Raw genomic sequence first — 57217 nt, forward strand, 5'->3', positions numbered from 1 at the left:
AGAACAGCACGGCGCCGCGGTCGGCCGACTCCAGCCCGGCGATGATGCGCAGCAGCGTGGTCTTGCCGCAGCCGGATGGTCCCAGCAGGGCAATCAGCTCGCCGGATTCGACATGCAGGCTGACGTCCTTGAGGGCGTGGAAATCACCAAAGGTTTTGCTGACGTTCTTGATTTCGATACTCATGGTGCGGACTCCGGTTCACTGGTTGCGCGCGGGCACGATCAGCGTGGGCTGCTGGGCCCAGGTGTTGGTGGCGGTGATGGGGCTGGCCCGGCCGACGGCCTGCTCGATCTGGGTGGCACTGGCGTACGGGTTCTCGGGCGCCGCTTCGGCAGCCTTCTTCAACTGCGCTTCGTGGCGCCATTCGGCCCAGGTCTTGAGCGCCAGCGTCACCAGCGCCAGCAACGCCAGCAGCGTGGCCACCGAGAAGGCAGCGACCGACTGGTAATCGGTATAGAGAATCTCCACATGCAGCGGAATGGTGTTGGTCTGGCCACGGATGTGGCCCGAGACCACCGAGACGGCGCCAAACTCACCCATGGCCCGCGCATTGCAGAGAATCACGCCATAGATCAGGCCCCACTTGACGTTGGGCAGCGTGACGCTCAGGAAGGTGCGAAAACCCGAAGCCCCCAGCACGATGGCGGCCTGCTCCTCTTCGTTGCCCTGTGCCTCCATCAGCGGAATCAGCTCGCGCGCAATGAATGGAAAGGTCACGAAAACCGTCACCAGCACGATGCCGGGTACCGCGAAGATGATCTTCAGGTCGTGCGCCTGCAAAAAGGGCCCGAGCCAGCCATGGATGCCATAGAGCAGCACATAGACCAGTCCCGCCACCACCGGCGAGATGGAGAACGGCAGGTCGATGAGCGTGATCAGGAAGGCCTTGCCCTTGAACTCGTACTTGGCGATGGCCCAGGCCGCCATCACGCCGAAGACGATGTTGAGCGGCACGACGATGGCCGCCGTCAGCAGCGTCAGGCGCACCGCCGCCCAGGTGTCGGACGATTCGAAGGCCCGCAGAAAAGCTCCCGTGCCCTGCCGGAAGGCTTCGGCGAACACCGCGATCAGCGGCAGCAGCAGAAACAGCAGCAGAAAACCCAGTGCGATGGTGATCAGTACGCCGCGCACCAGCGGCGATTCAGTGGTGGTGACCGCATTGCGCGGCACACCAGTGGATGGGGTCTGGCTTGACTGGCTCATTTGTTGGCACTCCCGGTGGTGCGGCGCTGCCAAGCCTGCAGGCCATTGATGACGAACAACATCAGGAACGAGAACAGCAGCATCACCAGCGCAACAGCCGTGGCGCCCGCGTAGTCGTACTGCTCGAGCTTGCCGATGATGATCAGCGGCGTGATCTCCGAGACCATCGGCATGTTGCCGGCGATGAAGATGACCGAGCCATACTCGCCGAGCGCGCGGGCGAAGGCCAGCGCAAAGCCGGTCAGCAGCGCCGGCACGATGGCGGGCAGAATCACCTTGTAGAAGGTTTGCCAGCGCGTCGCGCCCAGGCTGCCGGCGGCCTCTTCCAGTTCCTTCTCGAAGTCCTCGAGCACCGGCTGCACGGTCCGCACCACGAAGGGCAGGCCGATGAAGATCAGCGCCACCACCACCCCCTTGGGCGTGAAGGCCACCTTGACGCCTTCGATGCCGCTCACCGAGGCAAACCAGCCATAGGCCAGCAGCAGCAATCCGATTACCAGCGCAGCACCGGCCACCACGGCCAGCACCAGCGCCAGCGAGCGCAACGCGCCCGCCAGATGCACGGCCGCGCCCCTGCCGCTACCCAGACGCCCGAGCGCGAAGGCCAGCGCGCTCGCCAATGCACTCAGCAGCAGCAATCTGGGGCCGAACTGCTGCAGCAGCGGCAGCGTGTTCTGGAAGGCCTGCGCCGGCTGCTCCAGCCATTGACCCACCCAGCCGTTGGGCGCCAACAAAGCCGTCAGCGAAATGCCGGCAACCGCCGTCGGCAGTGCAAACGGCAGGTCCACCAGCGCATCGATCAGCTTCTTGAAGGGGAACTTGTAGCGCACCAGCACCCAGGCAATCAGCAAGCCGAACACCAGGTTGACCAGCGCCGCCAGCAGCGAGGCGCCAAACGTCAGCTTGTAGGATGCCACCACGCGCGGCGAGGAAACGGCGCTCCAGAACTGCTCCCAGGTCAACGTGAAGGTGTTGACGAACAGCGTGACCAGCGGAATGAGCACGATCAGGCTGAGGTAGAACAGGGTGTAGCCCATGGTGAGGCCAAACCCGGGAATCACCCGCTTGGGCTTGCCGCTGCGCCGGAACGGCTCACCCGTATTCAGCGGGGAAGAAGGGGATGCGTATGCCGATGTCGTCATGAGAAGGAACTTTCATCGCGGAAAGGCGCCTGCCCGCAGCACACACTGCCTGGATGCAGGCGCCCGGACGGGTCAGGGGCCGTCGTCGAAACCAGACGTCAGCGAGCCGGCTCGTAGATCTTGTCGAACTCGCCGCCGTCGTTGAAGTGCACCTTCTGCGCCTCGCCTAGCGAACCGAAATACTTGTTGACACGGAACAGGTTGACCGGCTTGAACACGTCGGCATGCTTGGCCAGCACAGCTTCCGAGCGCGGTCGCAGGCCATGGCTGGCAGCGATCTCCTGCCCCTCATCGGTGTAGAGGAAGTCCAGGTAGGCCTTGGCGGCCTCGGCCGTGCCCTTCTTGGCCACCACCGGCTCGACGACGGCGACCGGGTTCTCCGCCAGCACGCTGCTCGACGGGTAGACCGCATCGACCTTGCCCTTGCCGAACTCGCGCTCAACCGACAGCACCTCCGACTCGAAGGTGATCAGCACATCACCGATGCCGCGCTGCAGGAAGATGGCCGTGGCATCACGCCCGCCCTTGCCCAGCACCGGCACGTTCTTGTAGAGCTGGCTGACGAAGGCGCGCGCATCATCCTCGCTGCCGCCCTTCTCCAGCACCGAACCCCAGGCCGCCAGATAGGCGTAGCGGCCATTGCCGCCGGTCTTGGGGTTGACCACGATGACCTGCACGCCGGGCTTGACCAGATCGCTCCAGTCCTGGATGTTCTTCGGGTTGCCGTTGCGCACCAGGAACAGCATGGTGGAAGTCGTCGGCGACGCATCATGGGGGAACTTCGTCGCCCAGTCCTTGGCCACCAGACCATTGTCGGCCAGGAACTCGATGTCGGTGGTGGTGTTCATGGTCACCACATCGGCCTCCAGGCCTTCGCGCACCGCGCGCGCCTGCGCGCTGGAGCCGCCATGGGCCTGGTCGACCTTGATGTCCTTGCCGGTCGCCTGCTTGTAGTGTTCGATGAACGCCGGGTTGATCTCGCGATAGAACTCGCGCGCCACATCGTAGGAGGCGTTGAGCAAGGTTTGCTGCGCCTGCGCCACGCCTCCCGCCACCGACATGGCCAGCCCGAGCAGAGCCAGCTTCAGCACATTGCGCTTGCCTGTTGTCATTGGTTACTTCCCTTTTTACTGAATGAAATAAGACGCGCCAATTCTCTTCATTTTTAATATAAAAAAGAACGATAATTTTGTTTTTTTCATATGCTCGTATGGTTATATGAATTCAGCGAAATCGGCAAATGATCCATTCCCTGCTGCGCACTTTTTGACTAGAATCCAGAACTTGTCAGGAGAGCGCTGCGCCCCATCACACAGGTGCGCAGCCGCCGAAGGCGCAGGTAGGCCAGAGAGGCTGCCACAAAACGCTCAGGCAAAAGGACTGGCAAACAGCGGCCATCGCGCCGCTGCCACCCACTGGAGAGAGATGCGGCTCCGCCATCCGGACGCCCATCCACCGAAGGAGCAAGACGCCGGCAGCCCTGGCCGTTGAATCTCTCAGGTAAAGCGGACAGCAGGGTCTCCCCCATGGTCGATGGCCATGGCCCATGGCCTTTTGGAGACCGCCGCGATGAACGCAGCAGCCCCGCTTCTCAAAACCCCCTTGCACGCGCTGCACCTCGAACTGGGTGCCCGCATGGTGCCCTTCGCCGGCTACGACATGCCGGTGCAATACCCGCACGGCCTGATGGCCGAGCATCTGCACACGCGCGCCGCTGCCGGCCTCTTCGACGTCTCCCACATGGGGCAGTTGCGCCTCGAAGGGCCGGATGCCGCCGCCGCGCTCGAAAGCCTGCTGCCGCAGGACGTGATCGGTTTGGGCCTGCACCGGCAGCGCTATGGACTGTTGCTCGATGAGGCTGGCGGCATCCTCGATGACCTGATGTTCGTCAACCGCGGCGAGGACCTGTTCCTGATCGTCAACGGCGCCTGCAAGGCCGCCGACATCGCCTGGATCGTCCAGCACATCGGCACGCGCTGCCGCATCACCCCCATGCCCGAGCAGGCGTTGCTGGCGCTGCAAGGCCCGAAAGCCGCCGAAGCGCTGGCCCGCCTCTTGCCCGGCGTCGGGCAACTGGTGTTCATGACCGGCAGCCCTTTCACATGGCAGGGTCACGCGCTCTACATCACGCGCAGCGGCTACACCGGTGAGGATGGCTTTGAGATCTCGCTGCCGGGCGAGGCTGCCGAGGCCTTCGCACGCGCCCTGCTGGCGCAGCCGGAAGTGGGTCCCATCGGCCTGGGTGCGCGCAACTCGTTGCGGCTCGAAGCGGGCTTGTGCCTGTACGGCAACGATATCGACACTACCACCACCCCGGCACAGGCGGCGCTGAACTGGGCCATCCAGAAGGTGCGGCGCCACGGTGGCGCCCGCGCCGGCGGGTTCCCCGGTGCCGCCCGCGTGCTTGACGAACTCGACGACCCGGCCAGCCTGCCGCGCAAGCGCGTGGCGCTCGTCGGCCTTGAACGCGTGCCGGTGCGCGAGCACACCGAGCTGCAGGACACGGCCGGCCAGCATATCGGCACCGTCACCAGCGGCCTGCTCTCGCCCTGCCTGAACCAGCCCATCGCGCTGGCTTATGTCGACTTGGCGCACGCCGAGGCCGGCACCACGGTGCAGGCGATCGTGCGCGGCAAGAAGGTGCCCATGCAGGTCGCCGCCGCCCCGTTCGTGCCTCATCGCTACCACCGCGGCTGAGCCGCGCCGGGCGGCGATGGCCGGCCGATGTGCAGCCGCATCCGGCGCCCGGCGCACCGCCCGGCCCCGGACAGCCGCTACAGTGTCTGTGCGCCGATGTCCGGTCACGGCCGGCAGGCACACAAGCCCTTGCAAGTTTTCATTTTCACCTGGAGCACACCATGAGCCTGAAATTCTCCCGCGACCACGAATGGATCGACGCATCCAACCCCGCAGCCGCCATCGTCGGCATCACCGTTCATGCGCAGGATGCGCTGGGCGACGTGGTGTTCGTTGACCTGCCCGAGGTGGGCGCCAGCTTCAAGCAGGGCGACGTCGCCGGCGTGGTCGAATCCGTCAAGGCCGCCGCCGATGTGTACATGCCCGTCGACGGCGAAATCGTCGAGGTCAACGAAGCACTGCGCGACGACCCGAGCCTGGCCAATTCAGACCCGCTCCAGGCTGGCTGGTTCTTCAGGATCACGCTGGCCAAGCCCGAGCAGCTCGACGAACTGCTCGATGCCACCGCCTACGAGGCTTTCACCAAGGAGGCCTGAGCTTGCACCCGGCGCAGCGCGTGCCCTGCCGCGCTGCGCCGGTAAAGCCGGCTGGCACGCCTTCCCCTTGTCCGATCTCCCCGCAACACCACCATGCTCATGCAAGCCCCCCTTCCCTTCAGCGCGCTGGACAACCCGGCGGACTTTCTTCCGCGCCATATCGGTCCGTCCCCGGAGGACCAGCAGCACATGCTGGGCATCGTCGGCGCGGCCTCGCTGCAGGCGCTGATGGCCGAGATCGTGCCGGCGAGCATTGCCAGCCCCCAGGCCATGCCACTGCCCGCGCCGGTTTCCGAAGTGGCGGCGCTGCAGGAGCTGCGTGCCATCGCCGGCAAGAACCGGATCCTCAAAAGCTTCATCGGCCAGGGCTACTACGGCACGCACCTGCCGGCGGTGATCCTGCGCAACGTGCTGGAGAATCCCGCCTGGTACACCGCCTACACCCCTTACCAGGCCGAGATCAGCCAGGGCCGCATGGAAGCGCTGGTGAACTTCCAGACCATGGTCTGCGACCTCACCGGCATGGCCATCGCCAATGCCTCGATGCTTGATGAGGCTACCGCCGCCGCCGAAGCCATGACGCTGGCGCGCCGCTCGGTCAAATCCAAAAGCGCGGTGTTCGTGGTATCGAGCCAATGCCACCCGCAGACGATCGCGGTGCTGCGCACGCGTGCCGAACCGCTGGACATCACGCTGCGCATCACCCACAGCGCCGGGGAATGGCAGGCCGCGCTGGCCGAGCCACACTTTGCCGCACTGGCGCAGTACCCCGCCAGCACCGGCGGACTGACAGACCACAGCGCCGCCGCCGCGCTCAGCCATGCCCAGCAGGGCGCCTTCATCCTGGCCGCCGACCTGCTGGCGCTGACGCTGCTCAGGAGCCCGGGCGAGATGGGCGCCGACATCGTCGTCGGCACCACCCAGCGCTTTGGCATGCCGATGGGCGCCGGTGGCCCGCACGCGGGCTATCTGGCCTGCCGCGATGAATTCAAGCGCGCCATGCCCGGCCGCCTGGTGGGCATCAGCGTCGATGCACAGGGCAAGCCCGCCTACCGCCTGGCGCTGCAGACGCGCGAGCAGCACATCCGCCGCGAAAAAGCCACCTCCAACGTCTGCACCGCCCAGGTGCTGCCGGCCGTGATCGCCAGCATGTACGCCGTCTACCACGGCCCGCAGGGCCTGGCGCGCATCGCATCGCGCGTGGCGCAGCTCACCGCCGTGCTGGCACAGGGCCTGCAGCAACTGGGCCAGCGTCTGCACCACGAGACCGCCTTCGACACGCTCACCGTGCTGACGGGCGATGCCACCGAGGCAGTGCTCGCCAAGGCCGTGCAGGCCGGTGCCAACCTGCGCCGCGTCTGCGCCGAAAGCGTGGGCATTGCGCTGGACGAGACCAGCAGCCCCGAGGACCTGGCACTGCTGTGGGGCCTGTTCGCCAAGCCCGGCCAGGCGCTGCCGGAGGCCGCGGCACTGGCGGCCGAACTGGGCAACGAGGCCACGCCGCTGATTCCGGCCGCGCTGCGCCGCACCAGCGGCTACCTGACGCACCCGATCTTCAACACCCACCACTCCGAGACTGCCATGCTGCGCTACCTGCGCGGCCTCTCGGACAAGGACTTGGCGCTGGACCGCAGCATGATCCCGCTGGGCAGCTGCACCATGAAGCTCAATGCCACCAGCGAGATGATCCCCATCACCTGGCCGGAATTCGCCAACCTGCACCCCTTCGCCCCGACCGAGCAGTTGCAGGGCTATGCCGAGCTGGATGCGCAACTGCGCCGGTGGCTCTCGGCCATCACCGGCTACGCCGGTGTGAGCCTGCAGCCCAATGCCGGCTCACAGGGCGAATATGCCGGGCTGCTGGCCATCCGCGCCTGGCACCGCTCGCGTGGCCACGCCGATCGCACCATCTGCCTGATCCCTTCCAGCGCCCACGGCACCAACCCGGCCAGCGCTCAAATGGCAGGCCTCAAGGTGGTGGTGGTGGCCTGCGACAAGCAGGGCAACATCGACCTGGATGATCTGCGCGCCAAATGCGAGCAGTACAGCCAGCAGCTCGCCTGCATCATGATCACCTACCCCAGTACGCATGGGGTCTTCGAGGGTGGCGTGCGCGGCATCTGTGAGCTGGTGCACCAGCACGGCGGCCGCGTCTATGTCGATGGCGCGAACATGAACGCCATGGTCGGCCTGGCCGAGCCGGGCGCGTTCGGCGGCGACGTCAGCCACCTCAACCTGCACAAGACCTTCTGCATCCCGCACGGCGGCGGCGGCCCGGGCGTCGGCCCGGTGTGTGTGGCCGCCGATCTGGTGCCGTTCCTGCCGGGCCAGGGCGAGGATGTCGGCCCGGTCTCGGCCGCGCCGCTGGGCAACGCGGCGGTGCTGCCGATCAGCTGGATGTACATCCGCATGATGGGTGATGCCGGCCTGCGCCAGGCCACCAGCGTGGCGATCCTGAGCGCCAACTACATCAGCACCCGCCTCAAGGACCACTACCCGACGCTGTATGCCGGCAGCCACGGCCGCGTCGCGCACGAGTGCATTCTGGACCTGCGTCCGCTCAAGGAGAGCAGCGGCATCAGCGCCGAGGACGTCGCCAAGCGCCTGATCGACTATGGCTTCCATGCCCCCACGCTGTCTTTCCCGGTGCCGGGCACGCTGATGGTCGAGCCCACCGAGAGCGAGCCGCTGGACGAGCTTGACCGCTTCATCGATGCGATGATCCGCATCCGCGCCGAGATCCACCAGGTCGAGGAAGGCCTCTGGCCCCAGGACAACAACCCGCTGGTCCACGCGCCGCACACCGCCGAGGCGTTGCTGCGGGCCGATTGGGACGCGCCCTACTCCCGCGAAACCGCCGCCTACCCGATCGAGTCGCTGCGCCGCAGCAAGTACTGGAGCCCGGTGGGCCGGGTCGACAACGTCTATGGCGACCGCAACCTGTTCTGTACCTGCCTGCCGCCCGAGGCCTATGCCGACGAGGCGGAGCCTGCTGCCGCAGACCCACACTGAGCGAGCAAAACCGCTGCGCCGGCAGTCAAGGGGCATCCTCTTTCGGGATGCCCCTTTTTCATTGCCATTGCCATTGGCAATGGTGCGCACAGCAGATACACCGCCAGTGGCGTCGTGCCAACAGCTCTATGCCGCGCCTTCGAGTGTCACGACCACCGGCGCGTGATCGCTGGGCTTGGGCAGCTTGCGCGGCGCGCGGTCGATGTGGCAGGCCCTCAGCATGGGCCGCAGCGCATCGCTGAGCAGCACATAGTCGATGCGCAGGCCACGGTTCTTCTGGAAACCCAGCATGCGGTAATCCCACCAGGAGAAGGTCTTCTCCGGCTGCTCGAACTGGCGGAAGCTGTCGAAGAGCCCCAGCGCAAGCAGGCTGCGCAGGGCTTCGCGCTCCTCGTCGGTGTGGTGGATGGTGCCCTTGAGGCCGACCGGATCCCAGGAATCGCGGTCATCGGCGGTGATGTTGAAGTCGCCGAGCAGCACCAGTCGGGGATGCTGGCGCAGCTCCCCGGCCACGAAGCCGTGCAGGTGGCGCAGCCAGTCGAGTTTGTAGCGGAACTTGTCGCTGCCAGGCTCCTGACCATTGACGAAGTAGGCGTTGATGATTCGCAGGTCTCCGAATTCCGAAGACACCGTGAGCGTCAGCACGCGCGACTGCGCATCGTCGAAGCCGGGAATGTTGCGAACCACATCGCGGCCGGCAGCGCGGCTGATGGTGGCCACGCCGTTGTAGGTGGGCTGGCCGAAGCTGTCCACCCCCTGGTAGCCCAGATCCTCGAAGTCCTGCCGTGGGAAACGTTCGTCCACCAGCTTGAGCTCCTGCATGCACAGCACGTCGACCGGATTCTGCTCGAGCCAACCTTTGACCTGCGGCAGGCGGACATTGAGTGAGTTGACGTTCCAGGTGGCAATCTTCATCGCAAAAACAATCCCTTTGAATTCGAATCGCCATCGTACCAGCGCCCAGACGCGCCGCCCGCATCACACACGCCGCCGGAGCGCTGGCGGTGCGTCGATTGCACATGCATGGATCGAGCAGCAAAAAAAGGCTGCCGGCCCATGCGGGGCCGGCAGCCTTCGCGTCTCGGCGAGACCCGTCACAGCAGCGGGCGGGGTGCCCGCGCCTCATTCCTTTTCATAGGCAAGGTAGTTGCGATGCACGGCAATGTGGTCCGCAATGTACTTGGCATCGTGCCAGCCGCCCCAGATGAAGGAAGAGGAACGGTTCGTCAGATCCGGCAGGCCCAGGAAGTAAATGCCCGTCTCGGACGAAATGCCGCGCTTGTGCAGCGGCGCGCCATTGGCATCGAAGGCATTGACGTCCAGCCAGCTGAAGTCGAACCGGAAACCGGTCGCCCAGATGATGGTTTTGATGCCGGCCTTGGCCAGATCCAGGCTGAGAATCGGATTCGTCAGGCATTCGGGGTCTTCCGGGATCTTCCAGGCCTCGGGCTCGGCGGGCAGGTCAACCCCATTGCGCTCGATGTAGGCATCCGCCTCGCGCAGGACTTCGAAGTAGTCCTCGTCGCCTTGCGCGATGTTGCGCTGCAGATCGTTCTCGAACTCGATCACGCCATTGTCATAGGCCTTGGTCACGCCCAGCAGGGTGATGCCGGTATGGGCGAGCCGGCGGAAATCCATGGTCTTGCCGCCGTCGAAACCGCTCACGGCAAAGGCGACATGCTTCTTCTTGGGCTTGGTGTTCACCTCGTCCCACATGCCCAGCACGCCCAGCCACCACACATAGTCGCGCTGGCGGTAGGAACGCGGCGGGCGATAGTGCTCGCCGACCGACAGGTAGACCGTCCGGCCCGCCTTGCGCAACTCCTCGGCGATCTGCGATCCGGACGAGCCGCCGCCAACCACCAGCACCGCACCATCGGGCAGTTGCGCCGGATTCTTGTAGGCCGACGAGTGGATCTGCTCGATGCCGCTGTCCTCGGGAACGATCTTCGGGAAGCTCGGCACCTGGAACGGCCCGGTCGCAGCCACCACGTGCATGGCCTCGATCACGCCCTCCGAGGTGGTCACCGTGAAGCCGGAGCGGTTGTCGTTGTGCCGGACATGCCTGACCTCGACGCCGGTGCGAACCGGTGCGGCGATCATCTTCGCATAGTCCTCGAAATACTGGGCCATGCGCTCCTTGGGCGGAAAGGCTTCGGGGCTGACATCATCGAACTTCAGGTTCGGAAAGCGGTCGTGCCAGGCCGGTCCGTTGGCAACCAGTGAATCCCAGCGCTCGGAGCGCCAGCGCTCGGCGATGCGCTTGCGTTCCAGCACGATGTGCGGGATGCCCATTTTTCCGAGGTGCTCGCTCATCGCGACACCGGCTTGACCAGCACCGACGACCAACGTATCGATTTTTTCAACTGACATCTTTATTTCCTACATAGAGAGAATCCAAACCGGCTCTTTTCCAACCCCGGCACGCCCAGGTGCCGGCAACGAGCTTCCCAAGCGCATGCACCCCGTGAACGGGTTCTTAGAACCTGTTCATAGAAAACATCGTGCATGCATGGGATGCCAGTGTGCGCAAACTCGCTGCGCTTGAGAACTTCGATTTTTGGACGCTGGGCTTAGGAAAAAGCAAACGGCTGCCGTTGCGCCGCATGGCCTCGCCGCAAGCCGCATTGCATACGGCGCACACCTCCGAGAACCTGTTCACCATCGTCTCGCGGACCACGTTGCCTCGTCGAGCGATGCGATACAAGGATTCCGTTTTTCCGATGAGTGGCATCAATATCCACAAAGCCTTGCCAGCCGGCTTTTGCCGTATTCTTTGACGCAGTCGCACGCCGCATGGACCGAGCCATGCATGCCCGGGGCGCGAGGCGTCCGCAAGCCGATGTCTGCCCATATGTGCCCTGCCATGTCTCCGAGGCGAGGCCGTTCGCAACAGTGAAACCATGAATCCAGTTGAACCATCAGCCCCTCTGCGGGGCAGCCCCTTGTCCCAGGAATCCCCCATCGCCGTCAGTCTCGAGGGCGTGGTCAAGAAGTACCGCGACCAGACGGTGCTGCAGGACATCTCCCTGAAGATCCAGCGCGGCGAGTTCCTCACACTGCTCGGGCCTTCGGGCTGCGGCAAGACCACCCTGCTCAACCTCATTGCGGGCTTTGCGCAGGCCGACACCGGCGAGATCTTCATCGACGGCCAACTGGTCACCGACCTGCCGCCCCACGAACGCCACATCGGCATCGTGTTCCAGAACTACGCGCTGTTTCCGCACATGAACGTCGAGCGCAACATCGGCTACGGACTGCGCATGCGCGGTGTGCCGGCCAGCCAGATCGCACAGCGCGTCAAGGACGCCATGGCGCTGGTCAAGCTCGACGGCCTGGGTCAGCGCAAGCCGCGCGAGCTCTCGGGTGGCCAGCAACAGCGCGTGGCCCTGGCACGCGCCCTGGTCATCGAGCCCAAGGTCCTGCTGCTCGACGAGCCCTTCTCCGCACTGGACAAGAGCCTGCGCGGCTCCATGCAGGTCGAGATCCGCGAGATCCAGCGCAAGCTGGGCGTGACCACGGTCTTCGTGACCCACGACCAGGGCGAGGCACTGAGCATGTCGGACCGGATCGCGGTCATGTCGCGCGGGCGCATCTGCCAGATCTCGACGCCCGATGCCATCTACCGCCACCCGGAAGATCCCTTCGTGGCATCGTTCCTCGGCGATGTGAACATCCTGCCGGCGCACTTTCACGGCGAGGATGCAGGCCGCATCTACCTGCGCCTGGGCGCGGGCCTGGTCAGCATCGAGCGCGAGCGGCTGATCGGCGGCGGGCACGACGGCGGACGGCTGGACATCTATGTGCGTCCGGAGCACCTGCGGCTCGAGCCCCTGCATGCGGACTCGGTGCTGACCGGCACGGTGGTGCACCATGTCTTCCAGGGCGACCATGTCGATACCTACGTAGATGTGGACATTGCCGTGCAGGGTCACCAGCGCGTGATGGTGCGCTCACCCGGCCTGGGTGTGATGGAGCAATGGCCCGTGGGCACGGTGACAGCGCTGGGCATGCCGCCGAGCGGCATGAGCGTCTTTCCCCCGAAGCCCGCATAACCCGCCCCGCCTGCGACGGCGCGACGGCGCCTTTGCCCCTCTGAAAGCTGCGCCAGCTTCATTGGCCACGGAAACCGATTCCCATGACAACGCCCTCCTCCATGCAAGCGATCATCGCCAGCCAGCCCGGCGGCCCTGAAGTCCTCTCCCTGGCCGAGCGCCCCATCCCGGAGCCCGGGCCCGGCGAAGTGTTGCTGCGAGTGCGTGCCGCAGGCGTCAACCGTCCGGACATCATGCAGCGCCAGGGCCTGGCCAAGCCCGCAGCGGGCGTGACCGACGTGCTCGGCCTCGAAGTCTGCGGCGAGGTCGCCGCCTGCGGGCCCGGCTTGCCGCCACAGGCTCCGGGCCTGGAGCCTGGCGCACGCGTGATGGCCCTGCTGCCCGGCGGCGGCTACGCCCCGTGGTGCATCGCGCGCGTCGAGCACTGCCTGCCGGTGCCTCCGCAGTTGGGTGACGCCGAGGCGGCAGCGCTGCCGGAAGGGCTTTTCACCGTCTGGCACAACCTCTTCGAACTCGGTGCGCTGAAGATGGGCGAGGCGGTGCTCATCCACGGCGCGGCGGGCGGCATTGGCACCCTCGCCATCCGCATGGCCTGCGCCGCCGGCGCGCGCGTCATCGCCACCGCCGGCCGCAAGGAACGGCTCGTGGCGCTGCGCGAGATGGGCGCGCTGGAGGCGATCTGCTACCGCGACACCGATTTCGTGGCTGCCTGCCGCTCCCTCACGGAGGGCCGGGGTGTGGATGTGGTGCTGGACGTGGTCGGCGGCGACTACGTGCGGCGCAATCTCGATGCGCTGGCCTTCGGCGGGCGGCACCTGAGCCTGTCCTTCCTGCAGGGCTCCCAGGTGTCCATCGAGCTGCTGACACTGATGCAGAAACAGCTGAGCCTGCACGCCTCGACCATGCGGCCCCAGCCGGACAGCGAGAAGGCGCGCATGGCCCGGGCGATCGCGTGCCATGTGCTGCCCCTGGTGGCCGACGGCAAGGTGCGCCCGCGCCTGCATGCGGCCCTGCCACTGGCCCAGGCAGCCGAGGCCCATCGCCTGCTCGAAAGTGGCGAAGTCTTCGGCAAACTCGTGCTGCTGCCCGAACAAGCCGGACGCCCGACCTAGCTCCATACTCGCTTTTATCATCCACACCGCTGTGACCATGCTGCAACTGCTCTACGCCCCCACCTCCCCCTACGTGCGCAAGGTCATGGCCAGCGCCCACTTGCTGGGCCTGACCGGGCGCATCCGGCTGCTCGATAGCGCCGCCAATCCGATCCACCGCGACGCGCGCATCGCGGCGCACAACCCCATGGCCAAGGTGCCGACCATGGTTCTGGCCGATGGCCAGGCGCTGTACGACAGCCGAGTGATCTGCGAGTACCTCGACAGCCTGGTGCCCGAGGCCGGCCTGTTCCCCAAGGATGGGGCGCAGCGCTGGCAGGCGCTGACACGCCAGGCACTGGGCGACGGCCTGCTCGATGCCGCGCTGCTGGCCCGCTATGAGTTCACGGCACGCCCAGAGGCACAGCAATCGGCCGCCTGGCGCGACGCCCAACTGGGCAAGGTCCAAGCCTGCCTCGACGCCATCGAACACCAGGCCGCCGAGCTGTCGGTGCAAGCCCCCACCATTGGCGAGATCACGCTCGGCTGCGCCCTCGGCTACCTGGATTTCCGCTTTTCCTCGCTCGACTGGCGCACCACGCACCCCAAAGCCGTGCATTGGCACGCCCAGTTGCAGGCCCTGCCCGCCATGCAGGCCACCATTCCTCACGAAGCCTGATCCATCTCTTACCATGACCGGTACCACATCCTCCTCCGCCGCGCGGACCATCTGGTTCCTCAACGGCCCCAATGCAAATCTCTACGGGCTCGATGCCAACCAGGTCTACGGGCAGGAGAGTTTCCCCACCTTGCAGGCACGCTGCGAAGCCAAGGCCGCAGCCCTTGGGCTGGAACTGCGCTTCGAGCAGTCGAACTGGGAAGGCCAGCTCGTGGACTGGATCCAGCAGGCACGCGGCACGGTCAGCGGCATCATCATCAATGCGGCCGGACTGACCTACAGCTCGGTGCCCATCCTCGATGCGTTGCAGTCCTTCCCCGGCAAGATCATCGAGGTGCACATGAGCAATATCTGGCGCCGCGAGAGCTTTCGCCATCACTCGTACATTTCCAAGGCGGCGGATGGTGTCATCGCCGGCCTCGGCGGCGACGGCTACGAGCTGGCCATCGAGGCCATCGCTCGGCTGATCCGCAACTGATGCGCGGCTGGTAACCTATTGCGGTGCGCACCGCACAACCGCCATGGCCGCCAGCCCGCGCTGCCTGCCATACCGACCGTCTCCCCTCCCTCCCCGCTTGCCGATGACCACTTCCGCCACCGCCACGCCCACGGGCGCGCTCGTCTTCTACAGCGAGTTCGACGACTTCGATACCTGGAAGCGCGCCTTGCAGGCCCAGCTGCCCGAATTGCAGGTGCTGCACTGGCGCGAGGTGACCGACCCGGAGGCCATCCACCATGCCCTGGTGTGGAAGCCGCCCGAAGGCTTCTTCAAGACCATGACGCAACTGCGGCTGATCATCAACCTCGGCGCCGGCGTGGACTCGCTGGTGGCGCGCAACGACCTGCCGCTCGGCGTGCCGATCACCCGCATCACCGATCCGCAGATGGCGCGCATGATGGCCGGCTACGTGCTCTTTGCCACGCTGCGACATGCTCGTGACATCCCGTTCTTCGAGCAGGCGCAGCGGCGCGGCGAATGGGCATACCGCCACCCGCGCAACCCCGAGGACATCCGCGTGGCCGTGCTCGGCCTGGGCGAGTTGGGCGCGCGGGCGGCCAGCGAACTGCAGCGCCAGGGCCTGACGGTGCTGGGCTGGTCGCGCAGTCCCCGGCACATCGAGGGCGTGCAATGCCATGCGGGGCTGGACACGCTCGATGGAGTGCTCTCGCAGGCCGACATCGTGGTGATCATGCTGCCGCTGACGGCGCAGACCCGCGGCCTGCTCGGCCGCGAGCGGCTCGCGCGCCTGCCCCATGGCGCCGCGCTCATCAACGTGGCCCGCGGCGCGCTGGTCGACCAAGCCGCGATGACGGAACTGCTGCAAAGCGGCCACATTGGCGCGGCCACGCTCGACGTGTTCGAGCATGAGCCGCTGCCGGCCGATGATCCACTCTGGCACATGGAGAACGTGCTCATCACCCCGCACCTGGCCTCGGTGGCCATTCCCGCATCGGCCGCCCGGCAGATCGCAGACAACATCCTGCGCATCGTTCGCGGCGAGACGCCGGCCAACCGGATCGACCCTTCGCTAGGCTATTGATCGTCTTGTTGAGAACCTGTCTGTGCGCCTTTCCCGGGAATCCCGGAAGGCTGCAAATCTCCAATACAGCGCAATGCAACGGGCGGCGCTGCCCATTGCATTTCTGACCTCCTGCGCGCGCCCCACGAAAGATGGTGGTCTGCCGCTCCTGCCCCGTCAGCGGCTCTCTTCGATATTGAGCACCTTGCCCAGCCCCAGGAAGTAGTTGGCAAAGGCCAGCAGGCTGGCCGTGACGGCGATGTAGACGACCGAGAGGGCTGCCAGCGTCGGATCGGCGAACTCGCGCACATAGTTGTACATCGACACCGGCAGCGTCTGCGTGCGCTGCGTGGTGATGAAGAGCGAGGCCGTGAACTCGTTGAACGACATGATGGCAGCGAACAGCCAGCCGCCGAAGAGGCCCGGCGCGAGCAAGGGCACCGTGACGGTGAACAGCACCTTCAGCGGCGACGCCCCCAGGCTGGCGGCGGCCTGCTCCAGCCGTTCATCGAGGTTTTCCATCGAGACGTAGACGCTGCGCATCACGAATGGCAGCACCAGCATCACATGGCACAGGATCACGATGGCATAGCCACGCTGCACCTTGAACTGCGCCGCCAGGATCAAGAGTCCCAGGCCTAGCGTGAAGTGAGGAATCACCAGCGGCGAGAGCAGAATGGCCTGCAGGGTGGCCTTGCCGTGGAACTCCAGCCGCTTGACGGCGATGGCCAGGCAGGTGCCGATCACCAGTGCCAGCAAAGAAGCCCAGGCGGTGACGATCATGCTCGCGCGGAACCCATGCTGGAAATCGGGGTACGTGAAGACCCGGCCGAACCACCGCCAGGACCAGGTTTCGGGCGGGAAGGCCAGCAGCGCCTTGTCATTGAAGGCCGCAACGGTGACCACGAACACCGGCAGCAGCACGAAGCCGAGGATGAGGCAGACCAGCACCGGGCCGGCCACGCGCAGTGGCAGCGGCAGGGAATGTCGAATGTTCATGTCAATGGCCTCCGGCCTTCTTGAGCTTGCGCGTCAACCCGCTGAGCACCATCAGCGCCACCACCGTCAGCGCCAGTCCCACGATGCTCAGGCTGGCCGCCAGGGGGAAATTCATCGAAGAGAAACCGAGCTGGTAGACCAGCGTGGAGACGGTGGGCACGCGCCCGCCACCGATCATCTGCGGCGTGGCAAAGGCGCTGAAAGTCCATGCGAAGGCGGTGGTCGCGCTCGCCAGAATGCCGGGCATGGACAGCGGCAGCGTGACCGTCAGGAACGTGCGGATCGGCCCGGCCCCCAGGCTCTGGGCGGCCTTCTCATAATCTCGGTTGATGTGGGATATGGCCGTGGCCAGCATGAGCACGACCACCGGGATCGTCACATGCACCAACGCCACCAGCACCCCCAGGTGCGTGAACATCAGCTCCAGCGGCCACTCGATGATGCCCAGCTTGCGCAGCACGGTATTGAGGAAACCGTTGCTGCCCAGCACGATGATCCACGAATACGTGCGCACGATCTCGCCCAGGAAAAGCGGCGTGATCGAGGCGATCAGGATGAAGGACTTGAGAACGCGGTTGCGCACGCGCACCAGCGCATAGGCCAGCGGGTAGGCCACCAGCAGGGAGAAGACCATGGTCTCCACACTCAACCGCAGCGTGTTCCAGAACGCCTGCAGATAGATGGGCTTGTCCAGGCCGGTGAAATTGGCCAGCGTCAGTCCGCCCACGTCCAGCGAGCCCGGGACATAGGCCCGCAGGCTGAACTGGAACACGGCGACCAGCGCCACGCAGATGCACAGCGCGACCATGGCTGCCGGCGAAACCAGCCATGCCTTCAACCGGGAATGGGTGCTCATGGTTCGATCGATCTTCCGTTTGCTTCGTTCTTCTTCGCGAATTCCCGCGCTCCTGCCGCAGCAGCTATGGCAGCTGCGGCAGGAGCGCGGTAGCGGCAAGGTGCGCCGGGCGCCGTCAGCCCAGTCAGTTCATGATGTTCTCGGTGAACCACTTGCGCCATTCGGCGGTCTTCTCGGCGCGCAGCTTGTCGTCGATGACGATCGCCTGGGTATCCCACTGCTCCTTGGTGGTGAACACGCCAGGCAGGGCGGCGTCCTCGGCGGAGACCGTCGCATTGTTCACCACGGGGCTGGCTTTCTTGTAGGCCACGATCTTGGACTGCACCTCCGGCGAGAGCGCAATGTCCATGAACTTGTAGGCCAGCTCCGCTTTGCTGGTGCCCTTCATGATGCCCATGGTGTCCACGCCCAGCACGGCGCCTTCCTTGGGCATGACCACCTTGATGGGCACGCCCTGCCCGATCATGTGATAGGCATTCATCGACAGCAGGATCTGCACCGGCGTCTCGCCAGTGGCGATGAGCTGCTGACTGTTGGCATCGTTGGTGTAGAACGCCTTGAAGTTGGGCTTGAGTGCTTTTAGCTTGTCCTCGCCCTTCTCCCAGCTGCTGGCGTCTCCGCCGGAGAGCAGCGCGGCCACGTTGATGATGTGGCTCGGATCAAAGTCTGGCGCGGCGATCTTGCCCTTGAGTTGCGGATTCCACAGATCCTCCCAGCTGCCGAACGTGATGCTCGGAGGCACCAGGTCGGGCCGGTAGCCGATGGTGTACACATAAGCCCAGCTGCCGATGTGGTAAGGGCTGATCTTGGCACGGTCGACCAGATTCGCGTAGTTGGGCAGCTTGCTGGTATCGAGCTCCTCGAACAGCCCGCCATCGACGTAAAGCCAGCCGATGTGCGAGGTGGTGAAGGTGATGTCGCTCTCGGGCGCGGTGGCCAGCTTGGCCTTGTTGAGGCGATCGATCGTGCCGCCGGTGATGTAGGTGACCGGCACCCCCGTCTGGCGGGTGAATTCCTTGCCGATGTTTTCATCGATCAGGTCCCTGAAGCTGCCGCCCCAGGTGCTGACCACCAGTGCCTCCTGGGCCCACGCCACGCTGGCCATCATCGCGCCGGACAGAATGCCGACCGTCATGAGTTTCCGAATCATTGAGTATCCCTTTCGGTTGATTGAAGCGCCACCGCACCGGTGCGCGAAACGAACGATTTCGCCATACGAGAAAGCATAAATCCTGCCAAATTCGCCCCTAGGCTCCGGACTCCGGGTGCTGCCCGGGCTCTTCCCCGGCGCCTCTGGCTGAACCTGGGCAAATGATGAAAGAGCTGTGGCGCAGGGCCAAGTCGCCTTTTCCGTAGGCATGGCTCGCTTTTCCTGACCGGCCCGCACCGGAGGGGGAAGCCGGAGCCGCGCGGCGCCACCGCAGCCTTGCACGCGCCACTGTCGGAAATTCCGAAACAGGCCACCGGAAAATACAAATAGGCATGGCTACCGGTTGGGCCGACCATGGGGGCCGTTGCATCCCGGTGGGCTGGCAACGGCGCGGCGCAAGCCCCCAGCCATGGCCCGGCCATCGCACCAGCAGCCCACCAGTGCAGGCCAGACGAATCCACTCCCTCCAGGCGACCATGAAACACACCCGCATTCGCACCTTCAACACCAAGGCCACCTATCCCGAGCAGAACCTTGACAACGACCTGTGCCAGGCCGTCGTCGCACGCGGACGCACCGTGTTCCTGCGCGGGCAGATCGGCCAGAACCTCGACACATCCGAAAGCGTGTGCATTGGCGACGCGGCCGGCCAGGCCGAGCAGGCCATGGCCAACATCGCCATGCTGCTCAAGGAAGCCGGTGGCGAACTCGAGGACATCTGCAAGATCACCATCTACATCATCGATCCGCGCTATCGCGAGGCGGTCTACCGTGTGGCCGGGCGCTGGCTCAAGGGCGTGTTTCCGGTCTCCACCGGCATCGTGGTCTCGGCCCTGGCCCGCCCCGAATGGCTGGTGGAAATCGACGCCACCGCCGTCATCCCCGACTGACGCCAGCACAAGGCACTGAGCGTATGACCTTCTCCATCATCGCGCGCTGCCCGGCCTCCGGCCAGTTCGGCGCCGCCGTGGCATCTTCCTCGCCCGCCGTCGCGTCGCGCTGCATCCGCGCCCGCCAGGGCATTGGCGCGGCAGTGAGCCAGAACATCACCGACCCGCGCCTGGGCCCGCTGATCCTCGAGCGGCTCTCCGCCGGGCGCACACCCGTGCAGGCCCTCGAGGAACTGCAGCAGCGCCCGTTCATCGCCTATCGCCAGCTCATGGCCATCGACGCCTCCCATCCGCCAGCCGTCTTCACCGGCGCGCGCGCGCTGGGCACGCTCTCCAGCGCCACGGGCGAGCATGCGGCGTGCGCTGGCAATATGCTCGCTTCCCGGGAGGTGCCGGCGATCATGCTGGCAACCTTCGAGCACGCACAGGGCTGCCTGGCCGAGCGCCTGATGCAGGCCATGCTGGCTGGCCAGGCTGCCGGCGGCGAGGAAGGCCCGGTGCACTCTGCCGGGCTGCTCGTCTATGCCGAACTGGACTGGCCCGTCGTCGACCTGCGCCTCGACTGGGTCGACGACAGCCCGGTCCAGGCGCTCTACACAGCCTGGAAGATCTATGAACCCCAGGTGCAGGACTACATCGCCCGCGCACGCGATCCACGCGCCGCACCCAGCTTTGGCGTTCCCGGCGACCTCTGAGTAACCGTCTTAAAGGTCAAGAGCCGTGAAGCGATTTATCCCAATGTTTGCCGGTGCACACCATGGCGTTGAGGGTGGTCAGCAGCTTGCGCATGCAAGCGACGAGGGCGACTTTGGCGAGCTTGCCAGCAGCTTTCAGACGTTGGTAGAAGGCCTTGATGGCGGGGTTGTAGCGAATGGCCGTCAAAGTGGCCATGTAGAGCACGCGCCGGATCTCAAAGCGCCCACCCTGCACGCGTCGGCGGCCTCGGCTAGCGCCCGAATCGTTGGCCATGGGCGCCACGCCCACGAGCGCGGCGATCTCGCGCCGGTTGAGCCGGCCCAGCTCAGGCAACTCGGCAATCATCGTGGCACTGGCCACCGCTCCGATGCCCGCAGCCGACTGCAGCAGCCGGTCCAGCTCGTCGAAGTGCTCACGGACATGCCCAACCATCTGCGCCTCGATCTCGTCGAGCTGTGCCTTGATTGCCGCGACGATGGCCTCGATGCTGGCATGCAGCTTTTTGGGCGTGATCTGAAGGCGCTGGCGCTCCGAATGCATCATGCTCAGCAACTGTCGCCTGCGCGTGACCAGCGCGGCCAGCCACTGCTGGAGCTCATCGGCCAGCGGGCGCAGGAAGCGCCCGAGATCTTCGCGGCGCACCAGCACCGTCGCCAGCTCGGCGAGCATGCGTGCATCGACCGCATCGGTCTTGGCCAGTCGCCCCATGGACTTGGCGAAGTCGCGCGCCTGGCGCGGGTTGACCACCCCAGCGGCCTGCAGCGCACAGGCCAGCGCCGCCTCGTAGCCACCCGTGGCCTCCATGACCACCAGGCCCACGCCCAGCGGCAGCAGGCTCGCCACCAGCGCCGAATGGCCTTCGGCATCGTTGTTCAACCGCTGGGCATCGCTTTTGGCGCCCAGCACACAGACATCCACGTGCGCCTTGGCCACGTCGATACCTACCGTCACTGAGGAAGCAGACATGATCTTCAGATCCCTTTCTTGTGCATGCGCGCTCAGCAAAGGCGCGCGTAACCGTTCGGGCTTGATGAAGACCTGCGCGGCGGCCGTGCGTTCTGTACTCAGAGACGGGCTCGATCGCCCCAGAACCATTCAAACTGCACGGGCCGGTCTGGCCGCCTCTACGGCGTCCAGACTCTACCTCGCCGGTCCGGGTTAAAGATACAAGAACCTGCCTGGCCGGCATGACCTTGCATCACCATCAGGGCGCGCCCCCCCATCGCGGGCAGCGCAGCCCCTGTCCTGACATGGTGGATACACTGCAGGCTCACCGCTTCGCGCACGTCCGAGTATCACCGGCGGCACCGCCCGCCCACGGCAGTCCTCGTGCGCAAAGCGACTTTGCGCTGCACCTTTTTCCTTCGCTGCCATGCTCAACCGCATCTCCCTGCGCCAAATGGAATATTTCGTGGCCACTGCCCAACACGGCAGCATTGCCACGGCCTCTGCGCAAATCCACATCTCCTCGCCTTCGATCTCGGCTGCCATTGCGCACATGGAAGCGGAACTGGGTGTGCAACTGTTCGTGCGGCATCCTTCCAAGGGGCTGGCCCTGACGGCCATTGGCACGCGGGTCATGCAGGAATGCCAGGACCTGCTCGAGCGCGCCTCCGGGCTGTACGACATCGCCTCGAATTCGAACGACAGCATCCAGGGCACGCTGCGCGTGGGCTGCTTCCAGTCGCTGACGGCCATGATCGCGCCGGAAGTCATCTTCGGCTTTGCCCGCGCGTTCGGCAAGGTGGAGCTGCACATGGTCGAGGGCGACCAGCAGGAGCTCATGAACAAGCTGCGCACGATCGAGATCGACGTCGCCCTCACCTACGACCTGCAACTGGGCGAAGACATCCGCTTCGAGACCCTGGCCCATCTGCCTCCGCACGTGCTGGTCAGCGAGTTGCACCCCATGGCCCAGCAACCGGCCGTCACGTTCGAGGAGCTGGCCCCGCAGCCCATGGTGCTGCTGGACCTGCCCATGAGCAGAGACTATTTCACCTCGCTTTTCGCCAAGGCCGGCGTCGAGCCCCATATCGTGGCCCGCTCCCGCTCGGAGGACGTGGTCCGCTCCATGGTGGCCAATGGCATTGGCTACGCCCTTTTCAACGTGCGGCCCCGCTCCAACCAGTCACTCGACGGCAAGCGCTTCGTGCGGCTGCGCCTGGCCGGCACGCCCCGCCCCATGCTGCTGGGTCTCGCAACCTACAAGCCCATGGCGCACTCGCGCCTGACCCAGGTGTTCATGCAGCGCTGCCGGGCGTACATCTCCGACCAGTACATCCCCGGCATGAGCGCGCCGAGCTTCTTCGACCCGCACATTGCCAGCACGGTGGACACCGATGCGCCATGACCAGCCCCTGCCACGGGCAGCATTGCACCGGCAAGCCGCCATTTCCCCATGCCCATCGCCATGACCAGCCCATCTCCATCGGGCAGCCTTGAGCTGCTGCGCGAACTCATCGCCTTTCCCTCGGTCTCCCTCGCTCCCAATGCAGACCTGATGGCCCGTGTGCAAGAGTTGCTGAGCCAGGCCGGCATTACCGCAACCCTGATTGCCGACCCAGAAGACGCCACGCGTTGCAATCTCTTTGCCAGCATCGGCCCGCAGGAAGTGCCCGGCGTGATGCTCTCGGGCCACACCGACGTCGTCCCCGTCCAAGGCCAGGCCTGGACCGTCCCGCCGTTCGAAGCCACCGGGAGCGACGGCCGCATCTACGGCCGCGGCAGCTCGGACATGAAAGGCTTTGTCGCCTGCGCGGTCAGGGCCATGATCCGTGCTGCCCACGCGCCGCTCAAGCGGCCCCTGCAACTGGCCCTGTCCTTCGACGAGGAAATCGGCTGCGTGGGCGTGCGCCACCTGCTGCGCGCGCTAGAAGGCACACTGCCCGCGCCCATGCTGTGCCTGGTGGGCGAACCCACCCTCATGAAAATCGGCACCGGCCACAAGGGCAAGTCCGCGTATCGCGCGCTGTGCCGCGGTCAGGCAGGCCACTCCGGCCTTGCGCCACACTTCGTCAATGCCATCCATACCGCTGCCGATCTGGTGGCGGCCATGCGCGACGTTCAGCAGGAGCTGGCCGAACACGGCCTGCGCGAGGCGGGCTACGAGATACCCTACTCCACCGTGCATGTCGGCACCATCAACGGCGGCAAGGCGCTCAACATCGTCCCCGGCGAATGCGAGGTGAACTTCGAGATCCGCTCCCTCGCGCAGGACGATCCGGCACGCATTCTCGCGCGCCTGCTTGCCCGCACCGAGGCGCGCATGCGCGACGCCAAGGCCTTGCCCGATGCAGCGCCACCCGAAGTGCAACTCGTCAACGCCTATCCCGGCCTCTCCACCGCCGAGGACTCCCCGGCGGTGCGCCTGCTGGCCTCGCTGTTGCCGCAAGGAACCAGCCGCACCAAGGTCGCTTTCGGTACCGAGGGCGGCCTGTTCCGGCAATGCTGGAACCAGACCCCCGTGCTGGTCTGCGGGCCCGGCAACATCGAGGTGGCGCACAAGGCCGATGAGTATGTGGAAGTGAGCCAGATCGCCGCCTGCGACCAGATGCTCGCCCGGCTGACGGATCACCTCTGCGCGTGACAGCTTGCATGCCAAGGAACTGGACACGCGATCCGGCCTCGCCAATCGCGCCCACCGCCCCTGCGGTGTGATGGAGAATCCATGACACGCCGACAATTGTTGTAAAAAAATAACAAAAACACGTTGTTTCCGTTGTTATGAAAATACTCGGAAACATTTCGGAGTATGGCGGCCTCTCATGAACCAGTTCTGGTCCTGTTCCATGGCCGGCCCCTTGGTGGCACAGGGCCCAAGGCATGGTGATAGGTACGGCGCATCCAGGTCACCACGCCTTCCGCCAGAACGGTGAGAGACATAACAAATTACCAAAATTAATATTTAATGAAATCGATATTCTTGACGATGAATAAGCAATCTTCAAGAATGCGGCCTGCACCGGCATCGTGTCGTGCAACACGATGCCTTGGTTTCCCCTGCTACCGAGGTGGGGCATCCCCTCCACGCCGCCCACCACAGCGGCAAAGCCCCGGACATACGCGCGAACGCCTGGTACACGCTTGGTACAAGACCCGGTCCGCGCATTTGGATGGCACGGCGCCGTGCGGGTGGTCACAGGACCATTCCCCACCGCGTCATACCCAGGCACGATGACAATGAAAACAATCCATGCATGGAGTCCGTCCATGACGCACACGATACTGCGCCTGATCCGGACGTTGCTCCTGAACGCATTCGCCCTGCTGGGCATGAGCCTGGTCTTCATGGGCCTGCTCGTACACGTCAAGCCCGAACTCCTCGAACTCGGCGAACAACATCTGTATGCCGCCTTGCACGACCGCACCGTGGCCCGCCACGAACTGGATGTGGCTCCCGAGGCACATCAACGGGTGACTGCCGTCGACCTGCTGGACCTCCCCGAAGAGCAGGCCGCGGTCGCTTTCTGGCTCAGTCGCAAGTACAAGGTGGCGCCCGAGCCGCTGGGGGCACTGGTGGCCGAGGCCTATGAACTGGGTCTCAAGCGCAACCTCGACCCGACGCTGATCCTGTCGGTCATGGCCATCGAGTCCCGTTTCAATCCCTATGCGCAAAGCGCCGTCGGCGCGCAGGGGCTGATGCAGGTGATGACCCAGGTGCACGAGGACAAATACGCCCACTTCGGCGGCACGCGCGCAGCCTTCGACCCCGTGAGCAACCTGCAGGTCGGCTCGCTGATCCTCAAGGACTGCATCGACCGCTTCGGCAGCGTGCGCAGCGGCCTGGTCTGCTATGTCGGCGCGGCCAAGCTTCCCAATGATGGCGGCTACTCCACCAAGGTGCTGGCAGAGCACGCCCGACTGCAGCAAGCCCTCGGCAATACCAGCAAGGTGCTGCCCAGCAGCTTCCTTCAGGCGCTGAAGGCACGCCGCCTGCAGCAGGCCGGCGAAGAAGCCGGCAGCATCGAGGTGGCCGGGGATGGCGCCGAACAAATGGCCAGCTGGACGGCGACCGCCGACACCGAGCCTGGCACCAAAGCCCCGACCACCGCAGCCTTGCTCCCCGCACACCAACAGCTTGCCGCGCAAGATCACAGTTCCGCATCGGCGATGAGCGCACTCACCCCTCTGCCCATGGATTTCGGCCAGTTCGACCAGCCCGATCAATTGGTCTCGATGCGCGCACCATGGCAAATCAGCCAGCTAGAGGCAAGCCTGTCTCGGTAAGACAGTAGCAAAAACGCGCGCGACCGCAGGAGACTGAGACGCGCAGTCAGCCTCGAGTGCTTTGCCTTCGAAGCCCGCACCACTCAGGGCCTGTTCACGATCCTTCCGCGGGGCAATGTGGCCCGCGGAAGGATCTCGTGAACGGGCCTTCAGGCAGGCTGCAACTGTCCAGCCTGATGCAGCTGCAGCAATCGCCGGCGTGTCATGGTCTGGTTGCTGCCATCGGCCGAAGTGAACATGAAGACCGTCCCATCCGGGCTGGCCCAGGAAAGACAGGTCCTGACCGCCTTGCTGTGCTCACCCACCATGAACCACGCACCGACGCGCATGTCCAGCGAACTGTCAGCAGCGGTGCTCGCATCGGGACGCGCCGCAAAGGACGCCGTGGAAGCCTGCGCAGCCGCCACGCTGGCTGACGAATGATTGGCACCGCCACCCGGCGCCTCCCGCTCTCCGGCTGGCAGGGGTGCAGGCACCGGCTGCTGCGTGGGGAAAGCGCTTGACGACAATGGCATCTGCCCGGAACCATGCGCCCCGGCAGGCTCGGCGTCGCCGTCGGATGGAGCATCCGCGGCCAGCTGGCGCGCCTGCTGGTGCAGGTTCCTGAGCTTGTCGACCGCCGCCACCACCTTCTCACTGGAGAGACCGACGCTTTGCAAGCCCTGCTGCACCTGAGACCACATGTGCTCCACGGCATCCTGCAATTCGGCATCATCCGCGTCCACCCAATGGTCGGACTGGACGCTGGCGAGCATCAGCGGCACCAGCGCCAGGTAACCGCTGGGGTCGCGATCCACCCATTCCTGCGCATCGATGGAGGACGCCGATGGATGGCGCCTAACCTGCCGCAGAATGCTGCGCACGATCACCCTGGCCCAGGAGTCCATCACGAACTTCTGCACGCGCGGATGCGTCGCGGCATACACCGGCAACGCCTCGATTCTGGCCATGACCACCTCCAGCAATTGCTGTGGCGACAATTCCTGCTGTTTCACCTCTGGCTGCGTGGCCGTCACGGTCTCCTCCTTGGCAACACTGTCGGCGCCGGCCACCGTCAGTGCTGCCCGAGCGTTTTCAAAAGCCTGGCCGCTGAGCGCTTGCGCCAGGCCGAAATGCGCGCTGACGTGCTGCAACTGCGTGAGATAAGGCGTGAATCCGCCGGCCGCGACACTGGCAAAACCGCCAGCGGACTGCGCCAGCCAGTCCAGCCATTGCCGCGCGGGGTGCGCGGCATCTCGCAAAAAAGCGGGGTCATTCTGGACGATGGTTCGCAATGCCGGCTGCCATTGCGCCAGCAGCGCCTTGACCGGTGGCAGGTGCGCCACGGCCCGGCCGGTCTGCGCCAGCAACCTGTCGAGGGTCCATCCATCCGCAGGCTCAGAACCCGGCGGGTTGGCTGGCGCATGCGCTGCGGCGGATGGTGCCACGATCGCATGAACCACATCGTTGCCAAGCAGGCGCAGCAACTCTTCCTGTGTCAACAGGGCATCCGGCGCAGTGTCCGGATCGACACTGAAATTGGCAATGCTGCCAAGGCCCGTACTGAGCGCACCAAAGCCCGTCGAGCGCTTCTGTACGGCCTCGACGCCAGCTTCCGAGAGGGTATTGGCGGCCACCTGGTAGGTGCGCGCCAGCGCAGGTGCCAAGGCGGTGGTGAGATTCCTCAGCAGCAGCAACCGCACCGGCTCGGGTGCCTCGCTCTGGTAGATCAGCTTCTGGGCCGCCAGCAAATAGTTTTCCGCGCGCAGCGGGTTGCGGCCCGGGCGCACGTAGGCATAGCCCCGGGCGGCGCTGACCAGGGCATCGAGCTTGTCCTGCGCCGACTCGACCGAGGCGTCGAGCGTGCGCTGCATGTGGGTGAGTTCCGAGCGTCCCTGGATCGACAACTCATCGCCCAGCCCCAATGTGCCCAGGCCCGAGGCCACACCCTCTTCCTGGCTGAACGGATCGAAATCGGTAACTTCCGAAAAGGCCCGCAGCAGGTAAGCCGGGTACTGCCGCACCCAGATCTCGTAGCAGGAATCGAGCAACCGCAAGGCCTGCATGGCCGTGGCCGAGCGCTCCACCGCCCCCTGGTTGTGCTCGGCAAGCCTCACGCCTGTCTCGCGCAGCACGCGGCGGATCAGGCCATCGCTCTCGCGAATGGTCGATGCAATACTGTTCTTGAGGATGTCCCGGTTTCGCCCGTTCTGGTTCGTCGTCACAGTCTCGCCCCTTCTGACCCGCTGGCCGTCGGTCCGGCAGCACCTCCCGCATGACCGGCACCGCGGCGACATCGGCTGGAGCCGCGCCCGAGGCCACCCGGGTCGTCTTTACTTCAAGGCCTTGAAGCGCATGCGGTGCGGCCTCGCCGCCTCCTCGCCCAGGCGCCGCTTCTTGTCGGCCTCGTATTCCTGGTAATTGCCGTCGAAGAACACCCACTGGCTGTCACCTTCGGCGGCCAGGATGTGGGTGGCAATGCGGTCGAGGAACCAGCGGTCATGGCTGATGACCAGCACCGTGCCCGCATACTCCAACAACGCATCTTCGAGGGCACGCAGCGTCTCCACGTCCAGGTCATTGGAGGGCTCGTCGAGCAGCAACACGTTGCCGCCGGCAATCAAGGTCTTTGCCAAGTGTAACCGGCCCCGCTCGCCTCCCGAGAGGTTGCCGACCTTTTTCTGCTGATCCGACCCGTTGAAGTTGAACCGCCCGGCGTAGGCGCGGCTGGCCATCTGGAACTTGCCGACATTCATGATGTCCAGGCCGCCGGAAATATCCTCCCACACCGTCTTGTCGTCGGCCAGCGAATCGCGGCTCTGGTCCACATACGCGAGCTTGACGGTCGGGCCGATATCGACCTCCCCGCTGTCAGGCTGTTCACGTCCGGCCACCAGCTTGAAGAGCGTGGATTTGCCGGCACCGTTCGGGCCGATGATGCCGACGATCGCGCCAGCGGGAATGCTGAAGCTCAGGTTGTCGATCAGCACGCGATCGCCAAAGGACTTGCTGACATTCCGGAACTCGATGACCTTGGTGCCCAGGCGTTCGGCCACGGGAATGAAGATCTCCTGTGTCTCGTTGCGCTTCTGGTATTCGTGGTCGGACAGCTCCTCGAAGCGGGCAATGCGCGCCTTGCTCTTGGCCTGGCGGCCCTTGGCGTTCTGGCGCACCCACTCCAGTTCCTTCTTCAGCGCCTTGGCACGCGCCTCCTCCCCTTTCTGCTCGGCTTCCAGGCGCGCCTGCTTCTGAGTCAGCCATTCGCTGTAATTGCCCTTGTAGGGAATGCCATGGCCACGGTCGAGTTCGAGAATCCACTCGGCCGCGTTGTCGAGGAAGTAGCGATCATGGGTGATCGCCACCACCGTGCCGGAGAAGCGGTGCAGGAACTGTTCGAGCCACTCGACGCTCTCGGCATCCAGGTGGTTGGTCGGCTCGTCGAGCAGCAGCATGTCGGGCTTGGAGAGCAGCAGGCGGCACAGCGCCACGCGGCGCTTCTCGCCACCGGAGAGCAGGCCGACCTTGGCATCCCATGGCGGCAGGCGCAGCGCGTCGGCGGCGATCTCGAGCTGGTGCTCGGAATCGGTGCCGGCTGCGGCGATGATGCCTTCGAGGCGGGCCTGCTCGGCGGCCAGCGCATCGAAGTCGGCATCCGGCTCGGCATAGGCCTCGTAGACCTTCTCGAGCGCGGCGCGGGCGGCGAACACCTCGCCCATGGCCTCCTCGACACTCTCGCGCACGGTCTGATCGGGATCGAGCTGCGGCTCCTGCGGCAGATAGCCGATCTTCAGGCCCGGCATCGCAATGGCCTCGCCTTCGATCTCCTTGTCGACGCCGGCCATGATCTTGAGCAGGCTGGACTTGCCCGAACCGTTGAGCCCCAGCACGCCGATCTTGGCGCCGGGGAAGAAGCTCAGGGAAATGTCCTTGAGAATCTGCCGTTTGGGAGGAACCGTCTTGCTGACACGGTTCATCGAATACACATACTGAGCCATTGTTCAATGAGTCCTATAAAAACCACGGCGCTACCCGCTCCTGGAAGAGTCCAGGACCACGGGCATCGAAGAAAAGTTGGCAAGGGCGCGCAGCGCCCCTCCTTGAGGCCCTTGACGCGGAACGGGACGCAACGCTTTTGAATCGCTCCCTTTCAGCCCTTTTTGATGGGGGAATACAAGTCCTTGCACATTATCCGCGGACTTATGTCAGAATACCGGCCATTGCGGTCTTCAGGCAACCGCAATCGTCCAGACCGAGCGTTTGTTTCGCTGCGCTTGATGCCGGTGCCTGCACCGCGCCACAGCCAGTCATTCTAATCAACAACGCAAACCGCCCCGCACTGAGCGGCCATTCGCATGGCCGATGGGCAAAAACCATTACAACAAGCACTCCAGGTGCTCCTCAGAACTGTGACATTTGCATCATTGAACCTGTCCCCGGCCATCGTATCGGCAGTGACAGACATGGGCTATACCGAACCCACGCCCATCCAGACCCAGTCCATCCCCCTGATTCTGGCTGGCAAGGATCTGCTCGCCGGCGCCCAGACCGGCACCGGCAAGACCGCAGCCTTCGCGCTGCCACTCATCGAGCGCCTCTCCCAGGCGCCGGCAACCGGCCCGGGACGTCCCATCCGCGCGCTGATCCTCAGCCCCACACGTGAATTGGCCGCGCAGATCGAGGAGAACATCCGCGCCTATGCCAAGAACCTCGATCTCAAGTCCACCGTCATCTTCGGCGGCGTCGGCATGACGCCGCAGATCAGCCGCGTCAGCAAGGGCGTGGACATCCTGGTGGCCACCCCGGGCCGCCTGCTGGACCTGCATGGCCAGGGTCATCTGCGCCTCGACCAGGTCGAATACCTGGTACTCGACGAAGCCGACCGCATGCTCGACATGGGCTTCATCCACGACGTACGCAAGGTGCTGGCCGTGCTGCCGGCCGACAAGCAGTCGCTGCTGTTCTCGGCCACCTTCAGCGAAGAGATCAAGCAGCTCGCCAAGGGCTTGCTCAAGAGCCCCGAGTACATTCAGGTCACACCGCCCAACACCACGGTACAACGCATCAGCCAGGTGATCTGCCCGGTTGGCCGCAAGCAGAAGAAGCCTGCGCTGCTGAACATCATCTCGTCGCGCAACTGGAACCAGGTGCTGGTCTTTACCCGCACCAAATTCGGCGCAAACAACGTGGCCGAATACCTGAACCAGAATGGCATCTCGGCCATGGCACTGCATGGCAACAAGAGCCAGACCGCCCGCACCCAGGCACTCTCCAAGTTCAAGTCGGGCGAGTTGCGCGTGCTGGTGGCCACCGACATCGCCGCGCGCGGCATCGACATCGACGAGCTGCCACACGTGGTGAACTATGAAATCCCGAACGTGCCGGAGGACTATGTCCACCGCATCGGCCGTACCGGCCGCGCTGGCGCCGAAGGCCATGCCATCAGCCTGGTGTGCAAGGACGAGGAAGGCTTCATGATGGAGATCGAGCGCTTTACCAAGCAGGACATCCCGGTCGAGGCCATGCCCGAGTTCGGCCCCGAGCCCGATGAAGTGGCCGAGCCGATCGCCATGGGCCGTCAGACCCTCTGGGGTGGCGCCGGCAAACCACCCAGCCGCGACGTCATGCAGGCCGCCGCCAAGGCCGCGCGCCGCGAGATGATGGATCGCATGCAAACGCGCAACAAGCCCAAGGCATCGCGCACGCAGACCGCGACGAAGGGTGCAGAAGGGGCCAGCGCCCATGCCGACCATTCCTCTGGACAAGAGGATGCCGGCAGCTACAGCAATGATGGCAACGGCAAGCCCCAGCGCCGCAACCGCTTCCGCGCCGGCCGCAACAATCGCCCGCAACGCCAGGGCCAGCCCGGCGGCGAGGGCAACCAACCCGGCAATGCCGGCGGCAACCAGGGCAGGGCTCAGGGCAAGCCGGCGCAGCGCCAGGGCGCAGACAAGGCCAAACAGCAGCAGGGCGGCGGCGCCCGCTCACGCGATCCGCTGCTGCGTGCCGATGCACACCTGGGCACGCAAACCGGCATGTCGCTGGCTCCGGCCTACCGTGGCGATGCCTCGCGCCAGCCCGACCCGATGCGCACCAGCGTCGACAGCATGGCCCAGCGTGGCCGCCGCAACAATGGCGGTGGCAACCGCAACAAGCCGCGCGGCGGCCAGGGTGGTATCTCGCCCCTGCAGCACAGCGGCATGCACGGCAGCGGCAAGGGCGGCAACCGCTATTGAGCCTATGGGGATTGGCGCCCGCGCTGTATCCCCGCCCGGCCGGCCACGGCGGCCGGACCATGAAGACTGCACCATATGACCGTCCAGCAAAGCCTGCTACTGATCATCGCCTTGATCGCTGTCAGCGGCTTTTTCTCGATGGCCGAAATCTCACTGGCAGCAGCACGCCGCCTGCGTCTGCGCCAGCTCGCGGCCGATGGCGACGAACGGGCGCCGCGCATCCTGCAGATGCAAGAGCAGCCGGGCGACTACTTCACCGTGGTGCAGATTGGCCAGAATGCCATCGCCATTCTCGGTGGTATCGTTGGTGAGGGTGCCTTCAGCCCGTTCCTGACCGGGCTGCTGGAATACGGCATGGCGCCTGCGCTGGCACAGAAGCTGGGCTTCGTGCTCTCGTTCCTGCTGGTCACCTCGCTGTTCATCCTGTTTTCCGATCTGGTGCCCAAGCGGTTGGGCATGGCCGAGCCTGAAAGGCTCGCGATGCTGCTGCACCGGCCGATGCGCATCTGCATCGTGCTGCTACGCCCTCTCGTGTGGATCTACGGCAAGATCACCGACGGCCTCTTCAAGTTGCTTGGACTGCCGATGCTGCGCGACGAGCGCATCACCTCCGACGACATCCTCGCCATGACCGAGGCCGGCACACAGGCCGGCGTGCTGGCGCAGAACGAACAGCGCGTCATCGCCAACCTGTTCGACATGGACAGCCGCCAGGTCACCAGCGCCATGACTTCGCGCGACCGCATCGCCTTCTTCCTGCGCGACGACCCTGACGAGCTGATCCGCGCACGCATCGCCGAGGAGCCATACTCCACCTACCCGGTGTGCACGCATGACATCGACCACGTGGTCGGCTATGTCGATGCCAAGGATCTGTTCCAGCGCGCCCTCAACAACCAGCCGATCTCGCTCAAGGACGAGGCGCTGCTGCACAAGGCGCTGGTGATTCCCGACCGCCTGTCGCTGACCGAGACGATCGAACAGTTCCGCCAGGCACAAGAGGACTTCGCCGTCGTCGTCAACGAATACAGCCTGGTGGTCGGCATCGTCACCCTCAATGACGTGATGAGCACCGTGATGGGCGACCTGATGGGACCGGACGACGAGGAACTGATCGTCCAGCGCGATGCCAGTTCCTGGCTGATCGACGGCATCACCCCCATCGAAGACGTGCAGCACGTGCTGCGCATCGACGAGCTGCCGCACAGCGAGGAATACGACACGCTCGCTGGCTTCCTGATGGTGATGCTGCGCCGCGTACCGCGCCGCACCGACGCGGTGACTTGGGCCGGCTACAAGTTCGAGGTCATGGATGTCGACAGTTATCGCATCGACCAGGTGTTGGTCACACGGCTGAACGGCACCGTCGAAGCGCCCTCCCCGCCTGCCATCCCACAGATCAGCACGGCCGCCCAGGCCTGAGCATCGTTCGATAGCTTCGATGGCGCCCCACAAAAAGGGCACTCAGCCCACGCCTGTGCCGCTGGCTTGCGCGGGCGCGGGCGCCGCTACCGGCGGCGCATCGTTCTCGGCGCTGACCACATCGACGAATTCCCAGCGTTTCTGGGCCGCCAACACCGCATTCGGGTACTGAGCGCGGCCGCGACTGCCGTTGTAGCGGCCCAGCGCCATGAAGAGATCGCCCTTCTCGATATCCAGGTAGTGGCGCAGGATCACGTTGCCAAAGCGCAGATTGGTCTGCATGTGAAACAGCTTGGCAGGGTCGCCATCACCGATCACGCGCGTCCAGAACGGCATGATCTGCATGTAACCGCGTGCACCCACCACCGAGATTGCGTGCTTGCGAAAGGCACTCTCGACCTGAATCAGGCCCAGCACCATGGCGGTATCGAGACCGGCGCGACGGCTTTCATACCAGACCGTCTGCAGGAACTCATGGCGCACCGTCACATCGGGCTTGTAGCGCGCCAGCTTCTCGCTGGTCGCGGTAAGCCAACGCAGGTAATGCAGCCGTCCGGCGGTGTTGACGAACACCGGCTCAGGCGGAGAGCCATAGGCAATGGCCGACTGCAGGGCCGAACGCACAGAATCCGACAGCGGCTCCTCCAGCTGCCCGCCGGCATGCGCCCACCCCGGCAGGCCCAGCCCGAGTGCGCCGACCGAAGCCAAGCCCAGCCACTGGCGCCGCGACAGCAGAGGCACTGCAGATGGCCGAGAAACCCCAGGCAGATTGCGAGAGAAGCTATGCATCACCACATGAAAGGGCTTAGAACCTGTTTACGATCTTTTCATGGGCCACGTTGTCCCGACAGACGATGCGATGCAAGGCGCAAACCGCAGTCGGGCCGGTGGCCCGGCGAGGATTTGTCACGTCGCAGCGCGCGCCTGCCGGGACAACCCGAAGGGCAGGAGGTCAAAAACGCACCGGGCGGCGACGGGCGTCTTGCCCACTGCATTTTTGGCCTCCTGCGTGAACCATGAAAAGATCGTAAACAGGTTCTTAGGCTGCCCGCCATGTCCGGGTCAGCCCACGCCCTGTTCTTTCAGGAAAGCCATAATGTTACCGGAAGAAACTTTCTGTGGCGATTCCTGACGGCGATGCTGGTATTCGAACTGGCCTTCCTTGAGGTTGCGATCCGAGATCACCACCCGGTGCGGCACGCCAATCAGCTCCCAGTCGGCAAACATGGCACCGGGGCGCTCGCCACGGTCATCGAGAATCACGTCGACCCCGGCCTGGGCCAGTTGCGCGTGCAGTGCCTCGGCCGCCTCACGCACCGCCTCGCTGCGATCCATGCCGATCGGGCAGACCACCACCGTGAACGGTGCGATCGCGTCGGGCCAGATGATGCCGCGCTCGTCATGATTCTGCTCGATGGCCGCCGCCGGCAGGCGCGTGACGCCAATGCCGTAGCACCCCATCTCGAAGAAGCTCGGCTTGCCCGACTCGTCAAGGAAAGTGGCCTCCATCGCCTTGCTGTACTTGGTCCCCAGGTAGAAGATGTGACCGATCTCGATGCCGCGCTCAATCGCCAGCTCGCCTTGGCCGTCGGGCGAAGGGTCACCCGCCACCACGTTGCGAATATCGGCCACCAGTTCGGGCTCGGGCAGGTCGCGCCCCCAGTTGACACCGGTGTAGTGGAAGTCCACTTCATTGGCACCACACACCCAGTCGCCAAGCACCGCCACCTCGCGGTCGGCGATGATGCGCACCGGCTTTTGCAGGCCGATCGGACCCAGATAGCCGGGCTTGGCACCGAAGTGCTCGATGATCTCGGCCTCGGTGGCGAAACGGAAACCCTGGTCCAACCCCGGCACCTTGCCGACCTTGACCTCGTTCATGTCGTGGTCGCCGCGCAGCAGCAGCAGCCAAACCTGGCTGCCGGTGATGGCGCCTTGCTCGTCCAGCGTGTCGGTCGCCAGCACCAGCGACTTGACGGTGGTCCGCAGCGGGATCGACAGCAGGTCGGCCACGTCCGCGCAGGTGCTCTTGCCCGGCGTGGGCGTCTTGGCCAGCGGCTGGCCGGGTGCACTGCGCGGCCGGCTGGGCGCGGCTGCCTCGGCCTTCTCGATGTTGGCGGCGTAATCGCTGCCCGGGCAATAAATGATGGCGTCCTCGCCGGTGGCTGCGATCACCTGGAATTCCTCGCTCAGGTCTCCACCGATAGCGCCACTGTCGGCCGCCACAGCCCGGTAGCGCAGGCCGAAGCGGTCGAAAATGCGGCTGTAGGCCTCGCGCATGATCTGGTAACTCGCCTGCGCGCCGGCCTTGTCCTTGTCGAAGCTGTAGGCATCCTTCATGATGAATTCGCGCCCTCGCATCAGGCCGAAGCGCGGCCGGCGCTCATCGCGGAACTTGGTCTGGATCTGGTAGAGATTGACCGGCAACTGCTTGTAGCTGCGCAGCTCGCTGCGGGCGATGTCGGTGACCACTTCCTCGCTGGTGGGCTGCATCACGAAGTCGCGGCCGTGCCGGTCTTTCAGGCGCAGCAGCTCGGGCCCCATCTTCTCGAAGCGGCCGGTCTCCTGCCACAGCTCGCCGGGCTGCACCAGCGGCATGCTCAACTCGACGGCACCGGCACGGTTCATCTCCTCGCGCACGATGGCCGCCACCTTGTGCAGCACCCGCAGCCCCATCGGCATGTAGGTGTAGATGCCGGCGCTAACGCGCCGGATCAGCCCCGCACGGATCATCAGCTTGTGGCTGACGACTTCGGCATCGGCCGGCGCTTCTTTGTAGGTGGAGACGAAAAATTGCGAAGCTTTCATGGAACGGAACCGGACGGTCGTAAGGGGAGTGCCCATTGGCTGCGCGGGGCAGTCGGGGCATAATGTCTTCAATTGAAATTGAAGGTGCAATTATGCTCGACAGGGACGGTTTCCGACCGAATGTCGGCATCATATTGCTCAACCAGAGGAACCAGGTTTTCTGGGGCAAACGCATACGGACGCACAGTTGGCAATTCCCGCAAGGCGGCATCGACCGCGGTGAAAAACCCGAACAGGCCATGTTCCGGGAATTGCATGAGGAGGTGGGACTGCACCCGCACCACGTCCGTGTCATCGCCCGTACCCGCGACTGGTTGCGCTATGAGGTGCCGGACCGCTTCATCCGCCGCGATGCGCGCGGACACTACCGGGGCCAGAAACAGATCTGGTACCTGCTGCAATTGGTCGGCAACGACTGGGATCTGAACCTGCGTGCCACCGACCACCCCGAGTTCGACGCCTGGCGCTGGAACGAGTACTGGGTGCCACTGGACGTGGTGGTCGAGTTCAAGCGTGGCGTCTATGAGATGGCGCTGACCGAACTCTCGCGCTTCGTGCCGCGCGGGGAGCCGCGCAACCGCTACCTGCGCGGCGGCTACCGCAACATCCGCCCGTCCATGCCCGAGCCGGAGGCAGAAGGCACCGCCGCGACGGTGGCGCTTGAGTTGCCCCGCGCGGGCATGCGGCGCACCGGCGCACGCACCAGTTCGATGCTGGTGGGCGCCAATGCGCCGCTGCCTCCCGGGGCCAGTTTCGACCCCGATCCGGCCGGTCCCAGCCGCTCCTGATCTGATCCTGCGTGCGCTTTCTGCATGCTCCGCGCAGTAACGGTCGCGGTCGCTGCGCCTATTGCGGCCCCGGCTCGGCCGCACCCAGTGGCTGGCTCGCCGCATGGCTGCGCAGGCGCATGCCATTGGCCACTACGGCGAGGCTGATGCCCAGGTCGGCGACCACCGCCATCCACATCGTGGCCATGCCTGCCATGGCCAGCAGCAGAAACACGGCCTTGCCGGCCAGCGCCAGCACGATGTTCTGCCAGACGATGGCATGGGTCTGGCGCGCCAGCCGGAACACCGCCGGCAGCGCCCGCAGATGGCCGCCCATCAGCACCACGTCCGCCGTCTCCGCGGCAAGGTCGGTGGCATGCGGGCCACCCATCGCGATGCCCAGCGAGGCCTGCGCCAGCGCCGGAGCATCGTTGATGCCATCGCCAACCATGGCGGTGGCGCCATGCACCTGATTGAGCTTGGTCACGGCCACCAGTTTGTCCTGTGGCAGCAGCCCTCCCTGCGCATCGGCGATGCCGATCCGTTCTGCCATGTGCCGGGCCGCTTCGGGGCTGTCGCCGCTGAGCATCACGGTGTGCAGTCCCATCTGCTGCAGGCTGGCGACCGCCTGGCGCGCCTCGCCGCGCAGCGTATCGGTGACGGCAAACAGCGCGACGAGCCGACCTCCCCAGGCCAGCGCGGTCACGGAAAAGCCCTGAGCCCGCCACTGCGCAATGCGCGTCAGGGCCGCTCCGTCCGGCTGACCGACAGATTGCTGCGCCAGCCAGTGCAAGCTGCCCAGCCGCAAAGGCCGGGACTGCCAGTCGGCCACCATCCCGGAGCCGGGCGCTTCCTCGGCCGCCAGCTGTGCGGCCAGACTCGCATCGGCATGGCCTTGGGCAGCCAACCCAGCAGCAATGGCGCTGGCCACCGGATGCCGGGAGTGCACGGCAACGGCCTGGCCCAGCAGCAGCCAGCGCGCCGTAGTGGCGCTGGCTGACGCGCGATCCGGCGGCGCCAGCAGGCACCAGTCTTCCAACCGGGGACGGCCTTCGGTGAGCGTGCCGGTCTTGTCGAACGCCACGGCCCGAATGGCCTGGGCCTTCTCCAGCGCCTGCCCCCCCTTGAACAGCACACCATGGCGCGCCGCATTGCCCAGTGCACTGACGATGGCCACCGGTGTGGCTATCACCAGCGCGCAGGGACAGGCGATGACCAGCAGTGCCAGTGCCCGGTAGAGCGCCTCCATCCAACCCCAGCCCAGCATCGGCAGCACCAGCGCCACCAGCAGCGCCAGCACCATCACGATGGGAGTGTAGATGGCGGCAAAACGATCGACGGTGCGCTGGATCGGTGCCTGCTCCTGCTGCGACTGAGCGACCATCTGCACGATGCGGTCGAGCATCGTGTGGCCTGCCGTGTCGGTAACACGCATCCGCAGCGAGCCGTTGCTGTTGATGCTGCCGGCATACAAGGCATCGCCCGGCTGCTTGTCCACCGGCGTGCTCTCGCCGGTGATCGGGGCCTGGTCGACGGCGCTGTGGCCGTGCAGCACCTGGCCATCGAGGGCGATGCGCTCGCCCGGCGCAATGAGGAGGGTGTCTCCGGGTTGCACGGCCTGCACTGCCACCAGCTCGACCTGCCCATCCGCCCCCTGCCGGCGCACGGTCTGCGGCACGCCGGCCATCAGGTCGCGCACCGCACTGCGGGCCCGTGCCATGGCCGAGTCCTCGAGCTTCTCGGCGGCCACGAACAAGGCCATGACCATGGCAGCCTCGGCCCAGTGGCCGATCAGGAAGGCACCGGTGACGGCCACCGACATCAGCGCCAGAATGTTCAGGCGGCCATGCAGCAAGGCCTTGAGCCCACTGCGGTACACGCCCAGCCCGGCCGCCGCGATGGCAGCCAGCGCCAATGCCATGCCCGCAGCTGCCAGCCACGCCGTGTTGCCGGATACATGGTCGGTCAGCTCGGCGGCCAGGCCCAACGACAGGGCCAGCACCACGCGCCACCAGGGGGCCAGCACACCGTGATCATGGCCATGCTTTTGGCTATCCGCCTGGCCATGGTCATGATGGTCTGCCGGGCCGGCATGACTGCAATGGCAGCAGGCAGGGGTGTGCGGTGCATCGGGCATGGGTTCGGGCCGGATGCCCTGTGCTTCGGTTATTCTGTCCATTCCGGCATTGAGCACCTTGAAGCGGCTTGAAGGTCAAGCCGCACCCGCCAATGCCCTTGAAACTGCGGTGGCATTGACTGCACCGGACCCCGATCAAAGGCTTCCGTCATGACGGCACCCTCGACATCCTCCCATCCCCTGCTGCGCATCGGCGAGGCGGCACGCCAAAGCGGCGTCTCGCCCGCCAACATCCGCCACTACGAGCGCGCCGGCCTGCTGCCGCCCGCCGCCCGCCAGGACAACCACTACCGCGGTTACAGCGCCGAGGATATCCACCTGCTGCGCCTGATCCGCCTGTGCCGCTCGCTGGACATGTCGCTCGAGGAAATCCGCGAGATCATGGCACTGGACAGCCAGCGCCCGGCCGACTGCCAACAGGCCACCCATACCATCGCCAGCCACCTGGCACATGTGCAGCAGCGCATCGCGGAACTGCGGCAACTGGAGCAGCGGCTGCAGGCCCTGCTGGCCGCCTGCAACGGACAGCAGCAAACCTGCCGGATCATCGAGGCACTGCACACCCAGGCCGACAGGCTCGACACCCATGCATCGGCAGCCCCCAGCGCCAGGCCGCGCCACGTCTGAGCGCGGCCAACGCCCTGCAAGCATCCTGCAAACGCCGATTGCCCACCAGCCATGCGCATCGCCAGCCCGTCTCAAGACTTCGCCAGGCACCTGCACGAGTGGTGGCTGCTGTGGTGGAACAACCTCTACCTCGGCTGCGCCATGCTGGTGCTGCTGGCCTATCCCAGCAGCCACCGACCCGCAGTCTGGCGCCTGGTGATGCGACGCGTCTACGAACGCCTGCACTGGCCGCTGCTGCTGTTCGTCGCCATCGGCGGCCTGACCAGCACGGTGATCACGCAGATCGTGGCGCAAACGCTCTTCAGCTACGGCCTGCTGCACACCACTGCCGCGCTGCTGATCCGCACCATCCTGGTGGAGCTCGTGCCCATCGCGGCCGCGCTGGTGGTGGCCATCAAGCTGACCATCCCGCTGGGTGCCGAGCTGGCCACGCTGCGCCACAAGCGGCACTTCGAGCAACTGGCGGCGGCTGGCGCCGATGCGCTGCGCGTGGAATTCCTGCCACGCCTGCTGATGGGCATCTATGCGGCCGTCATGTTCGCAGTGTGCGGCAGCGCCATCGTGCTGCTGACCATCTACCTGGGCATCTATGGCTATACCACCGCCGGCCTGCCGGTCTTCACGCACGCATTCGGCCGCACCATGACGCCGCTGTATGGCGCCATCTTTGCGGCCAAGGCCATCGCCTTCGGTTTCGTCGTGGCACTGATCCCGCTGACCACCGCGTTCTACGATGCGCGCTACGGTCTGCGCAGCGACTCCGAACTGGCCACGCTGGCGCGCCTGCTGGCCATTCTGGCGCTGGTCGAGGTGGTATCCTTGGTCGCCAATTACTACTGATCGGGGCACGATGGCGCTCCGAGGACCTGCCCTCCTGTCCAGACGCTGCCGGTCATGCCGGCCCGTGCCAGCCAGCCCAGCGACCATGCGCGATGACTGACAACCGCCCTTCCCCGGAGCCCGCCCCCGCGCCGCGCCCTGACACCAGATCCTCGCTGGGGCTGCCGCTGATCGCGCCGGTGCGGCATCTGCACATCAAATCCATGCTGCTGATGCTGGTGACGCTGCTGCTGACCCTGGGTGCCTTCGGCTACCTGCTGTATGCACGCGGCGTCTTCGAGGAAAAGCAGACGCTGATCCTGACCGCCGAGGATTCGGAAGGGATTGCCATCGGCATGGACCTGACATTCTCGGGCTTTCCGATCGGTTCCGTGCGGCAGATCGAGCTGACCGACACCGGCGGCGTGCGCATCATCATCGACGTGCCGGAGAAGAACGCGCACCGGCTGCGTGAATCGAGCATCTTCACGATGGTGCGCAATGTGCTCGGCAGCACCAGCCTCAAGGCCTACACCGGTGTCTGGGACGACCCGCCGCTGCCGGACATGGCCGAGCGGCCGGTGCTCTATGGCGATGCCTCGGCCGAGATTCCGCAGCTGATGGCCTCGGCACGCACGCTGCTGAGCAACCTCGCCGGCCTCACGGCCAGCGATTCGGATCTTGCCAGCAGCCTAGCGCACCTCAACCAGCTCAGCGCGGCTTTGGGCGGCAGCGGCGCCGAAGGGGGCGCCCTGCAGATGCTGCTGGGCAACGGCACCGAGGCGCAGCAGCTGCAATCGGCACTGCAGCAGGCCAATACCTTGTTGCAGCGACTCAACCGCATCGCTGGCCGCGCCGATGAACAGGTCTTCGGCCAGTCCGGACTGATGCGCGATGCCCACGCTGCAACCCGGCAGCTTGACGCCCTGTTGGCCGAGACCCGCACCAGCCTGCGCCAGCTCGACGCCATTCTCGGCGACGCCAAAACGATCAGCGGCAATGTCAGCAACGCCAGCGAGGACCTGGACGAACTGCGCGCCGAGATCGAACGCAATCTGCGCCGCATCGACAGCATGATGGCGCACTTGCAGGACCTCTGGCCGCTGCGCCAGAACCACCGCATCGAACTGCCCTGAAGGCCAGCAGACCATGCCCGCATCCTTCCTTCCCCCCGTCAATGCCGCCGCTACGGGGCATCTGCCACGGCGCGCAACATGGTGGCTGGCATGGATGCTTGCGGCACTGGGAGCACTGCTATTGACCGGCTGCGCCAGCCGGGCCCCGACACCGGATTGGCAAAGCCAGGCCGGCACGGCCCTCCAACACGCGCAAGCGGCCTACTTCGACGGGCGTGGCCCAGTCCACGCCCTGGAGTTGGCGCTGGCTCGCCAGCAGCTCGCACGCACCGCTTCGCCGCAGGAGCTGGCGCGACTGGAGTTGCGCCAGTGCGCCCTGCAGGCCGCCAGCCTCGACTGGCAGCCATGCACGGCCTTCGAGCCGCTGCGCGGTGCAGCGGAAGCACCGGAGCGGGCCTACGCCGCCTATCTGGATGGCACCAGGCTCTCCGCTGCCGAGCAGGCCCTGCTGCCCGCCTCCCAGCGCGCAGCAGCCGGTCTGCATCAGCTCGATGCAGCCAGCCTGGCGACCGTTGCCAGCATCAACGAGCCGCTCTCTCGCCTGCTCGCCGCCGCACTGCTGTACCGGCGCAGCGGCGCGCTGAGCCCTGAACTGCTGCAAACGGCCGTTGATACCGCGTCGCAGCAGGGCTGGCGCCGGCCGCTGCTGGCCTGGCTGTTGCGCCAGCAAAGCTATGCCCAAGAGCATCAGCTGAGCGCACTGCAGGAATCGACCCGGCTGCGCATCGCCATCATCGAGGGCCAGGGCGAATTGCCCTGACAATCCCCGGTTTCATCATTTCCCTGCCATTGCCCCACCTTAGCCATGCCCGGCATGGCCACCCAAAGTTTTCCCGACCACCATGCACATCGACATCCAAATCCTCGACTCCCGCCTGCAGACCCAACTGCCCAGCTACGCCACCGCCGGCAGCGCGGGGCTGGACTTGCGCGCCTGCCTGCAAGAGCCGCTGGTGCTGCAGCCGGGCCAGCCTGCCGAGCTGGTGCCCACCGGCATCGCCATGTACCTGAAGGATCCCGGCTATGCCGCGCTGATCCTGCCGCGTTCGGGCCTGGGCCACAAGCAGGGGCTGGTGCTGGGCAATCTGGTCGGCCTGATCGACAGCGACTACCAGGGGCAGCTGATGGTCAGCGCCTGGAACCGCAGCGCGCAGCCGATCCGCATCGAGCCGCTCGACCGCATTGCCCAGCTGGTGATCGTGCCGGTGGTGCAGGCGCAGTTCAACATCGTCAAGGCGTTCCCCAGCTCGGAGCGTGGCAGCGGCGGCTACGGCTCCACCGGCAAGCAGTAAGATTGGAGCCGGCGGCAGGCACGACAGGCGGCGTGCCACGGCATCACCGCCGCCGTGCTACTTGCGCCGCGCCTGCCGCACGCCGGCGACGGTGCGCACCGCATCGAGCACGTTGTGCAGACGCGTGGCGCTCTGCACCTCGACCGTGAAGGTCATGCTGGCGGTGTTCTTGTGGCTGCGCGTCTGCACGCCGATGACATTGGTGCGCTCGCGGGTGAAGACGTCGGAGATGTCGCGCAGCAGGCCCTGCCGGTCGGCCGCCTCGACCTGGATGTCCACCGGGTAGACCGCCTTGCGGTGGCCGCTGTCGGCCGCCGCCGCATCGTCCCACTGTACGTCGATGACGCGTTCGGGCGAATGCTCGAGCATCTTCAGGAAATTCGGGCAATCGTGCCGGTGGATGCCCACGCCCTTGCCGCGCGTGATGAAGCCGCCGATCTCGTCGGGCGGTGCCGGCATGCAGCACTTGGCCAGATGGGTCATCAGCGAATCCATGCCGACGACCAGCACCTTGCCCGAACCGCCGCTGCGCGGCTTGCGCACCACAACGCCATCGTCGCCGGCCACCTCTTCCGCGGGCGCGGGGTTGAGCAGTACCTCCAGCGCGCGCATCGAGAACTCGTCCTTGCCGACCACCTCGAAGAAGGCCTCGGCGGACTTGAAGCCGAGCTGCTCGGCAATGTCCTCGAGCTTCATGGCCGTCTTGCCCTCGCGCTGCAGCACCTTCTCGACGATCTCGCGCCCCTTGGCAATGGTCTCCTGCAGCGCCTGCGCGTTGAACCAGGCACGCACCTTGCTGCGCGCGCGCTGGCTGCACAGAAAGCCCAGATCCTTGTTGAGCCAGTCGCGCGAGGGTCCCCCCTCCTTGGCGGCGATGATCTCGACGGTCTGGCCATTCTGCAGCGGCGTGTTGAGGGCCACCATCTGACCATCGACCTTGGCGCCGCGGCAACGGTGCCCCAGGCTGGTATGCACCGTGTAGGCGAAGTCCACTGCCGTGGCGCCCTTGGGCAGCTCGACGATGGAGGCATTGGGCGTGAGCACGTAGATGCGGTCATCGAACAGGCCGAGCTGGCTGACCTGCACCGAGTCGGCGAATTCACGCTCCCAGGCCAGCAGCTGGCGCAGCACGGCGATCTTGGTGTCGTAGTCGCCATTGGCACTCACGCCGGCATAGCCCTTGACGCCGGCCTCCTTGTAGGCCCAGTGCGCGGCCACTCCGGTTTCGGCATGGTCGTGCATGGCCTGGGTGCGGATCTGGATCTCCACGGCCCGTCCGGCCTCGTCGCGCACCACCGTGTGCAGCGACTGGTAGCCGTTGGGCTTGGGCTTGGCGATGTAGTCGTCGAACTCCTCTGGCACCGGCTGGAAGTGCTCGTGCACCCAGCTCAGCGCCGCATAGCACTCCTCGACGCCCTGCACGATGATGCGCATGGCACGGATGTCGAACAGCTGGTCAAAGGCCAGCGACTTGCCGCGCATCTTCTTGACGATGCTGTAGATGTGCTTGGGCCGCCCCTGCACGGTGGCATGGATGCCCCGCTCCTGCAGTTGCAGCTGCACGCTCGCGCACAGCTCGCGCATGTACTGCTCGCGCTCGCGGCGCTTCTCGTCAAGCAGCCGCGCCACTTCACGGTAGGTATCGGGCTCGAGAAAACGGAACGCCAGATCCTCGATCTCCCACTTGAGCTGCCAGATACCCAGGCGATTGGCCAGCGGCGCGAAGACGTAAAGGCTTTCCTCGGCCAGCGGTCGATCGACCGGCACCTTGGAGGCGGCGTGGTAGCGCAACGTCTGCAGCCGCGAGGCCAGGCGGATCAGCACCACGCGCAGGTCGCGCGAAAAGGCCAGCAGCATCTTGCGCACCGTCTCGGTGTGCTCGGCCTTGGCCTCGCCCTGTTTGCTGGCGCCAGAGCCACTGCGGGCCTGGCCCTGCACCTGCATGAGCTTGGAGGTTTCCACCGCCAGCGAGGCATAGGTATCGCCAAAACGCTTGGCAATGGCCTCGTAGGGATTGTTCAGGTGGAACGAGGCATAAATCAGGTAGGTCGCTGCCTGCATGGCCTCGGAGCCGCCGATGGATGCCAGGATCTCGGCCACGGCATTGGCGTGGTCAAGCACATTCTCGCCATTGCGCAGCAACTCGCCGGCCAGCAGCGGCTCGGCAAAGGCGCGCGCGCGCGCCAGCATGTCCTGCTGCTGCGGCAGCATGGTGCTGGCCGCGCTGAGTACGAAGGGCGGCGCAGCATCCTGCTTGCCATCCGCCCTGGCGTGCATGGTTTCGGCAGATTTGACAAGCGGTGCGTTCATACGATGGCCACGAAGGAAAGGGCGATGCCCAGAATGCGAAGCTGGCGCTGGTGCGGTGATGCAGGTGCGGTTGCGTGTTGCGGATAGGGATGTCCGAGTGCGGCGCTCACGGAACGGTGCCGCCCTCCCGGGCACTCCGGTGCAGCAGGTGCGGTGTGCGGCAATGATACGCACACGCCCGGATGCACGCTGTCAGTCAACATCGTCAAACCCGGGCGGCTGCGCGTCAATCAGGAATGGCAGCACCACCGCCGTCTGGTCGGCATGCACCAGCGTCGGCGCATGGCCCACCCGCGCGAACTCCACCAGCCTCGCCCTGGGTCCGCGCAGCGTCATCCGCTGTGCCGCCTCGCGGGTGAGCAAATCCGACTCCGCTCCTCTCAAGAGCAATGTCTGTGCCTGGATGCCATCATACAACTGCCACAGCAGGTGCTCGTTGGCGGCGGCTGCCGCCTCCGTCATGTCGGCAAACGCCACGGCAATGGCCGGGTCGTAGTGCAGGCCCAGGCGGCCGTTGTCGAGCGGGCGTAGCATGGGCCTCGAGAGCGCCAGCCACTCGGCATCGCTGTGCGGGCCGAAACTCGCGGCAACGCGGCGCAGGTAGTCGGCCGCCTGCTGCTCCGAGTCGAACTCCGGCTGCTGACCAAGGTAAGTACCGATGCGCTGTATCGAGGCCCAGGTAATCACCGGGCCCACGTCATTGAGTACCAGACGCCGCAGCACCACCCGCCCGGGCGGCGGTGGCAGGGCCGCCACCGCCATGCCGATCAGCCCGCCCATGCTGGTGCCCACCCAGTCGAGTTGCGTCACGGGCCGTCCTGCGGCGGCCGACTCTGCCAGCACCGTCTGCAGCAGCGTCAGCATGTCGGCTACATAAAAGGGCACCTGGTAGGACTGCGGGTCGGCCAACCAGTCGCTGCGGCCACGCCCCACCACATCCGGGCATATGACACGCGCATGCAGGCTGAGCTGGCGCGCCAGCACGTCGAAGTCGCGCCCATTGCGGCTGAGGCCATGCACGCAGAGAATCAGATGCCCGTCATCACCGCTTTCGGCGGCCGGCCAGTCCCAATAGGCCATGCGATGCATTTGCGCGTGCGCGGCGCCATTCGGGCCCGCTGCACTGGCGCCCTGGCAAGCGACGAAACGCAGAATCGGTTGAGCTTGTTCGGTCATGCGCATGGCCCCGGTTCATAATGGTGGCTCGGGTTCACATCGTCCCCCGGCAGTATCGACATGCAAACCGCAATGACGGCAACGCCGTGGCGCGGCCCTGCAGATCGATATCAGTCATCCTAATTGATCTGGAGATTGAAAATTATGTTGAAAGGTAAAACTGCCCTGGTCACCGGCTCGACCAGCGGCATCGGACTGGGCATCGCCAAGGTGCTGGCGGCCCAGGGGGCCAATGTGCTGGTAAACGGTTTTGGCGACTCGGAGACGCCACGCAAGGAGATCGAGCAGGCCGGCGCCGCGCATGGCATCCGCACCGCCTTCCATGGCGCCGACCTCAGCAAGACCGAGCAGATCGAGGAGTTGATTGCCTTTGGCAACCAGACCTTCGGCCGGATCGACATCCTGGTCAACAACGCCGGCATTCAGCACACCTCACCCATCGAGTCGTTCCCGCCGGAGCGCTGGGATGCCATCATCGCCATCAACCTCAGCAGCGTCTTCCACACCAGCCGGCTGGTGCTGCCGTCGATGCGCCAGCAGAACTGGGGCCGCATCATCAACATCGCCTCGGTGCATGGCCTGGTGGGCTCGGTCGAGAAGGCCGCCTATGTGGCTGCCAAGCATGGCGTGGTGGGTTTCACCAAAGTCGCAGCACTGGAGACCGCCACCACCGGCGTCACCGTCAACGCCATCTGCCCGGGCTGGGTGCTGACACCACTGGTGCAAAAGCAGATTGACGCACTGGCGCAAAAGCAGGGCATCACGGTGCAGGAGGCACAAAAGCAACTGCTGGGCGCCAAGGAGCCTTCGCTGCGCTTTACCACCCCCGAGGAGTTGGGCCAGTTGGCCGCCTTCTTCTGCTCGCCCGCCGGCGACAACATCCGCGGTGTGGCCTGGAACATGGACGGTGGCTGGGTCGCACAATAAGCCATCAGCATGATGCGATAAAGCGGGGTTCGCCCCCATGACAAAGCCCGCCAGATGGCGGGCTTTGTCATGGGGGCTTGCCAGCGCCGCCACCTCTGCGCGGACGCTGGCAATCGCTGTTAAGAACTCAGGAGCCGAACTTCAGCACGCCCTTCATCAGCGCGGAGTGGCCAGGGAAAGAGCAGAAGTAGGTGTAGCCCTCGCCAGCGGTGAGCTTGCTGACGTCGAAGGTCACCGAATCGGTCTCGCCGCCGCCAATCATGTTGGTGTGGGCAATGATGCGGGCATCGCCTTCGGGCAGATAGCCCTTGGCAGCGCCAGCCTTGATGCTGTCGTTGGCCACCGGCTGCACGTCGGCCGTCTTGGTCAGCACCCAGTTATGGCCCATCACGTTCTTGGGCTGCTTGCCCACGTGCTTGAGCGTCACGGTGAATTCCTTGCAGCTCTGGTCAACCACGATTTCCTTGGTGTTGTACTGCATGGCGTCATTGCCCTCGATGGTCACGCTGCAATCGGCGGCCATGGCCGGGGCGGCCAGCGCGGTCAGACAGGCGGTCAGAGCAAAGGGTGCAAATTTCATTTGATTCTCCAGGTTTGCAACGGTGTCGAGACAGTCCCGGCCCTTGCCAGGCTGTCCATGAATGAACGCGTCAAGCATAACCGCCGATGACAGCCAAGGTGTTTGCGCTGCCTCAAAAACAGGCAATATTTCTGCTTCCGATCGAAGCTTGACCTAAGTCAAACTTGCCGGACATAGGCGCCATGCGGCGCGTCCGCAGTGCCACAATTCCAGCCATTCCAGTGCGTGTTCCGCCAGCAAGGCCCAGGCCCCCGACGGACCGCCCAGCGCCTGTTGCGCCGCGCCCGGCGAGCTGCCACCGCAGGGCTATTTCCCGCCGTGTCAGTGGCAGCACCGCACGATCTGCCCCACCCCAACACGCCCCGCCATGTGCGCGCAAAGCCTCCCTCCGCTCCCCCCGGTTCCCGGCACCACACCGCCGCCGCATGGCACGCCAGGATCGTCGGCCACCGAACTGATCGACGACCCGGGCGAATGGCCGTCTTTCAGTCAGCGCTGCGACCCGGAGGGCAAGGCGCTCACGCTGCGCGAGAAGGACGAGGCAATGCAGGCCGAGCAGGGCCCGGTGTTCTGGGCCTCGCAATTCACCCTGCAGGGCATGTATTGCCCGGCCTGCGCGCTGACCATCGAGGATGCGCTGATGCGCGTGCCCGGAGTCGCCTCGGTGCAGGTCAACGGCGTGCAGCAGCGCACACGGGTGGTCTGGCAGGCAGACCGCATCCGTCCTTCGGCGCTCATCAAGGCCATTGAGGCGGCAGGCTATGGCGCCACCCCGGGCAATGACGGGCAGGCCTTCGAGCAGCGCCGCGCGGCCAACCGGCTGATGCTGTGGCGCTGGCTTGTCGCGGGCTTTTGCATGATGCAGGTGATGATGTACGCATGGCCGGCCTACACGGTCAACGCGGACGGCATCGCCAGCGACCTGGTGCAATTGCTGCGCTGGGCCTCGTGGGTGCTGACGCTGCCGGTGCTGATCTTCTCCTGCGGCCCCTTCTTCAGGCAGGCCTGGCACGACCTGTGCCAGCGCCGCATCGGCATGGACCTGCCCATCGCGCTGGCCATTGCATTGACGTTCCTGGTCAGCTCGGCCGGCACCTTCGAGCCGGCCGGCATCTTCGGCCACGATGTCTACTTCGACTCGCTGACAATGTTCGTGTTCTTTCTGCTCAGCGGCCGCATGCTGCAGCTGCGGCTGCGCCACCGCGTGGCGGGCGAGCTCGATGCATTGGCCAACCGCATGCCCGAGCAGGTCGAGCGTCTCTCCGACCCGGATGACCTGGCCGCCGGCAGCACCCTGGTGGCGCTGCGCCAGTTGCGCGTGCGCGACGTGGTGCGCATCAAGCCCGGCGAAGGCTTCCCGGGCGACGGCACCATCGTCGACGGCGCGACCTGGGTGGACGAGGCATTGCTGACGGGCGAGTCCCGGCCGGTGCAGCGCCAGCCCGGCGACACCGTGATCGCCGGCAGCTTCAACCGCTCGGCCAGCGTATTGGTGCGCCTGGACCGGCTGGGCAACACCACGCGCTATGCGCAGATCGTCGATCTGATGGAGACGGCGGCGATGCAGAAACCCTACTTCGCGCAGCTGGCCGACCGCATCGCCGGCCCCTTCCTCCTGGCCGTGATCGTGCTGGCGGGTCTGGCCATGCTGTGGTGGTGGCCGCAGGATCCGGCCCGCGCCGTGATGGTGGGGGTGGCGGTGCTGGTGGTCACCTGCCCCTGCGCGCTGGCACTGGCCACCCCCTCGGCGTTGCTGGCGGCGGCCGGGGCGCTGTCGCGCCGCGGCGTGCTGGTGGCCAATCTGCAGGCGCTGGAGTTCGCTCCCAATGCCACGCTGGCCGTCTTCGACAAGACCGGCACGCTCACCGAGGATCGGCTGTTGCTTGGGCAGGTGCAGGTGCGCGCCGGCAGCAGCGCGGTCGAGGCCCTTGGCCTGGCGCTGCGCCTGGCGAGCCAGTCGCTGCATCCGGTCTCGCGAGCGCTGGTCGAGGAGACGCGCCGCCAGCATCCGGAGCTGGCGCAGGAGACGCAGCCCCATGCTTCCATGCTCCTCGAGGGGCTGCGCGAGATTCCCGGCCAGGGCATCGAGGCCCATATTGATGGCATCACCTACCGGCTGGGCTCGGCCGCGTTCTGCAAGGGCCTGGGTTCCGCCTCCGCAGCGCAGGCGGCGCGCGTACCAGCCAGTGCCGCGACAGCAGACATGGCCGCCAGTGATGAGGCGGCGCTGGCACGCGTCATGCTCGCCGACACATCCGGCTGGCTCGCCAGCTTTCACCTGAGCGAAACCATCCGCGCCGATGCGGCTGCCACAGTGTCCATCATGCGCCAGCTCGGCCTGAAGACGGCGCTGCTCTCGGGTGATCAGCCACAGGCAGCCGCGCAGATGGCGCAGCGGTTGGGCATCGACATCGCCATGGGCGGCTGCAGTCCGCAGGACAAGCTCGACCAGTTGCAGCGCTGGCAGGCCCAGGGCGAGCGCATCGTGATGGTGGGTGACGGCCTCAACGACGGCCCGGTGCTGGCCAAGGCCAATGTGTCCTTTGCCGTCGGCCAGGCCGTGCCACTGGCGCGTGCGCAGGCCGACTTCATCGTCAACAGCACGGCGTTGCTGCCCATTGCCAGCACGCTGCTGGTGGCGCGCCGCACGGTGCGCGTGATGCGCGAGAACCTGGCCTGGGCGTTCGGCTACAACCTGCTCTTCATCCCGATGGCACTGGTCGGCTGGATGCCGGCCTGGCTGGCCGGCCTGGGCATGGCCGCCAGCTCGCTGATCGTCATCGCCAATGCCGCACGGCTGACACGCTACCAACCGCTGGCAGGCCAGCCCGCCGGTGCCACCCCGGCCGCGCCACCGCCCATTCCATTGACCGGCGCCCCGGCGCCGGCCACCCGTTCCTGAAAGACCCCGAGAGAGACGCCATGGACATTCTCTATCTGCTCATCCCGCTCTCCGTCATCCTGGTCCTGGCCATTCTGGCGGGTCTGTGGTGGGCGATCTACCACGGCCAGTTCGAGAACGTCGAACAGGAGGGCGAGCGCATTCTCAACAACGATTGACCTGCGTCAAGCGGCCCGCAACGCCGCCATTTCATACTTGCTTACAAAAATTCTTCTACAAGGATGTGATCGCGATGGAAACAAGCAATCCAAGAGTGAACCACTACATCGACGGCCCGGTGCGGCTGTTCTCATTGATGGCAGTGGTATGGGGGGTCGTCGGCATGCTGGTGGGCGTCATCATCGCCGCCCAGCTGACCTGGCCTGAACTGAACCTGGGTATTCCCTGGCTGTCCTACGGGCGGCTGCGGCCGCTGCACACCAACGCGGTGATCTTCGCGTTCGGCGGCTGCGCGTTGATGGCCACCAGCCTGCACGTGGTGCAGCGCACCTGCCAGGTGCCGCTGTTCGCGCCCAAGCTGGCCTGGTTCGTGTTCTGGGGCTGGCAGGCCGTCATCGTTCTGGCCGCCATCAGCCTGCCGCTGGGCTTCACCAGCGGCAAGGAATACGCCGAGCTGGAATGGCCGATCGACATCCTGATCACACTGGTGTGGGTCTCGTATGCGATCGTGTTCTTCGGCACGATCGGCATCCGCAAGGTCAAGCACATCTACGTGGCCAACTGGTTCTTCGGCGCCTTCATCCTGGCGGTGGCCCTGCTGCATCTGGTCAACAGCGCCGCCGTGCCGGCGAGCCTGCTGCGCAGCTACTCGGCCTATGCCGGCGTGCAGGACGCCATGGTGCAGTGGTGGTACGGCCATAACGCGGTGGGCTTCTTCCTGACCGCAGGCTTCCTGGGCATGATGTACTACTACGTGCCCAAGCAGGCCGGCCGCCCGATCTATTCCTACCGGCTCTCGATCGTGCACTTCTGGGCGCTGATCTTCACCTACATGTGGGCCGGCCCCCACCACCTGCACTACACCGCGCTGCCCGACTGGGCGCAATCGGTGGGCATGGTGTTCTCGCTGATCCTGCTGGCGCCCAGCTGGGGCGGCATGATCAACGGCATCATGACCCTCTCGGGCGCGTGGCACAAGCTGCGTGACGACCCCATCCTGCGCTTCCTGATCGTCTCGCTGTCGTTCTACGGCATGGCCACCTTCGAAGGCCCGATGATGTCGATCAAGACCGTCAATGCCCTCTCGCACTACACCGACTGGACGGTCGGCCACGTGCACGCCGGTGCACTCGGCTGGGTCGGCCTGATCTCGATGGGTTCGCTCTACTACCTGATCCCGCGCCTCTATGGCCGCGAGAAGATGTACTCGACCCGCGCCATCGAACTGCACTTCTGGATTGCCACCATCGGCATCGTGCTGTACATCGCCGCCATGTGGATCGCCGGTGTCATGCAGGGCATGATGTGGCGCGCCATCAATGACGACGGTACCCTGACCTACACCTTCGTCGAAAGCGTCAAGGCCACCTTCCCGTTCTATGTGATCCGTCTGCTCGGTGGTCTGCTGTACCTCGGCGGCATGCTGGTGATGGCCTGGAACGTCTGGAAGACCGTGGCTGCCGGCCGCTCCGTCAAGGCCCCCATTCCGCAACTGGTGCAGGCCTGATCCGGTCGCTTCGTGACGCAGGGGAGCCGCCCGCTCCCCGCCCCCTCAACAAGGATGAAAAACATGAGTGACAACCACTCCCACGAAAAGAGCAAGGGTTTCAGCCACGAGAAGGTCGAGACCAGCAACTTCCTGATGATCGTGCTGATCGTGCTGGTCATCTCGATCGGCGGCCTGGTCGAGATCGTGCCGCTGTTCTTCCAGAAGTCCACCACCGAGCCGATCGAGGGCATCGCCCCGCTCAGCCCGCTGCAGGTGGCCGGCCAGGACGTCTATCGCCGCGAAGGCTGCTACAACTGCCACTCGCAGATGATCCGCCCGTTCCGCGCCGAGACGCTGCGCTACGGCCACTACTCGGTGGCGGGTGAATTCGTCTATGACCATCCGTTCCAGTGGGGCAGTAAGCGCACCGGCCCGGACCTGCACCGCGTCGGCGGCCGCTATAGCGACGAATGGCACCGCATCCACCTGAACAACCCGCGCGACGTGGTGCCCGAATCGAACATGCCCGCCTACCCCTGGCTGGCCGAGGCTCCGCTGAGCGCGGCCAAGACCCAGGCCAGCATGCGCGCCTTGCGCCGCGTGGGCGTGCCCTACACCGATGAACAGATCGCATCTGCCGAGCAGGAGCTCGATGGCAAGACCGAAATAGATGCCGTCATCGCCTATCTGCAACAACTGGGACTGGCGCTGCGCTGAGAGAGCGAAGCCACTTTGAACTGGACAGGTGCCAAACATGAGCAATCTGATCACCGACCTTCGCGTCATCGCCACCCTGCTGAGCTTCGCCGTCTTCATCGGCATCGTCATCTGGACCTACTCGCGCAAGAACGAGGGACGTTTCGATGAAGCGGCACACCTTCCATTCGAAGAAGACAGCCAGCCCTAGCAGCACGCCATAACTATTTCAAGGTAAACCCATGAGTGACTTTACGAGTAATTTCTGGTCCTGGTTCATCGCCTCCATCACCATCGTGGGCATCGCCGGCTGCCTGCTGTTGCTGTGGATCACGGCGCGCAAGAAAGTCGCCGCCCGCAGCGACAACACCACCGGCCACGTCTGGGACGAGGATCTCTACGAGATGAACAACCCGCTGCCGCGCTGGTGGATGGGCCTCTTCATCATCACCTGCGTCTTCGGTGCCGGCTACCTGCTGGCCTATCCGGGCCTGGGCAGCTTCGGCGGCAAGCTCGGCTGGACCTCGGTGAAGAAGTACGACGCCGAGGTCGACCGGCTCAACGCCAGCATCGCGCCGATCTACGCGCGCTTTGACGGTATGAGCGTGACGGCCCTGGCGGCCGACCCGCAGGCCCAAGCCATCGGCGAGCGCCTCTTCGTGAACACCTGCGCCCAGTGTCACGGCTCCGATGCCCGCGGCAGCAAGGGCTTTCCGAACCTGACCGACAACGACTGGCTGTGGGGCGGCGAGCCCGAGAACATCCACGCCACCATCACCGATGGCCGCATGGGCATCATGGCGCCGGTCGCCGAGGCCGTCGGAAGCGGCGAGGATGTGCGCAACCTGGCCCAGTACGTGCTGAGCCTCTCGGGCAGCCCGCACGACTCGGTGCAGGCCGCCCTTGGCAAGGACAAGTTCTTGATCTGCGCTGCCTGCCACGGCGCCGACGGCAAGGGCAACCAGTTGCTGGGCGCCCCCAACCTGACCGACAAGATCTGGCTGCACGGCTATGGTGCCAATGCCATCATCGACATGATCACGCATGGCAAGACCAACATCATGCCGCCGCAGAAGGACTTCCTCACGGAAGCGCAGATCAACGTGCTGACCGCCTATGTATGGGGGCTCTCCAACAACCAGAGCCAAGTCAGCCAGGCCTCCGGCCAGTGAACCATGAGCGATCCCCTTTCCCGCCGATGAGCTGAGCACGAAGCCTGCACCCCGACGGGGTGCAGGCCTTTTTGCTTTGTCAAACATGCCCACGCCCGATACCAAAGACAACAGCCAGCCCGCATCCACCGATGCCGGCACGCCACGCAAAGTCATTCCCATCGCCTCTGCTCCAGCGGGCGATGGCGACAAGCTCATCTCCATGTACGAGAAGCACCAGAAGGTGTATCCCCGCATGGTGCAGGGCATCTTCAACCGCTGGCGCTGGCTCATGGTCCTGGCCACGCAGCTGTTCTTCTACGGCATGCCCTGGCTGCAATGGGGCGACCGCCAGATGCTGCTGTTCGACCTGGGCGCAAGGCGTTTCTACATCTTCGGGCTGGTGCTGTACCCGCAGGACTTCATCTACCTGACCGGCCTGCTGGTCATCTCCGCGCTCTCGCTGTTTCTGTTCACCGCCGTCGCCGGCCGTCTCTGGTGCGGCTTCAGCTGCCCCCAGACGGTGTATTCCGAAATCTTCCTGTGGATCGAGCGCCGGGTCGAGGGCGAGCGCGGGGCGCGCATGAAACTCGACGCCCAGGGCATGAGCCTGCACAAGTTCGGCCGCAAGTTCCTCAAGCATTTCATCTGGATCGCGCTGAGCCTGTGGACGGGATTCACCTTCGTGGGCTACTTCACGCCGATCCGCGAACTTGGCGCCGACTTCCTGCAGGGCCACTGGGGCAGCTGGGGCCTGTTCTGGATGTTGTTCTATGGTTTTGCCACCTATGGCAACGCCGGCTTTCTGCGCGAGCAGGTCTGCAAGTATATGTGCCCTTACGCACGCTTCCAGAGTGCCATGTTCGACCCGGACACCATGATCGTCAGCTACAACACGGCGCGCGGCGAGCCCCGCGGCAAGCGGGTCAAGAATGTCGACAAGGCCAGCAGCGGCCAGGGCGACTGCATCGACTGTCAGCTGTGCGTGCAAGTCTGCCCGACCGGCATCGACATCCGCAACGGCCTGCAGTACGAGTGCATCGGCTGCGGCCTCTGCATCGATGCCTGCAACAGCATCATGGACCGCATGCACTACCCGCGCGGCCTCATCAGCCTGACGACGCAGAACGCGCTGGCCGGCAACTGGCCGCCGGGCCAGGCGGTGCGCCGCATGTTCCGCCCGCGCGTGCTGGTTTATTCGGCCATCCTGCTGGCACTGATCATCGGCATGCTGGCGACCATGACGCTGCGCACGCCCTTCAAGGTGGACGTGGTACGCGATCGCGCCACGCTCGCGCGTATCGTCGATGACCAGTTGGAGAACGTCTACCGGCTGCAGATCATGAACGCCCAGGAAGTCGGGCACACGTACCGGATCAGCGCCAGAGGCATCGACGGGCTGCAGGTCATCCCCGCCACCGCGATCACCGTCGATGCCGCGCAGGCACGCTGGATCGTGCTCCAGCTGCAGGCCCCCTACGAGGCCGCGATGGCCCTGGGTGCCGGCTCGCACAAGATCGTCTTCGACATCCAGAACCTCGAGAGCGGCAAGCATCTGGAAGAATCGTCGGTGTTCATCGTGCCGCGCTGACGCCGGGCCGCTGACCATTCCCGCTCGAAAGACATCCCTTCATCACCAGGAGTTTTCCCAATGAACAGCAACAGCCCATCCGTTTCGCTGGCCCGCCCACGCGAGGCCTCCAGCGGGCCATGGTGGAAGTTCGGCTATGTCTGGATGGTGATCGCCATCCCGGTGCTTTCCATGGTCGCCAGCTTCTACATCATCCGCACCGCGATCAACAACCCGGACTACCTGGTCGACGCCAGCACCTACCAGAGCGAAGTGGCCCGCCATCGCAATCTGCAGCAGCCGACCAAGAGCCTGGCGCCAGCGCACCAGGCCCGCAACCACGCGGCCACTCCGGTGACCGACCAGCCGCCACCCGACCTGCTCAAGCAACCGGGCGAGTGATTCGGCCAGGCGCCCCCCCTCCCTGCGGGCTTGCAGCCCCTGCGCAGGACCCCACGGGCGCGGCAAGCGCGTCTTCACGCCATGGACCTGCACCACTGGCCGACGCATCTCTCTACAATAGCGCACCTTTGGCACGACCTGGCCGGCCATGTCCCGGCCAGGCACCTCCCACGACGCGCATGACAGTCTCTCCTCTCTCCCTTCCCGAGCACGATGCCGTGCCAGCGGTTGCGGCCGGCTTGCCCGCCGCCGCGTCGGCACTCTCCCCCTCGCCCGAGTCCGGGCCTTCGCGCTGGCCTGCGGAGGCGCTCGAAGTCACCGCACTGGACATGGACGCGCAGGGCGTCGCGCACCGCGCCGATGGCAAAGTGGTCTTCATCGAAGGTGCCCTGCCCGGCGAAGTCGTCACCGCCAGCGTCAACCGCCGCAAGAACAACTGGGAGCAGGCCAGCCTGCAGGCCATCCTCCACACCAGCTCGCAGCGTGTGGTGCCGCATTGCCCGCATTTCGGCCTGCACGCCGGCGCCTGCGGCGGCTGCAAGATGCAGCACCTGCACCCGATGGCTCAGCTCGCCGTCAAACAGCGCGTGCTCGAAGACAACTTCTGGCACCTGGGCAAGGTGCGACCCGAACGCATGCTGCGGCCCATCCAGGGCCCGGACTGGGGCTACCGCTGGCGCGCGCGCCTGTCAGTGCGCCACGTCGTCAAGAAGGGCAAGGTGCTGGTCGGTTTTCACGAGCGCAAGAGCCGCTACATCGCCGACATGGAGGTCTGCCCGATCCTGCCGCCGCATGTCAGCGCCATGCTGATGCCACTGCGCGCACTGATCGCCAGCCTCGACGCACGTGAGACCTGCCCGCAGATCGAGCTGGCCTGCGGCG

Annotated in this window: 50 protein-coding genes and 2 riboswitches (2 of these 52 cut by a window edge); of the genes, 32 read left to right on the top strand and 18 right to left on the bottom strand. The window is 65.5% G+C overall.

Annotated elements, in window-relative coordinates; all coding sequences use genetic code 11:
* The 4 genes from EV687_RS05935 to EV687_RS05950 all read right to left on the bottom strand — a co-directional run.
* Nucleotides 1-184, bottom strand: partial view of a sulfate/molybdate ABC transporter ATP-binding protein gene (locus EV687_RS05935; protein WP_122226890.1) — the beginning only. 935 nt of this gene lie to the left of the window's left edge; only the first 184 of its 1119 coding nucleotides appear in the window; it begins with the start codon at nucleotides 182-184; its stop codon lies off the left edge, out of view.
* Between the two features lie 15 nt (nucleotides 185-199).
* On the bottom strand, nucleotides 200-1204 hold the full coding sequence (gene cysW / locus EV687_RS05940) for a sulfate ABC transporter permease subunit CysW (RefSeq protein ID WP_122226892.1): 1005 nt from the start codon (nucleotides 1202-1204) through the stop codon (nucleotides 200-202).
* On the bottom strand, nucleotides 1201-2346 hold the full coding sequence (locus tag EV687_RS05945; RefSeq protein ID WP_242612481.1) for an ABC transporter permease: 1146 nt from the start codon (nucleotides 2344-2346) through the stop codon (nucleotides 1201-1203). Before EV687_RS05945 ends, cysW begins: the two co-directional genes overlap by 4 nt.
* Nucleotides 2347-2444: 98 nt before the next feature.
* Nucleotides 2445-3458, bottom strand: coding sequence for a sulfate ABC transporter substrate-binding protein (locus tag EV687_RS05950; RefSeq protein ID WP_122226896.1), 1014 nt, complete (start codon nucleotides 3456-3458; stop codon nucleotides 2445-2447).
* Between the two features lie 166 nt (nucleotides 3459-3624).
* Nucleotides 3625-3739: riboswitch (glycine riboswitch) on the top strand.
* Nucleotides 3740-3751: 12 nt separating this feature from the next.
* A riboswitch (glycine riboswitch) is annotated at nucleotides 3752-3869 on the top strand.
* A gap of 46 nt (nucleotides 3870-3915) precedes the next feature.
* Here EV687_RS05950 and gcvT point away from each other — a divergent pair.
* The 3 genes from gcvT to gcvP all read left to right on the top strand — a co-directional run bounded on the left by gcvT (nucleotide 3916) and on the right by gcvP (nucleotide 8591).
* Nucleotides 3916-5043 carry a glycine cleavage system aminomethyltransferase GcvT gene (gcvT, locus tag EV687_RS05955; protein WP_122227287.1) on the top strand — a complete coding sequence of 376 codons (1128 nt, stop codon included), beginning with the start codon at nucleotides 3916-3918 and terminating at the stop codon, nucleotides 5041-5043.
* Between the two features lie 161 nt (nucleotides 5044-5204).
* Nucleotides 5205-5579, top strand: coding sequence for a glycine cleavage system protein GcvH (gene gcvH, locus EV687_RS05960; RefSeq protein ID WP_122226899.1), 375 nt, complete (start codon nucleotides 5205-5207; stop codon nucleotides 5577-5579).
* A 93-nt stretch (nucleotides 5580-5672) separates the two neighbouring features.
* A complete protein-coding gene (gcvP, locus tag EV687_RS05965) occupies nucleotides 5673-8591 on the top strand; it encodes an aminomethyl-transferring glycine dehydrogenase (protein WP_122226901.1) in 2919 nt (972 codons plus the stop codon).
* 126 nt (nucleotides 8592-8717) lie between these two features.
* Here gcvP and EV687_RS05970 read toward each other — a convergent pair whose 3' ends face one another.
* Both EV687_RS05970 and EV687_RS05975 read right to left on the bottom strand, forming a co-directional pair.
* Nucleotides 8718-9506: an exodeoxyribonuclease III gene (locus EV687_RS05970; protein ID WP_122226903.1), complete on the bottom strand. Its 789-nt coding sequence runs from the start codon at nucleotides 9504-9506 to the stop codon at nucleotides 8718-8720.
* Nucleotides 9507-9713: 207 nt separating this feature from the next.
* Nucleotides 9714-10964, bottom strand: coding sequence for a flavin-containing monooxygenase (locus tag EV687_RS05975; RefSeq protein WP_122226905.1), 1251 nt, complete (start codon nucleotides 10962-10964; stop codon nucleotides 9714-9716).
* Between the two features lie 131 nt (nucleotides 10965-11095).
* Here EV687_RS05975 and EV687_RS05980 point away from each other — a divergent pair, with 131 nt between their 5' ends.
* From EV687_RS05980 to EV687_RS06005, 6 genes are all read left to right on the top strand, one after another.
* The gene (locus tag EV687_RS05980) at nucleotides 11096-11371 is read left to right on the top strand and encodes a hypothetical protein (protein WP_130466463.1); all 276 of its coding nucleotides are present in this window, start codon (nucleotides 11096-11098) and stop codon (nucleotides 11369-11371) included.
* 165 nt (nucleotides 11372-11536) lie between these two features.
* Nucleotides 11537-12646 (top strand): ABC transporter ATP-binding protein, encoded by a 1110-nt coding sequence (locus tag EV687_RS05985; protein ID WP_242612482.1) that lies wholly within the window; start codon nucleotides 11537-11539, stop codon nucleotides 12644-12646.
* 83 nt (nucleotides 12647-12729) lie between these two features.
* A complete protein-coding gene (locus EV687_RS05990; protein ID WP_242612483.1) occupies nucleotides 12730-13758 on the top strand; it encodes an NAD(P)H-quinone oxidoreductase in 1029 nt (342 codons plus the stop codon).
* 40 nt (nucleotides 13759-13798) lie between these two features.
* Complete coding sequence (locus EV687_RS05995; protein ID WP_122227290.1) at nucleotides 13799-14416, top strand: glutathione S-transferase family protein; 618 nt, start codon at nucleotides 13799-13801, stop codon at nucleotides 14414-14416.
* 13 nt (nucleotides 14417-14429) lie between these two features.
* Nucleotides 14430-14894 carry a type II 3-dehydroquinate dehydratase gene (locus tag EV687_RS06000; protein WP_122226911.1) on the top strand — a complete coding sequence of 155 codons (465 nt, stop codon included), beginning with the start codon at nucleotides 14430-14432 and terminating at the stop codon, nucleotides 14892-14894.
* Between the two features lie 103 nt (nucleotides 14895-14997).
* Nucleotides 14998-15957, top strand: a complete 960-nt coding sequence (locus tag EV687_RS06005; RefSeq protein WP_122226913.1) for a 2-hydroxyacid dehydrogenase — start codon at nucleotides 14998-15000, stop codon at nucleotides 15955-15957.
* Nucleotides 15958-16113: 156 nt separating this feature from the next.
* Here the strand turns inward: EV687_RS06005 and EV687_RS06010 are convergent, their stop codons facing one another.
* The 3 genes from EV687_RS06010 to EV687_RS06020 form a co-directional block, all read right to left on the bottom strand.
* A complete protein-coding gene (locus EV687_RS06010; RefSeq protein ID WP_122226915.1) occupies nucleotides 16114-16935 on the bottom strand; it encodes an ABC transporter permease in 822 nt (273 codons plus the stop codon).
* A gap of 1 nt (nucleotide 16936) precedes the next feature.
* Nucleotides 16937-17791 (bottom strand): ABC transporter permease, encoded by an 855-nt coding sequence (locus tag EV687_RS06015; protein WP_122226917.1) that lies wholly within the window; start codon nucleotides 17789-17791, stop codon nucleotides 16937-16939.
* Nucleotides 17792-17915: 124 nt separating this feature from the next.
* Nucleotides 17916-18941 carry an ABC transporter substrate-binding protein gene (locus tag EV687_RS06020; RefSeq protein ID WP_122226919.1) on the bottom strand — a complete coding sequence of 342 codons (1026 nt, stop codon included), beginning with the start codon at nucleotides 18939-18941 and terminating at the stop codon, nucleotides 17916-17918.
* 476 nt (nucleotides 18942-19417) lie between these two features.
* Here EV687_RS06020 and EV687_RS06025 point away from each other — a divergent pair, with 476 nt between their 5' ends.
* Nucleotides 19418-19831: a RidA family protein gene (locus EV687_RS06025; protein ID WP_122226921.1), complete on the top strand. Its 414-nt coding sequence runs from the start codon at nucleotides 19418-19420 to the stop codon at nucleotides 19829-19831.
* A gap of 23 nt (nucleotides 19832-19854) precedes the next feature.
* A complete protein-coding gene (locus EV687_RS06030; RefSeq protein WP_122226923.1) occupies nucleotides 19855-20526 on the top strand; it encodes a DUF1028 domain-containing protein in 672 nt (223 codons plus the stop codon).
* A 16-nt stretch (nucleotides 20527-20542) separates the two neighbouring features.
* On the opposite strand, the gene EV687_RS06035 is transcribed toward EV687_RS06030, so the two are convergent.
* Entirely contained in the window at nucleotides 20543-21493 is a 951-nt protein-coding gene (locus tag EV687_RS06035) for an IS110 family RNA-guided transposase (RefSeq protein ID WP_122227292.1), read from the bottom strand.
* Nucleotides 21494-21899: 406 nt separating this feature from the next.
* Here EV687_RS06035 and EV687_RS06040 point away from each other — a divergent pair, with 406 nt between their 5' ends.
* The 3 genes from EV687_RS06040 to EV687_RS06050 all read left to right on the top strand — a co-directional run bounded on the left by EV687_RS06040 (nucleotide 21900) and on the right by EV687_RS06050 (nucleotide 25753).
* Nucleotides 21900-22877: a LysR substrate-binding domain-containing protein gene (locus EV687_RS06040; protein ID WP_122226925.1), complete on the top strand. Its 978-nt coding sequence runs from the start codon at nucleotides 21900-21902 to the stop codon at nucleotides 22875-22877.
* 60 nt (nucleotides 22878-22937) lie between these two features.
* Nucleotides 22938-24113 (top strand): acetylornithine deacetylase, encoded by a 1176-nt coding sequence (argE, locus tag EV687_RS06045; RefSeq protein WP_122227295.1) that lies wholly within the window; start codon nucleotides 22938-22940, stop codon nucleotides 24111-24113.
* Nucleotides 24114-24736: 623 nt separating this feature from the next.
* The gene (locus EV687_RS06050; protein ID WP_242612484.1) at nucleotides 24737-25753 is read left to right on the top strand and encodes a transglycosylase SLT domain-containing protein; all 1017 of its coding nucleotides are present in this window, start codon (nucleotides 24737-24739) and stop codon (nucleotides 25751-25753) included.
* A 149-nt stretch (nucleotides 25754-25902) separates the two neighbouring features.
* Here EV687_RS06050 and EV687_RS06055 read toward each other — a convergent pair whose 3' ends face one another.
* Both EV687_RS06055 and ettA read right to left on the bottom strand, forming a co-directional pair.
* Nucleotides 25903-27957, bottom strand: a complete 2055-nt coding sequence (locus EV687_RS06055; protein ID WP_162846563.1) for a DUF1631 family protein — start codon at nucleotides 27955-27957, stop codon at nucleotides 25903-25905.
* Between the two features lie 108 nt (nucleotides 27958-28065).
* Complete coding sequence (gene ettA, locus EV687_RS06060; RefSeq protein ID WP_122226931.1) at nucleotides 28066-29727, bottom strand: energy-dependent translational throttle protein EttA; 1662 nt, start codon at nucleotides 29725-29727, stop codon at nucleotides 28066-28068.
* A 411-nt stretch (nucleotides 29728-30138) separates the two neighbouring features.
* On the opposite strand from ettA, the gene EV687_RS06065 reads away from it, so the two are divergent.
* Nucleotides 30139-31965 (top strand): DEAD/DEAH box helicase, encoded by a 1827-nt coding sequence (locus tag EV687_RS06065; RefSeq protein WP_122226933.1) that lies wholly within the window; start codon nucleotides 30139-30141, stop codon nucleotides 31963-31965.
* Nucleotides 31966-32040: 75 nt separating this feature from the next.
* The gene (gene paeA, locus EV687_RS06070; protein ID WP_122226935.1) at nucleotides 32041-33387 is read left to right on the top strand and encodes a polyamine export protein PaeA; all 1347 of its coding nucleotides are present in this window, start codon (nucleotides 32041-32043) and stop codon (nucleotides 33385-33387) included.
* Between the two features lie 42 nt (nucleotides 33388-33429).
* Here the strand turns inward: paeA and EV687_RS06075 are convergent, their stop codons facing one another.
* Together EV687_RS06075 and EV687_RS06080 are read right to left on the bottom strand one after the other, a co-directional pair.
* Nucleotides 33430-34176: a lytic transglycosylase domain-containing protein gene (locus EV687_RS06075; RefSeq protein WP_122226937.1), complete on the bottom strand. Its 747-nt coding sequence runs from the start codon at nucleotides 34174-34176 to the stop codon at nucleotides 33430-33432.
* Between the two features lie 273 nt (nucleotides 34177-34449).
* Complete coding sequence (locus EV687_RS06080; protein WP_122226939.1) at nucleotides 34450-36195, bottom strand: proline--tRNA ligase; 1746 nt, start codon at nucleotides 36193-36195, stop codon at nucleotides 34450-34452.
* Nucleotides 36196-36287: 92 nt separating this feature from the next.
* Here EV687_RS06080 and EV687_RS06085 point away from each other — a divergent pair, with 92 nt between their 5' ends.
* Nucleotides 36288-36983 (top strand): RNA pyrophosphohydrolase, encoded by a 696-nt coding sequence (locus EV687_RS06085; protein WP_122226941.1) that lies wholly within the window; start codon nucleotides 36288-36290, stop codon nucleotides 36981-36983.
* Nucleotides 36984-37041: 58 nt separating this feature from the next.
* Here the strand turns inward: EV687_RS06085 and EV687_RS06090 are convergent, their stop codons facing one another.
* Nucleotides 37042-38988, bottom strand: coding sequence for a heavy metal translocating P-type ATPase (locus EV687_RS06090; protein WP_122226943.1), 1947 nt, complete (start codon nucleotides 38986-38988; stop codon nucleotides 37042-37044).
* A 261-nt stretch (nucleotides 38989-39249) separates the two neighbouring features.
* Between EV687_RS06090 and EV687_RS06095 the strand changes: the two genes are divergently transcribed.
* The 5 genes from EV687_RS06095 (at nucleotide 39250) to dut (ending at nucleotide 42973) form a co-directional block, all read left to right on the top strand.
* Nucleotides 39250-39726, top strand: a complete 477-nt coding sequence (locus EV687_RS06095) for a MerR family transcriptional regulator (protein ID WP_122226945.1) — start codon at nucleotides 39250-39252, stop codon at nucleotides 39724-39726.
* 51 nt (nucleotides 39727-39777) lie between these two features.
* Nucleotides 39778-40566, top strand: a complete 789-nt coding sequence (locus EV687_RS06100; RefSeq protein WP_122226947.1) for an ABC transporter permease — start codon at nucleotides 39778-39780, stop codon at nucleotides 40564-40566.
* A gap of 92 nt (nucleotides 40567-40658) precedes the next feature.
* Nucleotides 40659-41681, top strand: a complete 1023-nt coding sequence (locus EV687_RS06105) for an MlaD family protein (RefSeq protein WP_122226949.1) — start codon at nucleotides 40659-40661, stop codon at nucleotides 41679-41681.
* A 13-nt stretch (nucleotides 41682-41694) separates the two neighbouring features.
* A complete protein-coding gene (locus EV687_RS06110; RefSeq protein ID WP_242612486.1) occupies nucleotides 41695-42441 on the top strand; it encodes a hypothetical protein in 747 nt (248 codons plus the stop codon).
* Between the two features lie 82 nt (nucleotides 42442-42523).
* Nucleotides 42524-42973 (top strand): dUTP diphosphatase, encoded by a 450-nt coding sequence (dut, locus tag EV687_RS06115; protein WP_122226953.1) that lies wholly within the window; start codon nucleotides 42524-42526, stop codon nucleotides 42971-42973.
* Nucleotides 42974-43030: 57 nt separating this feature from the next.
* Here the strand turns inward: dut and EV687_RS06120 are convergent, their stop codons facing one another.
* Nucleotides 43031-45283, bottom strand: a complete 2253-nt coding sequence (locus EV687_RS06120) for a RelA/SpoT family protein (protein WP_423201065.1) — start codon at nucleotides 45281-45283, stop codon at nucleotides 43031-43033.
* A gap of 192 nt (nucleotides 45284-45475) precedes the next feature.
* On the bottom strand, nucleotides 45476-46459 hold the full coding sequence (locus tag EV687_RS06125) for an alpha/beta fold hydrolase (RefSeq protein ID WP_242612487.1): 984 nt from the start codon (nucleotides 46457-46459) through the stop codon (nucleotides 45476-45478).
* 144 nt (nucleotides 46460-46603) lie between these two features.
* Here EV687_RS06125 and EV687_RS06130 point away from each other — a divergent pair, with 144 nt between their 5' ends.
* Nucleotides 46604-47386: a 3-hydroxybutyrate dehydrogenase gene (locus tag EV687_RS06130; RefSeq protein WP_122226955.1), complete on the top strand. Its 783-nt coding sequence runs from the start codon at nucleotides 46604-46606 to the stop codon at nucleotides 47384-47386.
* 127 nt (nucleotides 47387-47513) lie between these two features.
* Here the strand turns inward: EV687_RS06130 and azu are convergent, their stop codons facing one another.
* On the bottom strand, nucleotides 47514-47966 hold the full coding sequence (azu, locus tag EV687_RS06135) for an azurin (protein ID WP_122226957.1): 453 nt from the start codon (nucleotides 47964-47966) through the stop codon (nucleotides 47514-47516).
* A gap of 367 nt (nucleotides 47967-48333) precedes the next feature.
* Between azu and EV687_RS06140 the strand changes: the two genes are divergently transcribed.
* The 9 genes from EV687_RS06140 to rlmD form a co-directional block, all read left to right on the top strand.
* Nucleotides 48334-50868 (top strand): heavy metal translocating P-type ATPase, encoded by a 2535-nt coding sequence (locus tag EV687_RS06140; protein ID WP_122226959.1) that lies wholly within the window; start codon nucleotides 48334-48336, stop codon nucleotides 50866-50868.
* A 20-nt stretch (nucleotides 50869-50888) separates the two neighbouring features.
* Nucleotides 50889-51026, top strand: a complete 138-nt coding sequence (gene ccoS / locus EV687_RS06145; RefSeq protein WP_122226961.1) for a cbb3-type cytochrome oxidase assembly protein CcoS — start codon at nucleotides 50889-50891, stop codon at nucleotides 51024-51026.
* Between the two features lie 74 nt (nucleotides 51027-51100).
* The gene (gene ccoN, locus EV687_RS06150) at nucleotides 51101-52534 is read left to right on the top strand and encodes a cytochrome-c oxidase, cbb3-type subunit I (RefSeq protein ID WP_122226963.1); all 1434 of its coding nucleotides are present in this window, start codon (nucleotides 51101-51103) and stop codon (nucleotides 52532-52534) included.
* A 63-nt stretch (nucleotides 52535-52597) separates the two neighbouring features.
* Entirely contained in the window at nucleotides 52598-53233 is a 636-nt protein-coding gene (ccoO, locus tag EV687_RS06155; RefSeq protein ID WP_122226965.1) for a cytochrome-c oxidase, cbb3-type subunit II, read from the top strand.
* Between the two features lie 37 nt (nucleotides 53234-53270).
* On the top strand, nucleotides 53271-53423 hold the full coding sequence (locus tag EV687_RS06160; RefSeq protein ID WP_122226967.1) for a cbb3-type cytochrome oxidase subunit 3: 153 nt from the start codon (nucleotides 53271-53273) through the stop codon (nucleotides 53421-53423).
* Between the two features lie 31 nt (nucleotides 53424-53454).
* Nucleotides 53455-54384, top strand: coding sequence for a cytochrome-c oxidase, cbb3-type subunit III (gene ccoP, locus EV687_RS06165; RefSeq protein WP_122226969.1), 930 nt, complete (start codon nucleotides 53455-53457; stop codon nucleotides 54382-54384).
* Nucleotides 54385-54469: 85 nt separating this feature from the next.
* Entirely contained in the window at nucleotides 54470-55954 is a 1485-nt protein-coding gene (gene ccoG, locus EV687_RS06170) for a cytochrome c oxidase accessory protein CcoG (RefSeq protein WP_122226971.1), read from the top strand.
* Nucleotides 55955-56014: 60 nt separating this feature from the next.
* Entirely contained in the window at nucleotides 56015-56335 is a 321-nt protein-coding gene (locus EV687_RS06175; protein WP_122226973.1) for a FixH family protein, read from the top strand.
* 179 nt (nucleotides 56336-56514) lie between these two features.
* On the top strand, nucleotides 56515-57217 hold the start of the coding sequence (gene rlmD / locus EV687_RS06180) for a 23S rRNA (uracil(1939)-C(5))-methyltransferase RlmD (RefSeq protein WP_122226975.1). Its footprint extends 839 nt past the window's final position; 703 of the gene's 1542 nt are visible here — the first part of the coding sequence; its start codon is at nucleotides 56515-56517; the stop codon falls past the right edge of the window.

The sequence above is a fragment of the Corticibacter populi genome (assembly GCF_004217315.1).
In the GTDB taxonomy this organism is placed as follows: domain Bacteria; phylum Pseudomonadota; class Gammaproteobacteria; order Burkholderiales; family Burkholderiaceae_C; genus Lampropedia; species Lampropedia populi.

Excerpts from the sequence above, each read along its gene's own strand:
- EV687_RS05970 (WP_122226903.1), bottom strand. The coding sequence starts at position 9,506 with ATGAAGATTGCCACCTGGAACGTCAACTCACTCAATGTCCGCCTGCCG.
- EV687_RS05950 (WP_122226896.1), bottom strand. The coding sequence starts at position 3,458 with ATGACAACAGGCAAGCGCAATGTGCTGAAGCTGGCTCTGCTCGGGCTG.
- ccoS (WP_122226961.1), top strand. The coding sequence starts at position 50,889 with ATGGACATTCTCTATCTGCTCATCCCGCTCTCCGTCATCCTGGTCCTG.
- EV687_RS06000 (WP_122226911.1), top strand. The coding sequence starts at position 14,430 with ATGACCGGTACCACATCCTCCTCCGCCGCGCGGACCATCTGGTTCCTC.
- ccoG (WP_122226971.1), top strand. The coding sequence starts at position 54,470 with ATGCCCACGCCCGATACCAAAGACAACAGCCAGCCCGCATCCACCGAT.
- EV687_RS05945 (WP_242612481.1), bottom strand. The coding sequence starts at position 2,346 with ATGACGACATCGGCATACGCATCCCCTTCTTCCCCGCTGAATACGGGT.
- EV687_RS06160 (WP_122226967.1), top strand. The coding sequence starts at position 53,271 with ATGAGCAATCTGATCACCGACCTTCGCGTCATCGCCACCCTGCTGAGC.
- gcvP (WP_122226901.1), top strand. The coding sequence starts at position 5,673 with ATGCTCATGCAAGCCCCCCTTCCCTTCAGCGCGCTGGACAACCCGGCG.
- azu (WP_122226957.1), bottom strand. The coding sequence starts at position 47,966 with ATGAAATTTGCACCCTTTGCTCTGACCGCCTGTCTGACCGCGCTGGCC.
- EV687_RS06095 (WP_122226945.1), top strand. The coding sequence starts at position 39,250 with ATGACGGCACCCTCGACATCCTCCCATCCCCTGCTGCGCATCGGCGAG.
- paeA (WP_122226935.1), top strand. The coding sequence starts at position 32,041 with ATGACCGTCCAGCAAAGCCTGCTACTGATCATCGCCTTGATCGCTGTC.
- EV687_RS06035 (WP_122227292.1), bottom strand. The coding sequence starts at position 21,493 with ATGTCTGCTTCCTCAGTGACGGTAGGTATCGACGTGGCCAAGGCGCAC.
- ettA (WP_122226931.1), bottom strand. The coding sequence starts at position 29,727 with ATGGCTCAGTATGTGTATTCGATGAACCGTGTCAGCAAGACGGTTCCT.
- EV687_RS06030 (WP_122226923.1), top strand. The coding sequence starts at position 19,855 with ATGACCTTCTCCATCATCGCGCGCTGCCCGGCCTCCGGCCAGTTCGGC.
- EV687_RS05990 (WP_242612483.1), top strand. The coding sequence starts at position 12,730 with ATGACAACGCCCTCCTCCATGCAAGCGATCATCGCCAGCCAGCCCGGC.
- EV687_RS06020 (WP_122226919.1), bottom strand. The coding sequence starts at position 18,941 with ATGATTCGGAAACTCATGACGGTCGGCATTCTGTCCGGCGCGATGATG.
- EV687_RS06105 (WP_122226949.1), top strand. The coding sequence starts at position 40,659 with ATGACTGACAACCGCCCTTCCCCGGAGCCCGCCCCCGCGCCGCGCCCT.
- ccoP (WP_122226969.1), top strand. The coding sequence starts at position 53,455 with ATGAGTGACTTTACGAGTAATTTCTGGTCCTGGTTCATCGCCTCCATC.
- cysW (WP_122226892.1), bottom strand. The coding sequence starts at position 1,204 with ATGAGCCAGTCAAGCCAGACCCCATCCACTGGTGTGCCGCGCAATGCG.
- EV687_RS06125 (WP_242612487.1), bottom strand. The coding sequence starts at position 46,459 with ATGACCGAACAAGCTCAACCGATTCTGCGTTTCGTCGCTTGCCAGGGC.
- EV687_RS05975 (WP_122226905.1), bottom strand. The coding sequence starts at position 10,964 with ATGTCAGTTGAAAAAATCGATACGTTGGTCGTCGGTGCTGGTCAAGCC.
- dut (WP_122226953.1), top strand. The coding sequence starts at position 42,524 with ATGCACATCGACATCCAAATCCTCGACTCCCGCCTGCAGACCCAACTG.
- ccoO (WP_122226965.1), top strand. The coding sequence starts at position 52,598 with ATGAGTGACAACCACTCCCACGAAAAGAGCAAGGGTTTCAGCCACGAG.
- gcvT (WP_122227287.1), top strand. The coding sequence starts at position 3,916 with ATGAACGCAGCAGCCCCGCTTCTCAAAACCCCCTTGCACGCGCTGCAC.
- EV687_RS06075 (WP_122226937.1), bottom strand. The coding sequence starts at position 34,176 with ATGCATAGCTTCTCTCGCAATCTGCCTGGGGTTTCTCGGCCATCTGCA.
- EV687_RS06140 (WP_122226959.1), top strand. The coding sequence starts at position 48,334 with ATGTGCGCGCAAAGCCTCCCTCCGCTCCCCCCGGTTCCCGGCACCACA.
- gcvH (WP_122226899.1), top strand. The coding sequence starts at position 5,205 with ATGAGCCTGAAATTCTCCCGCGACCACGAATGGATCGACGCATCCAAC.
- EV687_RS06175 (WP_122226973.1), top strand. The coding sequence starts at position 56,015 with ATGAACAGCAACAGCCCATCCGTTTCGCTGGCCCGCCCACGCGAGGCC.
- EV687_RS06040 (WP_122226925.1), top strand. The coding sequence starts at position 21,900 with ATGCTCAACCGCATCTCCCTGCGCCAAATGGAATATTTCGTGGCCACT.
- EV687_RS06100 (WP_122226947.1), top strand. The coding sequence starts at position 39,778 with ATGCGCATCGCCAGCCCGTCTCAAGACTTCGCCAGGCACCTGCACGAG.
- EV687_RS06050 (WP_242612484.1), top strand. The coding sequence starts at position 24,737 with ATGACGCACACGATACTGCGCCTGATCCGGACGTTGCTCCTGAACGCA.
- EV687_RS06080 (WP_122226939.1), bottom strand. The coding sequence starts at position 36,195 with ATGAAAGCTTCGCAATTTTTCGTCTCCACCTACAAAGAAGCGCCGGCC.
- EV687_RS06130 (WP_122226955.1), top strand. The coding sequence starts at position 46,604 with ATGTTGAAAGGTAAAACTGCCCTGGTCACCGGCTCGACCAGCGGCATC.
- EV687_RS06015 (WP_122226917.1), bottom strand. The coding sequence starts at position 17,791 with ATGAGCACCCATTCCCGGTTGAAGGCATGGCTGGTTTCGCCGGCAGCC.
- EV687_RS06010 (WP_122226915.1), bottom strand. The coding sequence starts at position 16,935 with ATGAACATTCGACATTCCCTGCCGCTGCCACTGCGCGTGGCCGGCCCG.
- EV687_RS06005 (WP_122226913.1), top strand. The coding sequence starts at position 14,998 with ATGACCACTTCCGCCACCGCCACGCCCACGGGCGCGCTCGTCTTCTAC.
- EV687_RS06120 (WP_423201065.1), bottom strand. The coding sequence starts at position 45,283 with ATGAACGCACCGCTTGTCAAATCTGCCGAAACCATGCACGCCAGGGCG.
- EV687_RS06110 (WP_242612486.1), top strand. The coding sequence starts at position 41,695 with ATGCCCGCATCCTTCCTTCCCCCCGTCAATGCCGCCGCTACGGGGCAT.
- ccoN (WP_122226963.1), top strand. The coding sequence starts at position 51,101 with ATGGAAACAAGCAATCCAAGAGTGAACCACTACATCGACGGCCCGGTG.
- argE (WP_122227295.1), top strand. The coding sequence starts at position 22,938 with ATGACCAGCCCATCTCCATCGGGCAGCCTTGAGCTGCTGCGCGAACTC.
- EV687_RS06025 (WP_122226921.1), top strand. The coding sequence starts at position 19,418 with ATGAAACACACCCGCATTCGCACCTTCAACACCAAGGCCACCTATCCC.
- EV687_RS06085 (WP_122226941.1), top strand. The coding sequence starts at position 36,288 with ATGCTCGACAGGGACGGTTTCCGACCGAATGTCGGCATCATATTGCTC.